The 57,671-nt window shown below is 67.7% G+C and carries 45 protein-coding genes (2 of these 45 cut by a window edge); 24 read left to right on the forward strand and 21 right to left on the reverse strand.

Annotated features, from left to right (window positions below):
- Together FBZ88_RS08975 and FBZ88_RS08980 are read left to right on the forward strand one after the other, a co-directional pair.
- Positions 1-2,400, forward strand: partial view of an nSTAND1 domain-containing NTPase gene (locus tag FBZ88_RS08975; RefSeq protein ID WP_145616500.1) — the 3' portion only. The gene continues 891 nt to the left of window position 1, outside the view; 2,400 of the gene's 3,291 nt are visible here — the last part of the coding sequence; the start codon falls outside the window, past its left edge; its stop codon occupies positions 2,398-2,400.
- A 10-nt stretch (positions 2,401-2,410) separates the two neighbouring features.
- The gene (locus FBZ88_RS08980) at positions 2,411-2,827 is read left to right on the forward strand and encodes a DP-EP family protein (RefSeq protein ID WP_145616501.1); all 417 of its coding nucleotides are present in this window, start codon (positions 2,411-2,413) and stop codon (positions 2,825-2,827) included.
- A 181-nt stretch (positions 2,828-3,008) separates the two neighbouring features.
- Here the strand turns inward: FBZ88_RS08980 and FBZ88_RS08985 are convergent, their stop codons facing one another.
- The 4 genes from FBZ88_RS08985 to pcaH form a co-directional block, all read right to left on the reverse strand.
- Positions 3,009-3,842, reverse strand: a complete 834-nt coding sequence (locus FBZ88_RS08985) for a hypothetical protein (protein WP_145616502.1) — start codon at positions 3,840-3,842, stop codon at positions 3,009-3,011.
- A 98-nt stretch (positions 3,843-3,940) separates the two neighbouring features.
- The gene (locus tag FBZ88_RS08990; protein WP_145616503.1) at positions 3,941-5,998 is read right to left on the reverse strand and encodes a Kelch repeat-containing protein; all 2,058 of its coding nucleotides are present in this window, start codon (positions 5,996-5,998) and stop codon (positions 3,941-3,943) included.
- A 207-nt stretch (positions 5,999-6,205) separates the two neighbouring features.
- Positions 6,206-6,808 carry a protocatechuate 3,4-dioxygenase subunit alpha gene (gene pcaG / locus FBZ88_RS08995; RefSeq protein ID WP_145616504.1) on the reverse strand — a complete coding sequence of 201 codons (603 nt, stop codon included), beginning with the start codon at positions 6,806-6,808 and terminating at the stop codon, positions 6,206-6,208.
- A 3-nt stretch (positions 6,809-6,811) separates the two neighbouring features.
- Complete coding sequence (pcaH, locus tag FBZ88_RS09000; protein ID WP_040847479.1) at positions 6,812-7,543, reverse strand: protocatechuate 3,4-dioxygenase subunit beta; 732 nt, start codon at positions 7,541-7,543, stop codon at positions 6,812-6,814.
- 156 nt (positions 7,544-7,699) lie between these two features.
- Here pcaH and FBZ88_RS09005 point away from each other — a divergent pair, with 156 nt between their 5' ends.
- Complete coding sequence (locus FBZ88_RS09005) at positions 7,700-8,635, forward strand: LysR family transcriptional regulator (RefSeq protein WP_246138578.1); 936 nt, start codon at positions 7,700-7,702, stop codon at positions 8,633-8,635.
- Here the strand turns inward: FBZ88_RS09005 and FBZ88_RS09010 are convergent.
- From FBZ88_RS09010 to FBZ88_RS09020, 4 genes are all read right to left on the reverse strand, one after another.
- Positions 8,628-9,446 (reverse strand): hypothetical protein, encoded by an 819-nt coding sequence (locus tag FBZ88_RS09010; protein ID WP_145616506.1) that lies wholly within the window; start codon positions 9,444-9,446, stop codon positions 8,628-8,630. The two genes, FBZ88_RS09005 and FBZ88_RS09010, sit on opposite strands and share 8 nt — an antisense overlap.
- Positions 9,447-9,540: 94 nt before the next feature.
- A complete protein-coding gene (gene pcaC / locus FBZ88_RS30525) occupies positions 9,541-9,930 on the reverse strand; it encodes a 4-carboxymuconolactone decarboxylase (protein WP_211102582.1) in 390 nt (129 codons plus the stop codon).
- A gap of 12 nt (positions 9,931-9,942) precedes the next feature.
- Complete coding sequence (gene pcaD / locus FBZ88_RS09015; protein ID WP_211102583.1) at positions 9,943-10,722, reverse strand: 3-oxoadipate enol-lactonase; 780 nt, start codon at positions 10,720-10,722, stop codon at positions 9,943-9,945.
- Between the two features lie 12 nt (positions 10,723-10,734).
- A complete protein-coding gene (locus FBZ88_RS09020) occupies positions 10,735-12,087 on the reverse strand; it encodes a 3-carboxy-cis,cis-muconate cycloisomerase (protein WP_145616507.1) in 1,353 nt (450 codons plus the stop codon).
- 318 nt (positions 12,088-12,405) lie between these two features.
- Between FBZ88_RS09020 and FBZ88_RS09025 the strand changes: the two genes are divergently transcribed.
- A complete protein-coding gene (locus tag FBZ88_RS09025) occupies positions 12,406-13,428 on the forward strand; it encodes a rhamnan synthesis F family protein (RefSeq protein ID WP_145616508.1) in 1,023 nt (340 codons plus the stop codon).
- Between the two features lie 134 nt (positions 13,429-13,562).
- Positions 13,563-14,633: a rhamnan synthesis F family protein gene (locus FBZ88_RS09030; protein WP_186291577.1), complete on the forward strand. Its 1,071-nt coding sequence runs from the start codon at positions 13,563-13,565 to the stop codon at positions 14,631-14,633.
- A gap of 46 nt (positions 14,634-14,679) precedes the next feature.
- Here FBZ88_RS09030 and FBZ88_RS09035 read toward each other — a convergent pair whose 3' ends face one another.
- From FBZ88_RS09035 to FBZ88_RS09050, 4 genes are all read right to left on the reverse strand, one after another.
- A complete protein-coding gene (locus tag FBZ88_RS09035) occupies positions 14,680-16,284 on the reverse strand; it encodes a tetratricopeptide repeat protein (protein WP_186464292.1) in 1,605 nt (534 codons plus the stop codon).
- 133 nt (positions 16,285-16,417) lie between these two features.
- On the reverse strand, positions 16,418-17,785 hold the full coding sequence (locus FBZ88_RS09040) for an HlyD family type I secretion periplasmic adaptor subunit (RefSeq protein WP_246138579.1): 1,368 nt from the start codon (positions 17,783-17,785) through the stop codon (positions 16,418-16,420).
- Positions 17,745-19,922, reverse strand: a complete 2,178-nt coding sequence (locus tag FBZ88_RS09045; RefSeq protein WP_246138580.1) for a peptidase domain-containing ABC transporter — start codon at positions 19,920-19,922, stop codon at positions 17,745-17,747. Before FBZ88_RS09045 ends, FBZ88_RS09040 begins: the two co-directional genes overlap by 41 nt.
- Before the next feature lie 216 nt (positions 19,923-20,138).
- Positions 20,139-21,377 (reverse strand): glycosyltransferase, encoded by a 1,239-nt coding sequence (locus FBZ88_RS09050; RefSeq protein WP_145616511.1) that lies wholly within the window; start codon positions 21,375-21,377, stop codon positions 20,139-20,141.
- Positions 21,378-21,614: 237 nt separating this feature from the next.
- On the opposite strand from FBZ88_RS09050, the gene FBZ88_RS09055 reads away from it, so the two are divergent.
- Positions 21,615-23,423: a class I SAM-dependent methyltransferase gene (locus FBZ88_RS09055; protein ID WP_145616512.1), complete on the forward strand. Its 1,809-nt coding sequence runs from the start codon at positions 21,615-21,617 to the stop codon at positions 23,421-23,423.
- 196 nt (positions 23,424-23,619) lie between these two features.
- Here the strand turns inward: FBZ88_RS09055 and FBZ88_RS09060 are convergent, their stop codons facing one another.
- On the reverse strand, positions 23,620-24,651 hold the full coding sequence (locus FBZ88_RS09060) for a zinc-binding alcohol dehydrogenase family protein (protein WP_145616513.1): 1,032 nt from the start codon (positions 24,649-24,651) through the stop codon (positions 23,620-23,622).
- Between the two features lie 154 nt (positions 24,652-24,805).
- Here FBZ88_RS09060 and FBZ88_RS09065 point away from each other — a divergent pair, with 154 nt between their 5' ends.
- Positions 24,806-25,669 carry a LysR family transcriptional regulator gene (locus FBZ88_RS09065; protein ID WP_145616514.1) on the forward strand — a complete coding sequence of 288 codons (864 nt, stop codon included), beginning with the start codon at positions 24,806-24,808 and terminating at the stop codon, positions 25,667-25,669.
- 3 nt (positions 25,670-25,672) lie between these two features.
- On the opposite strand, the gene FBZ88_RS09070 is transcribed toward FBZ88_RS09065, so the two are convergent.
- Positions 25,673-26,194 (reverse strand): MarR family winged helix-turn-helix transcriptional regulator, encoded by a 522-nt coding sequence (locus tag FBZ88_RS09070; protein ID WP_145616515.1) that lies wholly within the window; start codon positions 26,192-26,194, stop codon positions 25,673-25,675.
- Between the two features lie 237 nt (positions 26,195-26,431).
- On the opposite strand from FBZ88_RS09070, the gene FBZ88_RS09075 reads away from it, so the two are divergent.
- Positions 26,432-26,854, forward strand: a complete 423-nt coding sequence (locus FBZ88_RS09075; RefSeq protein WP_088875190.1) for an organic hydroperoxide resistance protein — start codon at positions 26,432-26,434, stop codon at positions 26,852-26,854.
- Positions 26,855-26,957: 103 nt separating this feature from the next.
- Here the strand turns inward: FBZ88_RS09075 and FBZ88_RS09080 are convergent, their stop codons facing one another.
- Positions 26,958-27,998 (reverse strand): Gfo/Idh/MocA family oxidoreductase, encoded by a 1,041-nt coding sequence (locus tag FBZ88_RS09080; RefSeq protein ID WP_145616516.1) that lies wholly within the window; start codon positions 27,996-27,998, stop codon positions 26,958-26,960.
- 320 nt (positions 27,999-28,318) lie between these two features.
- Between FBZ88_RS09080 and FBZ88_RS09085 the strand changes: the two genes are divergently transcribed.
- The 3 genes from FBZ88_RS09085 (at position 28,319) to FBZ88_RS09095 (ending at position 32,147) form a co-directional block, all read left to right on the forward strand.
- Positions 28,319-28,690: a DUF4870 family protein gene (locus tag FBZ88_RS09085; RefSeq protein ID WP_145616517.1), complete on the forward strand. Its 372-nt coding sequence runs from the start codon at positions 28,319-28,321 to the stop codon at positions 28,688-28,690.
- Between the two features lie 339 nt (positions 28,691-29,029).
- Positions 29,030-31,093, forward strand: a complete 2,064-nt coding sequence (locus FBZ88_RS09090; RefSeq protein WP_186464293.1) for a hybrid sensor histidine kinase/response regulator — start codon at positions 29,030-29,032, stop codon at positions 31,091-31,093.
- Complete coding sequence (locus FBZ88_RS09095; protein WP_145616519.1) at positions 31,083-32,147, forward strand: HD domain-containing phosphohydrolase; 1,065 nt, start codon at positions 31,083-31,085, stop codon at positions 32,145-32,147. Before FBZ88_RS09090 ends, FBZ88_RS09095 begins: the two co-directional genes overlap by 11 nt.
- Positions 32,148-32,207: 60 nt before the next feature.
- Here the strand turns inward: FBZ88_RS09095 and FBZ88_RS09100 are convergent, their stop codons facing one another.
- Entirely contained in the window at positions 32,208-33,806 is a 1,599-nt protein-coding gene (locus FBZ88_RS09100; RefSeq protein ID WP_145616520.1) for an EAL domain-containing protein, read from the reverse strand.
- A gap of 274 nt (positions 33,807-34,080) precedes the next feature.
- Positions 34,081-35,706 carry a fumarate hydratase gene (locus FBZ88_RS09105; RefSeq protein WP_145616521.1) on the reverse strand — a complete coding sequence of 542 codons (1,626 nt, stop codon included), beginning with the start codon at positions 35,704-35,706 and terminating at the stop codon, positions 34,081-34,083.
- Positions 35,707-35,950: 244 nt separating this feature from the next.
- Between FBZ88_RS09105 and FBZ88_RS09110 the strand changes: the two genes are divergently transcribed.
- Together FBZ88_RS09110 and FBZ88_RS09115 are read left to right on the forward strand one after the other, a co-directional pair.
- Positions 35,951-37,666: a thiamine pyrophosphate-dependent enzyme gene (locus FBZ88_RS09110; protein WP_145616522.1), complete on the forward strand. Its 1,716-nt coding sequence runs from the start codon at positions 35,951-35,953 to the stop codon at positions 37,664-37,666.
- Between the two features lie 280 nt (positions 37,667-37,946).
- On the forward strand, positions 37,947-42,260 hold the full coding sequence (locus FBZ88_RS09115) for a beta strand repeat-containing protein (protein ID WP_145616523.1): 4,314 nt from the start codon (positions 37,947-37,949) through the stop codon (positions 42,258-42,260).
- An 85-nt stretch (positions 42,261-42,345) separates the two neighbouring features.
- On the opposite strand, the gene FBZ88_RS09120 is transcribed toward FBZ88_RS09115, so the two are convergent.
- Positions 42,346-43,053, reverse strand: a complete 708-nt coding sequence (locus FBZ88_RS09120; protein ID WP_145616524.1) for a hemerythrin domain-containing protein — start codon at positions 43,051-43,053, stop codon at positions 42,346-42,348.
- 17 nt (positions 43,054-43,070) lie between these two features.
- Complete coding sequence (locus FBZ88_RS31525) at positions 43,071-43,271, reverse strand: chromate resistance protein ChrB domain-containing protein (RefSeq protein ID WP_425465780.1); 201 nt, start codon at positions 43,269-43,271, stop codon at positions 43,071-43,073.
- A 237-nt stretch (positions 43,272-43,508) separates the two neighbouring features.
- On the opposite strand from FBZ88_RS31525, the gene chrA reads away from it, so the two are divergent.
- A complete protein-coding gene (chrA, locus tag FBZ88_RS09130; RefSeq protein WP_145616525.1) occupies positions 43,509-44,906 on the forward strand; it encodes a chromate efflux transporter in 1,398 nt (465 codons plus the stop codon).
- A 118-nt stretch (positions 44,907-45,024) separates the two neighbouring features.
- Here the strand turns inward: chrA and FBZ88_RS09135 are convergent, their stop codons facing one another.
- Entirely contained in the window at positions 45,025-45,711 is a 687-nt protein-coding gene (locus FBZ88_RS09135) for a DMT family transporter (RefSeq protein WP_326486163.1), read from the reverse strand.
- 213 nt (positions 45,712-45,924) lie between these two features.
- Here FBZ88_RS09135 and FBZ88_RS09140 point away from each other — a divergent pair, with 213 nt between their 5' ends.
- The 9 genes from FBZ88_RS09140 to FBZ88_RS09180 all read left to right on the forward strand — a co-directional run bounded on the left by FBZ88_RS09140 (position 45,925) and on the right by FBZ88_RS09180 (position 55,265).
- Positions 45,925-48,135 (forward strand): TonB-dependent receptor, encoded by a 2,211-nt coding sequence (locus FBZ88_RS09140; RefSeq protein ID WP_246138581.1) that lies wholly within the window; start codon positions 45,925-45,927, stop codon positions 48,133-48,135.
- Positions 48,136-48,188: 53 nt separating this feature from the next.
- Positions 48,189-48,869, forward strand: a complete 681-nt coding sequence (locus tag FBZ88_RS09145; RefSeq protein ID WP_145616526.1) for a Fe2+-dependent dioxygenase — start codon at positions 48,189-48,191, stop codon at positions 48,867-48,869.
- Positions 48,870-48,873: 4 nt separating this feature from the next.
- Positions 48,874-50,076, forward strand: coding sequence for a PepSY-associated TM helix domain-containing protein (locus FBZ88_RS09150; RefSeq protein WP_145616527.1), 1,203 nt, complete (start codon positions 48,874-48,876; stop codon positions 50,074-50,076).
- Positions 50,077-50,144: 68 nt separating this feature from the next.
- Positions 50,145-50,957, forward strand: a complete 813-nt coding sequence (gene exbB / locus FBZ88_RS09155; RefSeq protein WP_246138582.1) for a tonB-system energizer ExbB — start codon at positions 50,145-50,147, stop codon at positions 50,955-50,957.
- Positions 50,958-50,962: 5 nt separating this feature from the next.
- Entirely contained in the window at positions 50,963-51,388 is a 426-nt protein-coding gene (gene exbD, locus FBZ88_RS09160; RefSeq protein WP_145616529.1) for a TonB system transport protein ExbD, read from the forward strand.
- A gap of 19 nt (positions 51,389-51,407) precedes the next feature.
- Positions 51,408-52,145, forward strand: a complete 738-nt coding sequence (locus FBZ88_RS31290) for an energy transducer TonB (protein ID WP_186464294.1) — start codon at positions 51,408-51,410, stop codon at positions 52,143-52,145.
- A gap of 135 nt (positions 52,146-52,280) precedes the next feature.
- Entirely contained in the window at positions 52,281-53,057 is a 777-nt protein-coding gene (locus FBZ88_RS09170) for an FCD domain-containing protein (protein WP_145616531.1), read from the forward strand.
- A gap of 161 nt (positions 53,058-53,218) precedes the next feature.
- Positions 53,219-54,610 carry a hypothetical protein gene (locus FBZ88_RS09175; RefSeq protein WP_145616532.1) on the forward strand — a complete coding sequence of 464 codons (1,392 nt, stop codon included), beginning with the start codon at positions 53,219-53,221 and terminating at the stop codon, positions 54,608-54,610.
- A gap of 85 nt (positions 54,611-54,695) precedes the next feature.
- Positions 54,696-55,265 carry a histidine phosphatase family protein gene (locus FBZ88_RS09180; protein WP_145616533.1) on the forward strand — a complete coding sequence of 190 codons (570 nt, stop codon included), beginning with the start codon at positions 54,696-54,698 and terminating at the stop codon, positions 55,263-55,265.
- 23 nt (positions 55,266-55,288) lie between these two features.
- Here FBZ88_RS09180 and FBZ88_RS09185 read toward each other — a convergent pair whose 3' ends face one another.
- A complete protein-coding gene (locus tag FBZ88_RS09185; RefSeq protein ID WP_145616534.1) occupies positions 55,289-56,176 on the reverse strand; it encodes a DUF2306 domain-containing protein in 888 nt (295 codons plus the stop codon).
- A 163-nt stretch (positions 56,177-56,339) separates the two neighbouring features.
- Between FBZ88_RS09185 and FBZ88_RS09190 the strand changes: the two genes are divergently transcribed.
- Positions 56,340-57,671: the 5' portion of an acyl-CoA synthetase gene (locus FBZ88_RS09190; protein ID WP_211102584.1), read on the forward strand. The gene runs 576 nt beyond the window's last position; 1,332 of the gene's 1,908 nt are visible here — the first part of the coding sequence; its start codon is at positions 56,340-56,342; its stop codon lies beyond the right edge, outside the window.

The following is a 57,671-nucleotide window of genomic DNA, read 5'->3' on the forward strand; positions in this document are numbered from 1 at the left end:
GGTCACTTGGCGCGCAGCGGACATATCCTGGTCATCGCCGCTTGCCGCAACGATTTCTACCCTGATGTCGCCGGCGAACCGTTGCTGATGACCGCCAAAGCCCGAGGGGGACATTTCGACCTGGGACCGCCCACGCGGGCCGAGATTATCCACATGATCAGGCTGCCCGCCATTGTCGCCGGGCTTCGTTTCGGCACCGATCCGGAAACCGGTGAGCGGTTGGACGACATGCTGTGCGACGCAGCGGCGGACCAGCCGGACGCCCTGCCCCTGCTGCAATACACGCTGCACGAACTCTATCTGCAGCGCAGTACCAGCCGCGAACTGACGATCGCCGGCTATCGCGCCCTGGGTGGCCTGGGTGGTGCCATCGGCAGGCGGGCCGACGCCACGCTGGAGGGACTTCCCGCCACCAGCCGGGCCGCCCTCAGCCGCGTCCTGTCGCTGGTGGTCACCGTGGGCGCCAGTGACGAGGCGGCGCGCAGCCGGCGCATACCCTGGAGCGCCCTGGCCACACCGGAGGAACAGACCCTGGTCGACACCTTCGTGCGGCAACGGCTGTTCGTCTCACAAGTCTATGACGGTGAACCGGTGTTTGGTGTCGCCCATGAGGCCATGCTGCGGCAATGGCCCCGGGCCACCGCTTGGATCGCTGACCACCGTCGCTTCCTCAAGGCCCGCAGCCGAATGGAGGAGGCGGCGAAGCGCTGGACGGCGGAGGGGCGCCGCGTCGATCTTTTGCTGCCCCGGGGGCAGCAACTGGAAGAGGCGCGGGAATTGGCCGACTTCGCCCCCATCCCCCTGGATGCCGGGGTGCGCGCCTACATCGACGCCTCGGCGGCGCGGGCGCGGCAGGCCGAACGACGGCGCCTGGTGGCCATGGCCAGCTTCGCCGTCATCGCCGTCGTCGCCGGCACGCTGGGCCTGGTGGCCCGCCAGGCGGAAAAGGCGGCGGAACAGCGCAAGCATCAGGCGGTGGACCTGATGAACTTCATGGTCGGCAACTTCGCCGACAAGCTACGCCCTTTGGGCCGACTGGATCTGCTGTCGGACATCGGGGAAAAAGCCCTGAGTTATTTCAGTCAAGAAAACTTGTCATCACTCACCGCAGAAGATCGGAACCAGCAGGCGCGTGCCTTGCAGACCTTGGCAGAGGTGGCGCGATCGCGCGGCGACCCGAAAAGCGGGCAGGTGGCCTTGGCCAGGGCGAAAAGCTTACTTGATACGAATTTGGCAGAGGGCCTGGAAAGCCAGGAGCTGCTGAAGGATCTGGGTGCCGACGCCTTCTGGATGGGCCAGATCAGCCTGGACCAGCGTGACGTGGCGCAGGCCGAGACCTTCTTCCGGGACTATGAACGCTATAGCCAGCGCATGGTGGCGCTGGCGCCCAACGATGTCGATGCGTGGATCGAACTGTCGTACGCCCGCACCAACCTGGGGTCGGCCGCTCAAGCGCGCGGCGACACCCAGGCGGCCCGGAGATTGTTCGAATCCTCCCTCGCCCTGAAACGGCGCGCCCTGGAACGCCGGCCTGACAACCGCAGCCTGCGCAGCGGCATCGCCAATACCCTGTCATGGTTGGGATCCGCCCATGAGGCGGAGGGGGAGTTGCGGGAAGCGCTCTCACTCTTCGCTCAAGAGAAAGAGCAGTTCCAGTCCCTGCGGGCCACGGCACCGTCGGAACTGCTATGGACCTTCCGTCTGGTGACGTCGCTGTATCGCCGGGCGCGCCTGCTGTACGCGCTGGGTGATCTGGATGCGGCCGCCGAAGAGCTTGGCCAGGCGCAGTCCCTTATCCAAGACCTGACGGCCCGCGACGCCAGCAATCAACTTTGGCAACAGACGCAAATCAAGCTCCGCGTGTTCGCGGCTGAGATTCTGAATGGCCGTCAGAAGTTTGATGAGGCATTGGCCATTCTGTACGCGAACGCCGGAACATTGGCGCAAATCACCGCGCGGGGCGAGGGAAGTGCGGAATGGCAACTGGCCGAGACCGGCAATCAATTTCATGTCGCGGATACTTTACTACGCATGGGCCGAGCAAATGAATCAGCACACGTTCTAGAATCCGCCTTGGACAAACTGCGCATCATGCCCGAAAGCCGCCAACAGGATCTGGATTATCGCCAACAAATGGCACGTGGCCTGTTTCAAATGGCGATGATACATCGCGCCAAAGGACAGAATGATCTAAAAGAAAAATTGTGCGAAGAGTCCCTGCCCATTGCTCGCTATCTTATTGATAAAAATCCCAATGACTACTATAATATAGACACTTGGATCCGTATCAATTTGTGCCTCGGAAATAAAATATCCGTTGGTGTTTACATATCGACACTCGATAAAATTGGATATCGCGACCCAAGTTACTTATTGATCTTGTCACAATTTGAGAAATGAGGAGACCGCGATGACCACGACCGTCAATCCGCCCCCCCCCATCACAATCACCATCACCGCGATCGCGCCCAACGCTTGGACTTATGAGGGGCCAGGCGTCGATCCGACGACCGGCCACATCACCCTCCCAAACCAAGGCCCAACCCAGATCATCTACCAGCTCGCTGAGGATTTGCAGGACACCTACAATCTCGTCTTCGCCAACTTATCCCCGACACATTGCATAACCGCGCAGGTCACCCAGATCACCTATGGTGATTCGACGATCACGATCAATGACGCGAATGACTGGGGCCCCGGCGCCACGGGCCGCCGGCCGTTCGGCTTTATCCTGGTCGCCCGGCTGAACAATGACACCGGGACCGCCATTCTCAGCCCTGACCCTGAGGTTGACAACAATCCGCCGATCCGGCCGCCGGTGGCCTGATCTTCGGAATGAGATGACGCGATTCCTGGTTCCAGCACCGCTGGGGCCAGGTCCGTGTCGGCACGTTTTTTTGAAACGACCAGGCCAATCACGTATGAACCGGGGCATCGCCGCAAGGGGTTGCCCGGTGGCGTTGCCCCGGCCCTGACGGCGGCGGGGTCTACCGCGTCAGCGTGGAAAGTCAGCCCGGAATTTGGCGCGATACCGGTTCGGCGAACTCGATGCGCATCATGGCATCCGCCCAGTCGGCCAAGCGCCTCAAACCGGCGTCGGCCCATTGGTCCGGCGGGCCGGTGTCGATCATGGCACACACCTGCCGGCAGTCGTTCCGAATGGCCGCCAAGGCGTCCATAGCGGACGACCGCGGGGCGGTGGTTTCGACCAGCCTGTCAATCAACAGCGCCAACTGGGCGGCCTGACGTAGCGCCGGCCCAGCGCCAGCCCACCACTCCAGCGCCAAGCCCATCGTCGCCAGGACATCCACCGGAACCGGCGCCGGCCGGGCGACCGCCGGTCCAATCTGGACGATGCCGCGCGCCGTCAGGATGGCCCCATCCCCCCCAGTCGCCAACCCAATGTCGGTGATGGCGACCACGATGGGCCCGCCTTCAGCCAACAAGTTCCCCACCAAGCATTCCGAAGCCGCGTCCAGTTGGCCCTCCATCGTGGCCATGATGGCCCGGAAGCGGGTAAGGTCGTCGCCCTCCATCACCGAACCCAGGTGCCGGGCGATACCCCTCAGATGGCCGACATAGCTGGCCCCCATCGCCAGTTGGTTGGCCACCACGTCGAAGAGCGCATGGATGGCGGGCCCTGCGGCTCCCGGCCGGCTGACAAGGGCCTGGTACCTTCCCTGGTCGCTCCGCCCCTCCCGGACCCGCTGCCGGCAGTTCAGCGCCAGGGCGATGATACCGTGGCCGATCAGGCCCTGGTGGAACCCTTTCCACAAGGTGTTCTGCCAAAATCCGTATTCCGCCGCCAAGCCGGGCGCCTGCTGGGCGACGAACGCCGGCATCCGGCCGCTTCTGAGGGCACTGAGGCATCGGGCCAGCGCGATCAGCCGATTGCAAAACTCCAGGATGGGAAGCGGCGTGCCACTCATGGAGATGCCGCTCATGAAGGCAGGGACGGCAGCCGAACCATACCGCCGTCGGGCATCATGCGGTGAAGGTCCCCCTTGCCGTCACAGTGGTAGGCCACGTCCGTGTCACTGGCGAAGATGGCCGTCGCTTCCGAGGCCACATAGGTTCGGCACGGCGGCTGCACCCTCGTATCAATATGCCAGAGGGCACCCAGCCCGCAGGCCCCCGCCCCGGAGGCGATGCCCAACTGCTCACCGGTCGACATCTGGGCAAGGGCGTTGATACAGGCCCCCACCTGCCGGGGCGCGCCACCGGCCAGCGCATCGTAAAGGTAGGCACGGTTGTCGGCATCCACCATGCCCAGCTTGTTGCCATTGGCCCGGATCGACAGATAGGCGGCGCGCCCCACCCGTCCCCAGTTCTGACGGGCGGGATTGTAGCGGTAGAGCGTCTGGCTGTTGTTGGTCAGGGCGAAGACGACGCCGGCGGCAACGGCGATCTGGGCGGCGACGTCCGGTCCCGGCAGCATGGGCAGGGCTGTCCAACTTTTGCCCATGCCGTTGTAGCGGTGCACCCGCCCGTCCCCCGGGGCCTGATTCACCGCGTATATCGTCCCCTGCCCTACGGCGACGCACGACGCGGGGAAGGCGGAGATGGTGGTCCAGGCCTGGGTGAAGCGGTCATACAGCTTCACATGATAGCTGGAGGAAGCCCCGGTGCAGGATTGAACGGAGGCGACCGGCGCGCCGTCGATGGCCACCAGGTCATAGCCATCGCTGGCACAACTGAGGGCCGTGACCTGCATGTCGGTCCAGCCGGGTGACGACGGGGAATGATGGTACATCCGACCCGAGGCGGCGATACGGAAGACATCGTCGCCCGCCACGGCGACGGTGGACGGCGCGCTGAGCTGCGCGGGCGACGGCCATAGGTGCAGGGACAGGGCATCGGACAGGCCCGCATCGGCCATGACGGCACCCCATTCCCCTCGCGCAGCCGACAGGTCGCCGTCGTCCAGCGCGGTCGACACCTCGGACGGCAAGCGCCCCAGCAGCCAGGCCAACGCCGCCAATTCCTCCTGCGCGGCTTGCACCATGGGTGCCACGCCCATCAATTGGGCCCCCATTCCCGCCAGCAGCATGGCCGCCGCCTGCCCCTGCCGCCACCGGTCGAGCTTGACCTCGATCAGCGCCTCAAGCTTGCCCAGCTGGCCTTGGATTAGGGACAGGTCGATACCACCATTGTGCGTGCCGACAACCCCACCTGGGATCATCGACCAGCCCAAGGGATTCCAGCACATCGTCAATCCCACCACCCCCACGGCCACGGAGGAGGCGCCACCCAGGCCGGCGTCAATGATGCGGCTGGTCTCGGCCGCGATGCAGGCCTGGGCATGGTGGACGGCCATGGTCATGGCCTTGGCCTCGCCAGCATGGGTCGCCAACAGTTGCCCAAGGACACCAGTTTGAGGGGCGGCCCCCAGGCCCGTGGCGGCGGTCGCCAGCCATTGCCCCTGCTGGGTGACCATGCCGAGCAGGGCGGAGACCGCTTCGCTCCGTCGCCGGACGGCCCTTTCGCAGGCTTTCAGGGGATGGGCGCACGGCAACCGGCCGGCACCTTGGCCGGACCGCCCCGCCAGGGCGTCGTCCAGAACGCGGGTCATGTCCGCCAGCAGACGCGGCAACGACGCCAGTTGGGAAAAGACGCTGGGCAGTTCGGCGCCCCGCCGGGGCGTGATCCAGGTCCCGGCTTGCGCCTGAAACGTCGCGAACTGATCCCGGAAGGCATCATACGATGCTTGTGGTGACGGCACCCCGGATTGCGGAAAGGGGGATTGCGGTACGGGATAGGTGTCGCCGAACAGAATGGCCGGCATCGATGCCTGCGTCAGCGCGAAAAGATAGCTGCTGGTCGCCGCCAGGCTGAAGGTCGCGGCCGTGGTCCGCTCCACCAACGTCTGGGCGATGCGGCCCAGCCTGGTCGCGGCCGGCCTGCGCGCCGGCAACCGGGCATGGACACCAGGGCCAACCAATATGCGGCGCCCCAGGGTCGCCTCGGGCGTCATGATGGCCGGCATCGTCGCGTTCATGCCCAATTCCCCTCCGCTGCAGTCCCTGCCGCTTCCCAAGGAAAGCTGGCCGACGGAGGTTAAGTCCGCTGTTCGCGCGCCGGTCCTTCTGAAATTCTTCTATATGACAAAATATTGATTTTATTAGTTTTTTCTCAAGAACGGAAATCATGCGAAAAAGGCCCGGTCGGGCGGACCGGGCCTTTCCAGCACCTCGATGGGAAACGGTCAGCAGTCGAAGAACACGGTTTCCTTGTCGCCCTGCAAATGGATGTCGAAGCGGAAGGTGGGCACGTCCGATCCCCCTTGGCCCCCGGCCTGCCGCGTGGCGATCAGGGTCTGGCGGCGGTTCACCAACTCGATGGACAGCAGCGCCGGATCGGCGGCGTTGGCCTCAGGACGGTCATCGAAATAGACGCGGGTGTGCAGGTGGATGTTGATGCCGCGCGCGAACAGCAGCAGGGAGCAGTGGGGCGCTTGCAGCCGGCCGTCGATCCAGGGCGTGGCGCCTGGACGGATGGTCTCGAACCCCCACAGGCCCGTCTGCGGGTCGGCGCCGACGCGGCCCCAGCCCCGGAAGCCGGGGGCGTTATAAGCGCCGGTGCTGTCGGCCTGCCACAGCTCCAGCATCACGTCGCGCAGGGGATGGCCGGAACCGTCCCACACCACGCCCTCGATGCGGATCTGCTCGCCCGGCACGCCGCCGCCCGCCAGGACGTGCAGCTTTTCCTGGGTGCGGAGGTTCAGGCCGGCGAAGTGAGGCAGGCAGCCAATATGGACGTAGGGGCCGCCGGTCTGCGAGGGGGTTTCCTTCAGGTATTGGACAGGCATGGCTCAGTTCCCCTCCGGCCGGTTCTCAAAGAAGGTGGAGCGGCGGCCGCGCAGCACGATGTCGAAGCGGTAGACCAGGCTATCGAAGGGCACCATCTCGTTCATGTCGAGCTTGGCCACCAGCATGTCCACCGCCGCCTTGTCGCGGATGGTGCCGATGATGGGGCACAGCGGAATCAACGGGTCGCCCTCGAAATACATCTGGGTCACCAGGCGCTGGGCGAAGGCGTTGCCGAACAGCGAGAAATGGATGTGTGAGGGGCGCCAGTCGCTGTTGTGGTTCATCCAGGGATAGGGCCCCGGCTTGATGGTGCGGAAGAAATAGCGCCCGTCGTCGTCGGTGACGCAGCGACCGCAGCCACCGAAATTGGGGTCCAGCGGCGCCAGGTAACGATCGTTGCCGTGGCGGTAGCGGCCGCCGGCGTTGGCCTGCCAGACTTCGACCAGGCTGCCCTTCACCGGGCGCCCCATCTCATCAACCACGCGGCCGTGGACGATGATGCGCTCGCCAATGGCCTCGCCGCCAGTGGTGATGTAGTTGCGGATCAGGTCGTTGTCCAAAGGATCCAGGTCGCCATGGCCGAACACCGGGCCGGTGCGCTCGCCAATCGACTGGCGCAGGGACACCAGCGCCTTGCCCGGCGAGCGCAGGACGGACGTCTTGTATGGCGGCGTGAAGGCCGGCGGATGCCAGGCACGGTCGCGCCGGGCGAACTCTCCAGTATCGCTACTCATCTCAGGTCCCGTCCTCCCGGGATTGGTTCTTGAGAGGCGGGCCACGATGCGGCGCCCACATCTTTCACCCCCACCCTAGACCAATCGATGGTTCTGAAAATCCCATGCATGGGCATATAATCCATCGATATGGTTCATGGATTGGTGGGGGCATCGTTGGGCAGTTTCGATCATCTGGGGGTGGACGGGCACCTGCTGCGCCTGTTCGTGACGGTGTATGAGGAGGGGTCGGTCTCCGCCGCTGCCCGGCGGCTGGACATGGCGCAGTCGGCCGTCAGCCACGCGCTGAACCGCCTGCGCCGCCTGGCAGGCGACCCCTTGTTCGTGAAGTCCGGCCGGCGCATCGTCGCCACCCAGCATGCGGAACGCCTGGTGCCCCAGGCGCGGTTGCTCATGGATGGGTTGAAGGCCCTGACGGCCGGTGACGGCTTCGACCCGGCGCAGGCCCGCTTGTCCTGGACGGTGGCGGCCAACGACTTCCAGCGCGACCTGCTGCTGCCCCGCTTTTACGCCCGGGCGGCGGCGCAGCTGGCGGACCTCCGCCTGCAGGTCATCCCTTCCGGCCGGCCAACCAACGAGATGCTGCGGGAGGCGCGCTGCGACCTGCTGATCTCCCCCGCCCCGCCGGAAGGGCTGGACATCATCCAGAAGCGGCTGTTCGACGACCGCTATGTCTGCGTCTTCGACGGCGCGCGGCGGGCCGCCCCCGCCAGTGCCGCCGCCTTCCTGGCCGGGCGCCACGTCACCGTGGTCCACCCCTCGGCGGACCCGCTGAACTTCGACAAGGCACTGGAGGGGCTGGGCATACACCGCGACGTGGTGGTGTCGGTCGCCAACTTCTCAGGCCTGGCGCCCTTCCTGCGCGGCACCGACCTGATCGCCTGCATTCCCGGCCGGCTGCACAGGGTAGAACTGCGGGAGTTCCACGCCGCCCCTCTCCCCGCCGACCTGCTGGCCGCCGCCCCGCCGGGCACGGACGCCCTGCGCATGTACATGGCCTGGCACCTGCGCAGCCAGCACGACCCCGCCCAAGCCTGGCTGCGGGCACAGTTGGAGACCGTGGTGCGGGACGTCGGAGAGGCCCCTAACTAGCCGTAGGGATGAGGGCGGGCATTTTTACGTCCTCGTCGCACTTCTTCAGCATGCGACCCGTATCGCTGGAGCGCCCCGCGACCTGGCGGCAAGACCGAAGCGCCAGATGGAAGATCAGATCGAAATCCTGGAGCTGGGGCTCGAAAGACAAATCCGGCGTCTTTAGAACGCGATGAATCTCCGCCGTCACTTCTTCCATATTCTTGAAAGGTTCGGCCCGTCTCTCCTTTTGAACGGCATAGGCGATGCCCTCGAGCGCCGACCGGTACGTCGCCGCCATGCGATGCCCGGCGAGCGCCAAGTCACCCGCCGTCTTGGCGACATCCAGGGCCAGGCGCAGATAGTTCTGGCCAATCAGGTCGTCCGCCACGTCGCCGAACTTCTCCCGGGGAATCACGGACAAGGCCAGTTTGTAGATGCGCCCTTCCAACGCCGGCACCTGGGCTTCGAATTCCGCGGCGTAAACGGTACAAAGCTTGGCCATCGCCGCGCAGTCCTTATTAACGGACGCAATGTTCCTCATTTCCACCAGCTGATGGGTCACGCGGCCCAAGGCCCAAACATAATCATCCGCATCATTGGCGTTGCTGATGGTTTGCTCACCCGCCGCCGCGATTAGCGCCATGGCGATGGCCGCGCGGTAAACTTGTGCGTTTTTGGACGGCATGGGCAGCAGATGGTCGTCCATCATCGCCCCTGAAATCCCGCCAGCCCGATGAAGATCAGAGTCCACCATTTGGCGCGCTGGCACACACCCGCTGAGCAAGCCGCCCAGCATCACCGCCACCGCCCCATACCATCCCGTGACCATGGCCGCCCCCGCATTCCATGAGATCCCGGTAGTTAAACCTATAGTATGGGCACCATCAATATCCTCTCGTTATTCGGGCGATGGTCTGCTTGACCTAAGCCCCCGCCTCGTCCAAGCCCGCGAACACCTCCGCCGCCTGATGGAAGGCGGTGTTGGCGGCCGGCACGCCGCAATAGATGGCGCTCTGCAGGATCACTTCCTTGATCAGGTCCTTGGACACACCGTGCTGCAGGGCGGCGCGGACGTGCATCTTGAACTCCTCCCCCCGGTTCAGGGCGATCATCATCGCCAGGGTCAGCAGGCGGCGGGTGGGGTGGTCGATCGCGGGTCGCGTCCAGATCTCGCCCCAGGCATAGCGGGTGATAAGGTCCTGGAACTCGGTGTTGAACTCGGTGCGGCCGGCCAGCGCCCGGTCGACATGGGCCTCCCCCAGCACGGACTTGCGGGTCGCGAGGCCCAGGTCGAAACGGTCTTGCTCATCCATGGGGTCTGCTCCTCAGGCCAGGAAATCGATCAAGGCTGCGGTGAAGGCGTCCGCCTGCTCGACATTCGACAGGTGTGCGGCGTCCAGCATCACGAGATTGCTGCCCTTGATGCTGGCGTGCAGTTCCTGCGCCTTCTCCGGCGGGGTGGCGGGGTCCTGGGTGCCGCCGATGACCAGGGTGGGCACGGCGATGGCCGGCAACTGCGGCCGCTGGTCCATGTCGCGGATGGCGGCGCAACAGCCCACATACCCCTGCGGCTCAGTGGCCAGCAGCAGCCAGCGCACCCGATCCACGGCATCCGGCTGGGCGGCCACGAAGCCGGGGGTGAACCAGCGCTGGATCACCGCCTCGGTGACGGCCGCCATGCCCTGGGCCGCCACCAGGTCCATGCGCCCCTGCCAGCTTTCCGCCGGGCCCATGTAAGCGGCGGTGTTGGCCAGCACCAGGCGGTCCAGCCGCTGGCCGGCGTTGATGCCCAGCCACTGAGCCACCATGCCGCCCTTGGACAGGCCGCAGAACCGGACGCGATAAATGTCCAGCTCATCCATCAGGCCCAGCACGTCCTGTCCCAGCCGCTCCATGGTGTAGGGGCCGGCCGGCGCGTCGCTGGCGCCGTGGCCCCGGCTGTCATAGCGGATGACGCGGTAGTGTTGGGCCAGGGCCGCCATCTGCGGTTCCCACATCGCCATGGCGGTACCCAGCGAGTTGGACAACACCAGGGGCGGCGCATCGGCGGGACCGTCGATGCGGTAGCTCAGATTGCAGCCATCATCCAGGGTAATCAACGGCATGGTCCATTTTCCTCATGCGTCGCGGGAAGATTCGCGGGCGGCCAAGGCCCTGGCAACGAACTCGGGCGCCATGCCCAGGTAGCTGGAGGGATCCAACGCCGCCGCCAGTTGCTCCGGCGACAGGTGGGCCGTGACCTCCGGCAGCGTGGCCAGCACGTCGCCCAGGCCGCGGCCTTCGGCCACCGCTTGGCGGCTGGCCTTTTCCACCAGGCTATGCGCCGGACCCCGGCCCAGGGCCTGCCCCAGGGCCATGACCACCGATTCCGACATCAGCAGGCCGCGGGTGATGTCGAGATTGGCGCGCATGCGGCCGGCATCCACCTCCAGCCCGGCCATGGCGTCGGCCATGACCCGCAGGCTGCCGCCCACCAGGCGGAAGATTTCCGGCAAGGTCTCCCACTCCGCATGCCAACCGCCCAGGCCGCGCTCCTGCTCTTGCGGCAGGGCGGCGAACAGGGTGGCGACCAGGGGCGGTACGCGGGCGGCCGCGGACAGCGCGACGGCGCAGGCCACGGGATTGCGCTTGTGCGGCATGGCGGACGACCCGCCTTTGCCGGCCTCCGCCGGCTCGAACGCCTCGCCCACCTCGGTCTGCATCAGCAGCGACAGGTCGCGGGCCATCTTGCCCAGCACGCCGGCCACCAGGCCCAGCGCCGCGCCCAGCGCCACCAGCCGGTCGCGGTGGCCGTGCCAGGGCAGATCGGGCAAGGCCAAGTCCAGGTCAAGCGCCAGGGCCGCCGCGACATCCAGACCCCGGTCGCCCAGGGCGGCCAGCGTGCCGGCGGCGCCACCGAACTGCAGCACCAGGCAATCCTGCCCGGCCGTGGCCAAAGCCCGGCGGGCGCGACCGACAGCGGCCATCCAACCCGCGGCCTTCAGGCCGAAGGTGGTGGGCAGGGCCTGCTGCATCCAGGTGCGCGCGGCCAAGGGCGTCCCGGCATGGGTGGCCGCAAGGCGGGCCAGATACCCCTCCAGGGTGTCCAGGTCCTTGTCCATCAGCGGCAGGGCCTGGCGGATTTGCAGTACCAAGCCGGTATCCATGATGTCCTGGCTGGTGGCGCCCCAATGGACGAAGCGGCTGGCATCGGGATCAGCCGCCGCCACCCGCGCCGTCAGCGCCTTAACCAAGGGAATGGCGGTGTTGCCGGCCTTGGCTGCGGCATGGGCCAGGGCATCCAGGTCGAAACGGTCGGCCCGGCAATGGGCGGCGATGGCGGTGTCGGCGCCCAGGGGAATGATGCCCAGCCCCGCCTCCGCCCGCGCCAAGGCCGCCTCAAAGTCCAGCATGCCCTGCAGGGTGGCGGTATCGGTGAACACCGCGTCCACCGCCCCGCCCCGGAACAGCGGGTCCAGCAATCCAGGCATCTCTCATTCCTCCCGCCATTCTTGAAGGGCAGTGGCCACGATAGCACCGGACCGGCGGGAATGAGCCATGCCACGCGCCAAGAACAGCCGTGCAACTGCGAACAAATGTTCGACAGACGAACATATATGGCATCATCATGGCCGCCCCCGGTTCTCGACATTGTTTGGCCACACCGTCTCGGGCATAAAGGAACTGGCTCGGACATAAAGGGGCTAGCGCTTCCCTTGTTGATCAGGCTCTTGGCGATCGGCACGCGCCAGGCCGGCAAGGCGAGCCGGATGCGTGGTTCGCCGGATATGTGCTTAGGATGTATTTGAGTGCGTGACCTGTTTCGCCGTATCGTCCGCCAAGTTGCTTATCGCAGCCGCCTGCTGATCACGCGCACGGCCGATTACGCCGAGTTGCTGCTTTTCCCCCCACCTCCCGCGGTGGGCCGCATCGAGAAAAGCTGGACCGGCCAGGTGTCGCTGGACGGCGCGGCCCGGGTGGCCGTCTTCATGCACTTCGCGCGGACCGACACCATCGCCCCCTATGTCCGCTATCATGTCCGCAAGCTGCGGGAAGCGGGCTTTGCCGTGGTCTTCGCCAGCAATACGCCCTGCCTGAGCGACCAGACGGTGGCGCCCCTGCTGCCGGACGTGGCGTTGGCCTTTTCCCGCCAGAACATCGGTTGGGATTTCGCCGCCTACCGCGAGGCCATCTCGCTGGTGCCGGCGTTGGAAAAGCGCGATATGCTGCTGATTACCAACGACAGTGTCTTCGGCCCCCTCTATGACCTGGATCCCCTGATCGCCCGCGCGTCACCGGCCGAAGCCGACATCTGGGGCAGCACAGACAGCTGGGAGCGCCATTATCACCTGCAAAGCTTCTTCCTGCTGTTCCACCAGCGGGCGTTGCGCTCCGAGGCGTTCCGGCGGTTCTGGGACGGTGTCCGCTGCTTCCGGCGCAAGCATTGGATCATCGAGAAATATGAGATCGGGCTGACGCGGATGCTGCAAGACGGTGGGCTGCGCTGCAAGGCGCTGTTCCCCTACAACGCCGTCACCGAAACATTCATGCGGTCCCATACACCGCGAACCGCGCCGCCCAAAGCCGACAGGACGTCGCCGGCCGGGTACGCGCAAATGCTCGCCAACCGCATCAAGGCTTCCATTCCCATCAACCAGACCCATTTTTTCTGGTACGAGCTGACGGTCGGCCTGGGCTTTCCTTTCATCAAACGCGAATTGCTGCAAAAGAATCCGGCCAACATTCCCAATGTTGGTGATTGGGAATACGTTGTATCCAGGGTTTCCAACTATGATACCGGCCTGATCCGCGAGCACCTTTCACCACGGTAGCGTAGAAGTAGCGACATTTCTTTCATGCGTCGACCTGGCGGGTTCGGCCCCCGCGCGATGGTCGACAGCTTTGCTTTCAGAACTCCAGCGTATCGCCTATAATGGGTATTCAAGGCGGGGGATTTATCGGTTTCATGTCTGACACGTTCTTTAAGATGCTCAAGAAGGGTGTCCGACTGCCGATGCTGTTGGTCGACGGCGCGGACTTGGTGCGCTGCCTGGCGGCTCCCATCCTGCCCCGACGGACCACGGTCAAGGCCAGCCTTCCCGGCCACTTGCCACTGGACGGGGCCCGCAAGGTCGCCGTCTTCAACCATTATGACCAACGCGGCATTGTCCATGACTATGTCGTCTATTTCGTCGCCAAGCTGGCGGAGGCCGGCTATGCCGTCATCTTCGCCAGCAACTGTCCCAAATTGTCGGCCAAGGAAACCGGCAAGGTGCTACCGCATGTCGCCTGGGTGCTGAAACGGCGCAACATCGGCTGGGACTTCGGCGCGTTCAAGGACGCCATCGCCCTCATCCCCGACCCCGGCGCCCTTGATCAGCTGTTGATCACCAACGACAGCATATACGGCCCCCTGCAGGATCTGGCGGAGGTGGTCCGCCAGGCGGACCCGGCCCAGGCGGGTATCTGGGGGTTGACCGACAGCTGGGACCGCCATTTCCACCTGCAGAGCTATTTCCTGATTTTTCATCACGCAGCCCTGAAGCATCCCAGCTTCTTGAAGTTCTGGAAAAAGGTTCGTTATTACCGGCGCAAGCGCTGGGTCATCCGCGATTATGAAATCGGCATGACGCGCTTCTTCCTGCGGGCCGGTATCCAGTGCCGCGCCCTGCTGCCTTACCGCAGCGTGGTTTCAGAAATTTCGAAGCCGCTGAACGAGGCGCTGGACCGGTCCAAGCAGCAGGACGCCGTGGTCGACAACCATGGCAACAGCCAAGGACAGATCCTGCCCTATCTGCGCCAGCTGCAAAAGGCCATCAACCAGGGACGGCCCCTGAACCAGACCCACTATTTCTGGGATTACCTGGTGGCCCGCAAGGCCAGCCCGTTCATCAAGCGTGATCTGCTGCAGCGCAATCCCGTCGGCATCCCCTGCGTGCAGCGCTGGGAGGAGGTCATCCGCGCCTCCTCGCCCTCATACGACACCAGCCTCATCCTGCATCATCTGCAATTGTCGATGCGCAACCGGGTGCATTGAGCGGGCGGGTGCACTGAACTGAGGGGCGGGGCCCGACGCGTCCCTGTCAGCGAACCTCACCGTGGAAGGCGCGCGCCTCCAGGGCCTCGACGACCTGCGGCGCGCGGGGATCACCCGCCTTGGCCGCCCGGCGGGCCCACTCCAGCGCCGTTTCCACGCCCGCCGCACCGTCATGGGCGGCGATCAGCTCGGCCAGGGTGCTCATGGCTTCACCGCTGCCGGCGGCCGTGGCCCTTTCCAGCCAAGCCCTGGCCTCCGCCACGGCGGCGTCCCGTTGTGCCGCATGCCCTTGGCTTCCATACCCCTGGGCCAGGAGCATGCGCGCCAGATTGACCTGCCCCGGTACATGCCCCTGTTCCGCCGCCCGGCGCGTCCAGACCAGGGCGGCGGCATCGTCTTGCGGCAAGCCGGCCCCGGTGGCATAGGCACGCCCCACCCGGAACTGGGCCGACGCACTGCCCTTCTCCGCCGCCTGGCTGTACAGGACCATGGCCTGCGCCTCGTCCTTTTCCAGGCCGTAGCCGTGATAGTGCAGGACACCCAGGTTGTAGAGGGCGTCGGCGTGGCCGGCGTCGGCCGCCATGCGGAAATACCGGGCGGACTTGGCATAGTCCTGGGGCACCCCCTCGCCGCCCAGGTGACAGATGCCCATATGGAACTGGGCCGGAACGAAGCCGCTATCGGCCGCCTTGGTGAACCACCGCACCGCTTCGAACACATCCTTGGGCAGGCCACGCCCGCCGGCGTAGGCCAGCCCCAACGCCATCTGTGCCCCGGCATGGTCGCGGTCGGCCGCCGCCTGGTACCACTGCGCCGCCTCGATATCGCTGGGCACGCGGGCCAGCCGCCCGGCGTGCAAGTCCCCCAGCAGCGCCATGGCCTCGACATCGCCCTTCACGGCGGCGCGACGCAGCCAAGTCTCCGCCGCCGCGCCATCCTGGGCGACGTTCTGGCCGCGCATGTACATGACGCCCAGCGACCGCTGGGCCCCCGCCACCTGCAGGTCCGCCGCCTGTTTCAGGGTGGCCACGCCACGGTCCAAGTCCTGGGGCGTGCCTTCACCCAGCATATAGGCCATGGCCAGGTAATAGATCGCGGTGGGATTGCCGACGGCCGCCGCCTCTTCATACAGGCGCACGGCGGCGGCCGCGTCCGGTTCCCCCAGATCGCCGTTGGAGAGGATCATGGCCAGGCCCACCTTGGCCGCGTGGCTGCCGGCGTCCGCGGCGCGGCGGTACCACTCGGCGGCTTGCACCGGGTCGCCTTCCGGCCCGCTGCGCCGCGACAGCAACCAGCCCAGCAGCACCTGGGCCTCGACATGGCCCTGGATCGCCGCCTTCTCCGACCACAGGCGCGCCTGCGTGACGTCCACCGGCAGATGGAAGGTGCTGCCGGTGTCGCCATCCGCCGGTGCGCGGCCAATACCGTTGGCGTAGAGGGCGGCCAGGCGCGCCTGGGCATCGGCGTCGCCCGCCCCGGCGGCAGCGGTGATCCAACGGACCGCCGCCGCCGGATCCGGGAGGACGCCGCGTCCCTGCATCAGCGCATCCGCCAGCCCGCGCATCCCCTCGATTGACCCCGCCCGGGCCGCGGCCGCCAACGCCCGCGCCGCAGCGACATCATCGCCGCGGGCGGCCAGGCGACGGGCCATGGCCAGGGACCAATCGGCGGACGACCGGCCGATCCGCCACGTGGCTGCCCGATCTATCAGCGTCGAAATGCCGACCATGACCCGCCGCGTACCGCAGTAGTGATTCCCCAGATGCCGTTCAGGTGGATGCCGATCAAGGCTCGCGCATCCCCTCGGACGCCTGACGCAGCACCGTTTCCATCATGTACATCAGGATGGTGCGGCGCCCGACCATGATGTCGGCGCTGAGCGGCATACCCGGGACCAGGTGCACGCCGTCCTTGCCGACATTGTGGAGCTTGACCTCGGTGATCTCGATCCGCCCCCGGAAGAACCGCCGCGTGGTCGGCTGGCCGTTATCCTGGCGGGTGAAGCTGTCGTCGCTGACGCTGCGCAGGATGCCCTTGGCCGTGCCATGCTCGATGAAGCGATAGGCGTCGAGCTTGATCTCGACCTTGTCGCCCAGCTTGACGTGGCCCTGGTCGGCACCGTCCAGGTCGACCTCCGCCTCCAGGGGCGCGTTGGCCGGCACCAGGGTTACCAGCATGTCGCCGGTCTTGGCGACGGACCCTACGGAAATGTCGCCCACGGACAGGACGGAGCCGTCATCGATGGCGCGCATCTCCACCAGGTCGTTGCGGCGTTCCGCCTTGGACAGGTCGTCCCTGGCTTTCTGCAGGTCCGTCCGCTTGCTGGACAGATCCTGGGCCAGGTCCGCCTGCCACTGGTGCAGGAAGGACTCCCGCTCCGACCGCAGGGCTTCCAGATCATGCGACGCCGACCGCGCCTGCTGTTCGGCGCTGGCCAGGTTACGCATCATCTCGGTGCGGCTGTCCTGCGCCAGCAGGGTATTCAAGCGGCTGCCATATTCCTTCTTTTCCAGCTTGGCGCGCATGTCCTCGATCTCCGAGGTCACGGCCACGCGGGACTTGAAGTACTCCATGTCCCGCTGGCTGCGCACCATGGTGGACTGGGCTGATTCGATCTTCTGGTCGTAGTTCGCGAGCTTGGCCTTGTACTCCGCCTGGCGCGACCGCCAGACGGACAGCTGCAAGGCCGCCTGCGTCGTCGGCTCCGCCCCGGGGTCGTAGACCGTCTTGGCCTGCTCCGCCTCCAGGCGGGCGACCTCGGCCGTCAGCGATGCAACCTGGTCGCGCAGCTGCGAGGCGTCGGCGGACGCGAAGGTCGGGTCCAGCGTCACCAGCAGGTCGCCCTTCTTCACCTCCTGCCCCGGCCGCACCATGATGGAGCGGACGACGGAGGTGTCCAGCGGCTGCACCACGATGCTGGGCGTGCGCGACACCACCTTGCCGGGTGCCGTCACCACCTCGTCCAGCTTCACCACGGAAACCAGGATCAGGGCGACGGCCACCATGGCCGACAGGGTGTACAGCGTGCTGCGCACCGGCTTGGGATACGGGGCCCCCACGACCGCGGCGATCTCCGACTGGAAGTCGTTGATCGCCTGGGCGACGACGGCGTCACTCCCGCGGGGCGTCGGGACCAGAGAGCGCGCGCTCATTGGGAACTCCGGAAGATTGATGGCGATTCTGCTGGAACCAGAGGTGACGATAGATATCGCACCGCTGGAGCAATTCTTCATGGGTGCCGACGTCGTAGACCCGTCCGCGCTCCATCACCACGATCATATCGCAATCCACCAGCGAGGTCAGGCGATGGGAGATGACCACCATCGTCCGCCCTTCGGAAATGCGCTGCAGGTTGCTGTTGATGATGGCTTCGCTGTCCGGGTCCAGGGCGCTGGTCGCCTCGTCCAGGATCAGGATGGGCGGATCGACCAGCAGGGCGCGGGCGATGGCGATGCGCTGGCGCTGGCCACCGGAGATGTTGGTCGAGCCTTCGGCCAGATAGGTGTCGTAACCGCGCGGCAGGCGCTCGATGAACTCCTCGGCGCCGGCCATGCGGGCGGCCTCGATGATCTCCTCGAACGAAGCGTCGGCCCGGGCGGCGCCGATGTTCTCACGCACGCTGCCGCTGAACAGGAAGTTGTCCTGCAGCACGACCCCCAGGTTGGAACGCAGGTGGCTGATGTCCATCTGCCGCAGATCGACGCCGTCGATCTTGATCAGGCCATCGTAATCCTGGTGCAGGCCCTGCAACAAGCGCGTCACGGTGGTCTTGCCCGAGCCGCTGCGCCCCATCACGCCGACCACACTGCCCCGCGGGATATCGACGGTGACCCGGTCCAGCGCCTTGTTCTGGGCGCCGGGGTAACGGAAGCTGACATCCTCGAAGCTGATGTGCCCATGGAACCGGGGGCGCAGGCCGTGGTCCGACCGCAGCTCTTCCGGCGGGATGTTGACGATGGAGGCGACCTGGGAGATGGCGCCGCGCACTTCCTGCAGCTGCTGCAGCATAGAGGCGATCTGCACCAGCGGCTGGGTAGCGCGGCTGGCCAGCATGGTGAATGCCACCAACGACCCGGCCAACGCCGCCTGGTCGGAGGACAGCGCCATATAGCAGCCCAGCAAGAGCGTGCCGGAATAGGTCAGCTTCTCCAGCGGCTGCAGGATGGTCTGGGGCTGGTTGGCGATCAGCGCCAGGTTGCGGTGGGCCTTCACCGCCTGGGCGCCCCGCATGTCCCACCCGCGCCGCTTGCTGCCTTCCAGCGCCAGCGACTTGATCGTCCGCATGCCGTGGATGCTTTCGATCATGAAGGAATTCTTGCGGGTCTCGGCCTCCACCACCTTGCCGTGGTAACGGCCGATCACCGGCATGTACAGCAGGACCACCAGGAACATGACGCACGTGATGCCCAGCACCCACAGGCTGAGGGTCGCGTTCATGAAGAACATGGCCGGGATGATGATGACCAGGGTCATCGTGTCCAGCGCGGTGCCGAACAGCTGGCCTGTCAGGAAATTGCGCACACGCCAGATTTCGTTCAGGCGGTGGTTGATGAGGCCCGTTGACAGTCCTTCGAACACCTCGATGGGCAAGCCCAGCAGGCGGTCATAGACGAAAGCAGTCAGCCTGCCGTCGATGCGGGCGGTGCCCTCCGCCACCAGGTAGCGGCGCAGCCACCCGAAGGCGGTGTCGAAAACGATCACGAACCCCACGCCGACGGCCAGGACCACCAGGGTGGACATGCGCTGGTGCACCAGGACGCGGTCGACCACGACCATGTACACCAGCGGCGGCACCAGCGAGAAAAAGCTCATGATCAGCGCGGCCAAGCCCACGTCGCGGAAGATGCGGCGTTCCCGCAACACCTCCCCCATGAGCCAACCCAGCCCGAACAGGCCCCGCTCCTCCGCCTCGGTGTTCTTCGGCTTCAGCAGGACGACGTCGCCGGCCCAGATCTCATCCAGCGCGATCTCGTCCAGGGGACGGGTCTGGTTGGCCTGCCCCGGTTCGCGAACATAGATGATGGGCGGGGAAACGCTGGGCGACACACCGGTCAGGACCAGGGCGGTCCCGTCCTTCAGGCACAGGATGGCGGGTACCGCCCGGCCCAGGCGCATCAGCTGACGCCAGTTCATGCGGACGGCCCTGGCCTCGAAGCCCTTCTCGTCGGCGGCATGCACCAGGACGGCGCGCTTCACCTCGCCTTCCCCCTCGGCATAGGTGCGGACCAGTTGCTCCCGCGAGAGATGGACGCCGTGGTGCTGCGCCACAAGCAGCAATGCGGTGAGCATCGTGTGATCCACGATGGCCCCGTTCATGGTCGATGAATCTGCGCTCACGTCATCCGCCGTACAGAACCCCATTACGCCGGCCTGTTCCCCTTTCGGGCAGGGGCCGGCCCCCTTTGCGCGCGACCTTAGCGCACTCATAAAAGAAACGGCAAATTCTACATATGCCCGGCCCGGATTTTCTGCCTGATTAATGCGTCATTTAAATGAAGCGGCGAATTAAGTCCCTGCCGGCGCGGGGCATCCGAACCGCGCCAGGGCTTGGCGCCAGGCGGGTACAGCCTGGGTGCGGGCATCGAATCGCGCCCTCACCGTCTCCCTCGCCCTTTGCCGCAGGGGCGCCAGCGCCGGCCCGCTATCCAGCGCCTCCACCACCCGGCTGGCCAGCATGCCCGCATCGAAGAACGGGAACAGCAGCCCGTTCACCCCATCCCGCACCACCTCCGCGACCGGCGGCGTGTCGGAGGCGACCAACAAGGCGCCGCAGGCCATGGCCTCCAGCATCGACCAGGACAACACGAAGGGGTAGGTGAGATAGACGTGCGCGCTGGACAGGCGCATCAGGGCCAAAAAGCGGCCGTGGTCCACCGGCCCCAGGAAATGCACGCGGCTCGATCCCAGCGCCGGCCCAACCTCCGCCAGCAGGTGCTCGCGCCAAGTCCCCCCGCCTGCGGGTGGCGGACCATAGCTGACGCCATCCCCCCCGGCCACCACCACCCGTGCCCGGGGCCGCCGCCTCAGGATTTCCGGCAGCGCGCGCATGAAGACGTGGAAGCCCCGGTAAGGTTCTAGATCCCGCGCCACGTAGGTCACCACCTCATCCCCCTGCGTGAGAACCGTGCCGTCGGGCAGGGCAAAGGCCGGCACCGGTCCTGGACAGGCCAGGTCGGTGTCTATCCCCTCATGCATGACCTGCAGGCGGTCGCGGAAGGTGGCCGGATGAAGCGAGCGCTGCCATTCGGTCGGGCAGACGCCCAAATCCGCGGCCTCCAGCCCCAGCAGGTTGACGACGTTCAGCGTGCGCACACGGGCGAGATCGTCCAGGGTGACGGGGAAAAGCGGGTCGAAACCCACGTCCGCCCCCCGGCTGTGATAGTAAAACTCAAAGTAACCAACCAGTGGAACGTCCGGCCACAAGTCTTTCATATAAAGCGTATCGCCGAAACCGCAATGGCCGATGATCAAATCGGGACGATAGCCTTGCTGCGCCATCCCCACGGCATCCCGCAGCGCGCACTGACCGCGGATGACATGGTCGGCGGCACTGAACAGATAAGGATGGGTGCCGGCGGCAACGGCGGGCATGTCGCGATAAAGCGTCGGAGTCAGGCCCGGCAGCCGCCACTCCTCCCGCTGTCCCAGACCGCGCACCTCGACCCGTGGATCGGCCAGCAATGACAAGGCCAGGGGGCGGAATTGGCCGGGAAAGTCCTTATGCAACAGCAAAACCCGAAACATGCCTGCGCGCTTCCCCATCATGCCGGACCGCCAGCACCCCCGGCCCCGGCCCGTCGCGTATTCTCGTGGATGGTCGCCGGGCTTGTCCACGCCGATTGGGTCCACGCCGATTGAATACACGCCCGTCAGCCGCAGACGGGCGCTGGACAAATCCGCCGGCCCTCGGGCACAACCGAATGGACAGCCCCTGCCATGCCATAAGGCGGCGGGACGCATTGCAGAACGGAAGCATTTCGCATGGACATCCGCTGGCCCTCCGCCGACGCCCCGACCATCGCGGCCCCCTGCCCGGTCTGTGGCGACGCCGGCCCCCATGCGCCAACCCTGACCGTTCCCTGGGGGGGGCCTCACGATCCGGATTGGGTGCTGCTGTGCTGCCGGCAATGCACCGTCCGCTTCTCCACCGACCGGACGGTGGGCGACTACAGCCATGACACCGGCGTGTTCATCGCCGCCACGGACCTGTACCTGGAAATGGGCGCCGGCCTGGACGTGATGCTGGAGCCCATGGGCTGGCTGAAGCCGGGTGAGGGCCGCCTGCTGGACATCGGCGCCAACATCGGTTTCATCAGCGACTATGTCGAGGTGGCGCTGGGGTGGAAAGCCAAGGGCTACGACCCCTCCCGCGCGTCGGAGCTGGGCCGCCAGTGGCTGGGCCTGGACATCGTCCCGGACTATTTCACCGAAGACACCCCCCTACCCGTCACCTATGACGTGGTGGCCGCGTTCGAATTGCTGGAGCATGTGCCGAATCCGGTTCCCTTGCTGAAAACACTCAGCCGCGGCCTGAACGACACGGGCATCCTGGTCCTGACGACACCGGACGGCGGGGTGCTGAAGCCGGAAACGCCGGCTTCCATGATGTGGCCCATCATCAGCCCCGGCTCGCACATGACCCTGTTCACCGCGGCCTCAATGGAAACTGCGCTGCACGCAGCGGGCTTCACCCACGTCAGCGTGACGCCCGTCGCCGGCATCCTGCGCGTCCACGCCTCGCGCGTGCCGTTGCCCGCAGGCGTGAAGGACGGGTGCGACCGCGCCCTCCTGCGCGAATACCTGCGCCGGCGCCTGACGCCTGAACGCCTGCCCAAGTACGACCGGCTGGAGAATGGCTTCCGCTACCGCCTGTTCAAGGAACTGGTCAACTTCGGCTTCCCCGAGGAGGCGCAGGAGGTGTTCAAGCGGATGGTGGCGCAGGTCCGCGCCCGCTTCGGCATCGACCTGGATGATCCGGAAAGCCTGGTGGTACCGCCGAACCCGGTGGACCTTGAGGAATTCACCCGGCGTGAGCCCGGCAACCTGATGACCTCGCTGCATTTCAAGTCCATCCTGGTCAACAATGCCGACAATGATGCCGCCCGGTCGGCCTGCTACGCCGCCGCGGCCGTCTTGGCGGGCGTGACGCTGCGCCGGGTGCTGCAGCGCCTCAGCATGGATAATGGCGAGGCCGGCACCGCCATCCCGGCCGCCTTGCGCCTGGCGCTGCAGAACCTGGCGGTGCAGGGCGCGGACATCCGGCCCCTGCTGACCCTGGTGGAAGCGACGGATTCCACCACCGGCTTCATGCTGAACCCCGCAGACCGGGATGCCCTGCGCGGCGACCTGAAGACCACCCTGGGGACCCTGGGCATGCGGCAGGCGGAAACCCTGGACCAGCCGGTCGCGGTGTCGCCGGGCGATGATTGCGTCACCCGCCTGATCAACCTGGCCCGCCCCGCCGCCTACCAGGCGGCCCGGCAGGCGGCCATCGACACCATCGGCAGCAATCGCAAACCGGCCAAAGTCCTGGCCCTGCTGGACCAGGCGGTGAGCGACCCGCTGCTGCGCGACTGGCCGGACACCGTCACCTTGTGCGCCAAGGTGGCCCTGATCCGCCTGGTGCGTTTGCGGGCCCATCGCCTGGCCGCCCGCGTCTACGAGCGCTGGGGCGACCCGTCCTGGCATGAGGACGCGCCCGTGGCCGCCGCCCTGGCCCTGATGGCGGAATCCCGCTACCCGCTACCCATCCGGCTGTACCGCCGGCTGCGGCAGCGGCTGGCAGCCTGACGTCACAGGGGCGGCCACAACTCCACCGGGCGGCGGGTGAACCAGCGCCGGCCGGCCAGAATGAATCCGTCGAGGATGCGGCGGGCAATGCTCCGCCGTGGGGGGACCCGGTGCATCGCCGGCCTCCTTCTAAAACAGGAGTTGGTTATGGGAGGCCGACTGGCCCGAGGCACGCCCCAGGCCAGCCCTAGGCCGCTCAGAAGCCGGATAGCACCAGCTTGCCCCGGGCTGTGCCGCTTTCGACCACGGCATGGGCCCGGCGCAGGTTGGCGGCGCTGATGCCCCCCAAATCCTGGGTCATCGTCGTGCGCAGCACGCCCGCATCCACCAGGCGCGAGACCTCGCGCAGCAGCTCATGCTGGGCGATCATGTCCGGCGTCTGGAACATGGAGCGGGTGTACATGAACTCCCAGTGCAGGGAGATGCTCTTGCGCTTGAGCAGGGTGATGTCCAACGGCTGGGCCGGATCGTCGATCAGGGCCAGCTTGCCCTGCGGCGCCATCAGGGCGGCGATGGCGGGGAAGTGCTGCTCCGTCGCCGTCAGGCTCATGACATGGGTGGCGCCGCCGGGCGCGATGGCCCGCACCTGGGGTTCCAGCGGCTGGCGGTGGTCGATGACGTGATGGGCGCCCATGGCCAGGCTCCAGTCCCGCGTTTCGGGACGTGAGGCCGTGGCGATGACGGTCAGACCGGTCAGCTGACGCGCCAGCTGGGTGGCGATGGAGCCGACGCCGCCGGCCCCGCCCACGATCAGCAGCACGCCGGCCGTGCCGTCATTCCCGGCGCCGGCCGGCAGCCGGGCCACGCCCATGCGGTCGAACAGCATTTCCCAGGCCGTGATGCTGGTCAGCGGCAGGGCCGTGGCCTCCGCCGCCGTCAGGCTGGCGGGCTTGGGACCCACCAGGCGTTCATCGACCAGGTGGAATTCGGCGTTGGTGCCGGGACGTTCCAACGCGCCGGCGTAGAACACGGCGTCGCCGGCCTTGAACAGCGTCGCCTCCGGACCGATTGCGACCACCGTGCCTACGGCGTCCCAACCCAGGATGCGCGCGGCGCCCTCCACCGGGGCGGCGTTGCGTCGGACCTTGGTATCCACGGGATTGACCGAGACGGCCTCCACCCGCACCAGCAGGTCCCGGCCGGTGGCCACGGGGATGGGAAGCTCCAGATCCACCAGACTGTCGGCTTGGTCGATGGTTTGGTTCTGATAGTAACCGACGGCTTTCATGATGAGTGACCTTGTTGGCCAAGGGGTTGGGGACGATGCCGCCGTCAGCGGCGGCGTGCACTCCCCCAAGGTTCCCTATTCCGTTCTGATCATCAATTGACAGGTTCAAAGACACGCTATTCAATTATGAATAGTTATCGATAGGAAAAAGCCGGTGGATTGGGACGATCTGCGTTATTTCCTGGCCATCGCCCGGCACGGCACCCTGTCGGGCGCCGCTCGCCAATTGGGCGTCAGCCAGCCCACGGTGGGACGGCGGCTGGAGGCGCTGGAGACCCGGCTGGGCACCCGCCTGTTCCAGCGCACACCGGGCGGCTATGTCCCGACCCAAGCGGGCACAGGCCTGGTGGCCGGGGCGGAGCGCATGGAGACTGAGGCGCTGGCGGCGGAACGGGCCGCCACCGGCCTGGACGTGGGGCTGGAGGGCGCTGTCCGCGCCACGTCCCCGGAATGGGTGGGGCAATGGCTGCTGGGCCCCCATCTGGCGCGTTTCCACAACGCCCACCCCGGCATCACGGTGGAGTTGGTGACCGACGCCCGGCTGTACAGCCTGACCCGGCGGGAGGCGGACGTCGCCTTCCGCTTCCACCGCTTCGACCAGAACGAGATCGCACAGCGCCGGGTGACCACGGTGGGCTTCGGCCTTTATGCGGCGCCAGCGTATCTCGCACGGCACGGCAGGCCGGATTTCACCAGCGGGGCCGCCGGCCATAGCCTGATCCTGATGAACGAAAGCTTCGGCGGCCTGGGGGATCTGCCCTGGCTGCTGGCCTTGGCGCACGATGCGCGGCACGCCCTCCGGACCAACAGCCGCGATCTGCAGGCCGTGGCCTGCGCCGCCGGTGCGGGGCTGGCCGCCCTGCCCCATGTCATGGCCCAGGCGCGTGGACTGGTGGCCGTGGATACGCCGACCCCGGTCCCGCCGCGCGAAATCTGGGCCGGCGTGCATCGCGACGCCCAGCGCACGCCCCGCATCCGCGCGTTCCTTGACCACATGGCGCAGGCGATGGGCCGCTAGGCTTCAACCGTCCTGGTCCGCCGGGCCCAGATTGGCCGCCAGGCCGGCGCGCAGTTTATCCACCTGGGCCTTCAGCGCCTTCAAGCCGTCCAGGTTGAGCCCGGTGGCGCACAGGATGGCCTCCTGCACCGTGCCCAGGTGATCCCGCAATGCGCGACCGGCCTCGGTCAGGGTGACGCGAACCAGGCGCTCGTTCTGCGGGTCGCGCTGACGGCGGACAAGGCCCGCCGCCTCCAGCCGCTTCAGCAAGGGCGTCAAGGTGCCGGAATCCAAATCCATCTGTTCGCCGATGGCCTTCACCGTCAGCCCGTCCCCGGACCATAGCACCAGCATCACCAGGTACTGCGGATAGGTCAGCCCCAGCCGGTCCAGCAGCGGCTTATAGGTGCGGTTGAACAGGTGGGCGGCGGAATAGATGCTGAAGCACAGCTGGTTGCTCAGCAAGGCAGCCTGGTCGGATGAGCCCTTGCCGGCCCCGGCCGCCCCCATACCTTGATGCGTGGTGTCCTGGTGATCTTGGGCCATGATGACGCCCTCACTTGTCCAGCGGCGCCCAGGAAATGGACGCCCGATCTGCGGCAGGCTAACACCCCATGACGAATTGCGCACAATCGATTTGCGCATAGCCATCATGTCAACTGACGAATTGTGCACAATTTGTTATCGCGCAATTCTTATCTCACCGGAGCCGATGACCTAGCCGAAGCCCGGCGGGACCGGCCCCAAAAGTTGACCCAACCAGTTGAAACCACGGAGATGATCATGCCCATCCTCTACACCACTTCCGCTACCGCCACTGGTGGCCGTGAGGGCCAGGCCAAGTCCGTCGACGGCATCCTGGATGTCAAGCTGACCACGCCCAAGGAATTGGGCGGTGCTGGCGGCAACGGCACCAATCCCGAGCAGCTGTTCGCCGCCGGTTATTCCGCCTGCTTCCTGGGTGCTCTGAAGTTCGTGGCCGGCAAGGCCAAGGTGAAGGTGCCGGAGAACGCCACCGTCAGCGCCCAGGTGGGAATCGGCCCGCGTGAGGACGGCACCGGCTTCGGTCTGGACGTGGCCTTGACCATCACGCTGCCGGGCATCGACGCCGAAACCGCCAACAGCCTGGTGCAGCAGGCCCACATCGTATGCCCCTACTCCCACGCCACCCGCGGCAACCTGGACGTTCGCCTGAACGTCGCCTAAGGGGGATTTCAAGGCACCGGCCCCCTCCCGGCGCCTTGAAGGAAAGGCCGGCATCGCCCAAGCGCGATGCCGGCCTTTTCCATTTCATCAACCCGTTGCGGGCCTATTCGTACGCGATGTCACAGGACAGGCCAGGCTGGCGCGCGGCCTCGATGGCGCGATGGACCAGGGCCAGGGCCTCGAACGCCGGCCCCGGCCCAAAAGCCAGGGGCGCCCGGCCGGCCAGGGCGTCCGCCACGTTGCGGTAGAAGTCCTGGTAACGGCCGGCCTCCAGCGCCACCTCCTCCCGCACCACCGCGCCGGCGCGTTCGGTATGCAGCAGGGCGGGGGTGGTCACCACGGCCCAGCCCGCATCGCCGGGCTTCACGCCAGCGGCCATTTGCGCCTCTTGGACGTCGCCCTTCGGAATGACCAGGGAACCCTTGTCGCCATGGGCCACCAGCACCGGCCCCGGCTCGCGCACATAGGTGCTGGATCGCAGGATGACCCGGTGGTCGGCATAGCGGAAACGGACGTCGAAATAATCGGTCGCCCCCTCCGCCCGGCGCAGAGAGCGCATCTCCGCCGCCACCGACAGGGGGCGACCAAACTGTCGCAGCATGCCGTCCACAAGATGGACGCCCAGGTCGAACCAGGTGCCGGCGCCCGGCTGCTCATCTTCCTTCCAGGCCTTGTGCGTCACATGGGCGCGGTACCGGTCGTAGTGCCATTCCACCTCCACCAGGCGGCCCAGGTCGCTGGCGGCCAGATGCCGGCCCAGGGTCAGGTATTCGGCGTCCAGGCGCTTGTTGTGGAACACGGCCAGCAGACGGCCCGCCGCCTGGGCCTGGGCCATCAGTTGGCGCCCCTCTTCCAGGGTGATGGTCATGGGTTTTTCCAGCACCACGTGCTTGCCCGCCGCCAGCGCCGCCTGGGCCATGGGGAAATGCAGGGCGTTGGGAGTGTTGACCACCACCAGCTCAACGGCCGGGTCGTCCAGGATGGCCTGGAAGTCCGTGACCACGCGGGCCCCGGCCGGCTCCGTCCCATCGGCGCCGGAGCGCCGCAGGATGGCATTTAGCGACAGGGCTGGCTCCACCAGGATGAGGGGGGCATGGAACACCCGGCCGGATAGGCCATAGGCGCACAGGGCGGTGCCAATCATCGTCTACGCTCCTCCTTACAGGGCGGGAACACTACATTAATCTGCGATTTACAGTATCCAGCGCATTGAGATCAAACAAAATTGCCTATTAATGAATTAACATCGCAACCTAACCCCTAATTTCCAATCAAAGTTCTTAAATCTGGTGGCGCGCTGGCACACCGGCCCTATATGACTTTTCCAAGAAGGCGTCGCGCGCATCGATACTGGAATGGCGACCCCATTTAGCCACGCCATCAAATGCTTATTCTGAAGCCATATTTCCGAATTTCTGCTCCGAAGTCCTAATCTTGTATTCACCCAATTCCAAAGGACGCGTGATGAGCTTTGCCGGGACCCCCGCTACCGCGCCCACCCCCACCGCGCCCAGTCAGGGCGACAAAGCCCGGCTGTGGTCCATCGTTGTGCATCTGCTCTATTTGGTCGGGGCGTTTCCGCTGGGCTTGGTCATGGCCTACATCAAGCGGCCGGACTTCGCGGGCACCATTTACGAAGGCCACATGACCTTCGCCATCCGCACCTTCTGGATTTGCGCGCTGTTCACTTTCTGCGCCCTGGCGCTGCGGGTGGTGGGCATGGAATTCATCACCTTGTTCATCGGCAGCATCTGGGCCGTGGTGCGGGTGGTGGTGGCCCTGACCCGTGCCATCGACGCCAAGCCCATCCTGAACCCCCAAGGCTGGGTGATATGAACGACGGATTGGGGCGCCAACACGGCCATGGCGACGCAGGCCACCGGGTGGCCTGCGGGCCGTATCCGACCATGTCCCGATGATCGCCGGCGGCGGTAACGCTTTATATACTGTTCCCAGGCAATAACGCATTCAAAGCATGCTGCCCCATCGGCACGATGCTATAATCCCCAATGTTTTCCAGCAGAACCATCGGTCTCGGCCAGGTGGTTCCGTCAAGAAACATGACGCGCCGGGGGGGGTGGGTTCCGGCGCCTGCCGTCCGCGTCGCCGCGCGGAACACGTGGGGCGGAACACTTGGGGCGGAACACTTGGGGCGGAACACTTGGGGGCATGTCTATGCGGGTGGTTTTCCCGGGTTTATGCTTCAGCACGGATGATCAAGGCGTCGCCTTCAGCCACAACCCGTGGCTGGTGCTGCTGTCATACCTGACCGCCGTCTTTGCCTCCTTCGTCGCCTTGAACATGGCGGAACGCATGACGGGTTCGACCGGCCGTTCCCGCCTGGCCTGGCAGCTGGGCGCCGCCTGTGCGCTGGGCGGCGGCATCTGGGCCATGCATTTCATCGGCATGCTGGCCTTCCAGGTGGCCCTGCCCGTGGCGTGGGAGCCCACACTGACCCTGGTGTCGCTGCTGACCGCCATCGTTTTCGTCGCCCTGGGCCTGGAGGCGGTGCGCCAAGGCGGCAACACCGTCACCCGCTTCACCCTGGCCGGCACGGTGGTGGGCCTGGGCATCGCCGTCATGCATTACACCGGCATGGCCGCGATGGAGGTGCCGGGCCGGATCGCCTACCGCCCCGACCTGTTCGCCCTGTCCGTCTTGATCGCCATGGCCGCCGCCACGGTGGCCCTGATGCTGTCCGTCAGCCTGAAGCATGGCTGGCACCGCGCGCTGGCCGCCCTGATCATGGGCGTCGCCATCTGCGGCATGCACTATACCGGCATGACGGCCACGGTGCTGACCCTGGACCCTCTGGCCCCCGCTCCGACGGACGTGGATCGCGGGCCGCTGGCCATCATCGTCGCCGGCGCCACCTATGGCCTGCTGATGCTGGCGCTGGTGACCGCGTTCGCCGACCGCCGCCTGAACGCCGCCGCCGAGCGGGAAGCCCAGCGCCTGAAGGCCGCCAACCGTGCCCTGGAGGCGGAGGTGGAGGAGCGGCGCCGGGCGGAGGAAGAATTGCTGCGCGTGCGCGAGGGGCTGGAGGAAGCGGTGGCGGAGCGCACCCGCGACCTGGCCGCCGCCCGCAGCCGGGCCGAGGCCGCCAACCAGGCCAAGTCCGAGTTCCTGGCCAGCATGAGCCATGAGCTGCGCACGCCGCTGAACGCCGTCCTCGGCTTCGCCCAACTGATGGAATACAACAAGGCGCGCGAGCCGATGACGCCCAAGCAGGAGCGGGGCGTTCAGCAGATCGTCAAGAACGGCAACCACCTGCTGCGCCTGATCGATGAAGTGCTGGACCTGGCCCGCATCGAGGCGGGGCAACTGACGCTGTCGCTGGAACCAGTGGATCCACGCCTGGTGGTGGAGGATGTGCTGAACGCCTTGCAGCCGGTGGCGGAAAAGGCGCGGGTGACCATCGCCGCCGTCCTGCCCGAGGTGGCGCCGCCCGTCCTGGCCGACCGCACCCGCCTGATTCAGGTGGTCAGCAACCTGCTGTCCAACGCCGTGAAGTACAACCGCCCCGGCGGCACCGTGCGCGTCACCCTGGGTGCCGCGCCGGCGCCGGGCCGCCTGTCGCTGTCGGTGCAGGATACGGGCGAAGGCATCGCGCCCGACAAGCTGGGCGACCTGTTCCAGCCCTTCAACCGCCTGGGCCAGGAATACAGCGACATTCCGGGCACGGGCATCGGCCTGACCATCACCCGCCGGCTGCTGTCGGCCATGGACGGCACGATCGAGGTGGCCAGCGTGCTGGGTGAGGGCAGCACCTTCACCGTCAGCCTGCCGGTGGCGCTGAACATGGCCCCCGAACCGCGCACGCCGGGCGCCGAAAACAACCCGCTGGCCCAGACCCGGCCCCGCACCATGCTGTATGTCGAGGACAACCCGTCCAACATCCAGCTGATGCGCGACCTGATGGAGACCGTGCCGGACACCAAGCTTCTGATCGCCGCCGACCCGGTGACGGGCCTGGATCTGGCTATGGGCCATCAGCCCGACGTCATCGTGCTGGACATCAACCTGCCGGGCATGAGCGGCTTCGACGTGCTGGCCCGGCTGCGGGACCGGGAGGAAACCCGCGACATTCCCGTCCTGGCACTGAGCGCCAACGCCCTGCCCCGCGAAATCGAGAAGGGCCTGCGCGCCGGATTCCGCCGGTACCTGACCAAGCCCTTGAACGTGCAGGAGTTCATGGAGGCCCTGGCCGACGCGATGGAGCCGGTCGATGCCGTTTGACGCCACCGACCAGGTCAAGAACGCCCGTATCCTGGTGGTCGATGACCTGGCCGCCAACGTCGAACTGATGGAAGGCGTGCTGGCCGCGGCCGGCTATACCGACATCACCGGCACCTGCGACCCGCGCGAGGGCCTGGCGCTCTACGGCTCCATGACGCCGGACCTGATCCTGCTGGACTTCCGCATGCCGGGCATGGACGGCCCCGCCTTCATCCGCGCCGCCCATGCGCTGAGTCCGGGCCAGCGCCCGCCCATTTTGGTGGTGACAGCGCAAGGCGATGAGCAGACCCGCCGCACGGCGCTGGAAGCCGGCGCCCGGGACTTCATTTCCAAGCCCTTCGCCTTGTGGGAGATGCTGGCCCGCGTGCAGAACCTGCTGGAACTGCAGATGCTGCTGCGGGACAAGGAAGCCCAGGCCAGCTGCCTTGAGGCGGCCGTGGCACAGCGCACGCGCGACCTGGAGCACACCCACCTGGAAGTGGTGCGGCGCCTGTGCGCCGTGGGCGAGTTCCGCGATGACGAGACCGGCCGCCACGTCAACCGCATCGGCGCCCTCTCCGGCCGCATCGCCCGCCTGGCCGGCTGGCTTGAGCCGGACGCCGAGCTGCTGGCCAGCGCCGCCCCCCTGCACGACATCGGCAAGGTCTCCATTCCCGACGCCATCCTGCTGAAGCCCGGAAAGCTGAGCGATCCGGAATGGCAGGTGATGAAGACCCACGCCGACGCCGGCGCCAGCATCCTGAGAGGCAGCAAGATTCCCGTCCTGGATCTGGCGGCCGAAATCGCGGTCACCCATCATGAAAAGTGGGATGGCAGCGGCTATCCCCAGGGCTTGGCGGGCGAGACCATCCCGATGTCCGGCCGCATCGTCGCGGTGGCTGACGTGTTCGACGCCCTGCTGTCCCGCCGCCCCTATAAGGAGCCGTGGACGGTGAACCAGGTGGCGGACCATCTGCGCGCCCAGTCCGGCCGGCACTTCGACCCCGCGCTGGTCGACCTGGTTCTGGCCAATCTGGAGGAGCTGCTGGCCCTGCGGGTGGAGGTTGGGGTGTGATGCCCCGCCGGCGCGGCATTGTCCGCGCCCGTATACCGGTCAGGGCCGGCAATGAAGCGTTCAGCGATCCAGCGACAGGGCCTGGTCGAGCACGTCGGAACGCGACAGTCGGGTGGCATGGCCCGGAAAATCCACCCACGGGCCGATCAGGTCGCCCGTCATGAAGGTGCAGCCCGCTTCTTCCGCCATCTGTTCCATCTCCGGCGTGTCGATGCCATCGACCAGGATGTGCAGCCCGCGACGGCGGGCCTCCGCCCCGGCGAGATAAAGGTCCTGGACCAGCCGGCCACGCGGGACGGAACCGCCGAGGGAAACGTTCAGCCCTTTCACGCCCGCGGCGGCGAAGGTGGCCTGAGCCTGGGGTGACAAGTCCGCGCAAACCGTCACGCCCCGACCCAGGGGCCGCAGGGCGCTGACCAGTTCCGTCAGCCGGCCCACCGGCACGCCGTCCGGCACCCCCATCAACTGATAGGTGATGAAGGGTCGCAGATGGGCCGGGATGTGGCTGGCCAGCTCCAGATAGGCGCGGCGGCGGCTGGATCCCGCCAGCGTTTCGAAATGCACCGGCAGGGCCAGATAATAGCGGAAGCGGTTATCGTACAGCTCCAGATAGGCGTCCACCGCCTGCCGCAGGGTCTCGCGATCCAGATCCAGGATTTCCTGCAATCCGTTGGCGGTGCCGGCGGAGGCGACACCGCCGGCCGGCGGCGTCAGCGTGTCATAGCCATAAACATGATGCCGCCCACCCACCCGCTGGCGGCGGGGACTGGCAATGTAGAGGCTGAGCGCCTGGCCCCGCACGTCCCACACGGGGCGGTACACCACCTCCAGCGGGCCCAGCACCGGGCGCAAATGGGCCCAGGGGTCATCGCCGCCGCCCTTGGTCGCGGCAACGGCGGCGGCAACGGTCTGTCCCCGCCCAACCTCGGCCAGCGCGGCCGCCGCCTGGGCCTGCGCCAGGGGGGCCTGCACCAGCGGAGATTGCGACGGCGAAGACTGCGCCAGCGGGGACTGCGAAAGGAGGCCTCGCGAAGATGGCTGCGGCGCCGGGGACGGCGACCGTTCCGGTGTTTCGACCATGTCACCGGCCGGCGCCGGCGGCGCCGCGTGTTGGACCTGCGCCACCATCCTGGTCAGCAGGTCAGCCAGCCGCTCGGGCTTCAGCACCAGATCGCCCGTGGCCTCGCGTGCGGCCGTGCGCACGACGATGCTGGCAAGGTCCGGCTCGCCCAACAGCAGGCGCTGCAGCTCCTGCATGACCTTGGCGCACACAAGGCCGGCGTGGACAGGATTCAGCCGGGCGAAGACCACCACGTAGGTCTCGGTGCCGTAGCCGTAAAAGACGTCATCCGCCGCCAGGTTCTGACGCAACAGCTTCTCGATCATGCCGTGCACCCGGGCCTGTACCCCGTTCCAGCGCGGCCCCAGCTTTTCCTTCAGGCTTTCCAGGCCGACAAACTGGACACAGCCGGCGGCGGCGGCCTTGCGCGGCCCCAGCACGGCCTTGATACGCCGGCGGAAGACAACCTCGTCCGGGCCCAAGCCACCGGCGTCCAGATCAAGGGCGGCATCGGAATTGGGAACCATCATGCCACGCCCGGCGCCGGGCGCCGGCTCTTCCGAAAACCAGGCGATGATGCGGCTCAACAACCCCGGCATGGCAACTGCCTCCATGCTGTCCCGATCCAGTTTCCCCAGCTTAGAAGGCGCGTGGTTAAGAAAAGGCTAAGGCCGCCCGATGGGCGTACGCATAATGGCGGGAACGCCGGGAACTTCAATCCGGGGTCGATGCGGTGGCTTCACCCATAACTCCCGGGCGGCCATGCCGGTTCGGCCGCGCGGGTTTGCACGGTCTGAAGAAAAAGGCCGATCCCGACGGGACCGGCCTTCTCTTCAAGTCGCGTATGGGCCGTGGGCCGCAATGCCTTCCGGGTCAGGTGAATTCCTGGAAGAAGTCGTTGCCCTTGTCATCGATGACGACGAAGGCGGGGAAGTCCTCCACCTCAATGCGCCAGATGGCTTCCATGCCCAGATCCTCGAAGGCGATGCATTCCACCTTCTTGATGCAGTCCTGGGCCAGGCGCGCGGCGGCGCCGCCAATGCTGCCCAGATAGAAGCCGCCATGCTTCTTACACGCCTCACGCACCGCCGGGCTGCGGTTGCCCTTGGCCAGCATGACGAAGGAACCGCCCGCCGCCTGGAACTGATCGACGAAGCTGTCCATGCGGCCGGCCGTGGTGGGGCCGAAGGAGCCGGAGGCGTAGCCCGTCGGCGTCTTGGCCGGGCCGGCGTAGTAGATGGGATGGTTCTTGAAGTAATCCGGTAGCGGCTGCCCCGCCTCCAGCCCGGCACGCAGGCGGGCGTGCGCGCTGTCGCGGGCCACGATCAGCGGGCCGGTCAGCGAGACGCGGGTGCGGATGGGGTAGCGCGACAGGGTCTCGCGGATTTCCGACATGGGCTGGTTGAGGTCGATCTTGACCACCTCGCCCGCCAGCTGGCTGTCGTCGATCTCCGGCAGGAAACGGGCGGGATCGTGCTCCAGTTCCTCCAAGAAGATGCCGTCGCGGGTGATCTTGGCCAGGGCCTGGCGGTCGGCCGAGCACGACACGCCGATGCCGATGGGCAGCGAAGCGCCGTGGCGCGGCAGGCGGATGACCCGCACGTCATGGCAGAAGTACTTGCCGCCGAACTGCGCGCCGATGCCCATGGTCTGGCTCAGCTTGTGGACGGCGGCCTCCATCTCCAGGTCGCGGAAGGCGTGGCCGCTTTCCGAGCCTTGGGTGGGCAGGCCGTCGTAATAGCGGGCCGAGGCCAGCTTCACCGTCTTCAGGTTCATCTCGGCGCTGGTGCCGCCGATGACGATGGCCAGGTGGTAGGGCGGGCAGGCCGAAGTGCCCAGCGACTTGATCTTCTCTTCCAGGAAGGGCAGCAGCCGGTCGGGCGCCAGCACCGAGGGCGTGGCCTGGAACAGGAAGGTCTTGTTGGCCGAACCGCCGCCCTTGGCCATGAACAGGAACTTATAGGCGTCGTCACCCTCGGCGTAGATGTCCACCTGCGCCGGCAGGTTGGTGCGGGTGTTCTTTTCCTCATACATGGACAGGGGCGCCACCTGGCTGTAGCGCAGGTTGCGCTTGGCGTAGGCGTCCAGCACGCCACTGCCCAGGGCGGTCTCGTCACCGCCCTTGGTCCAGACGCGGCGGCCCTTCTTGCCCATGATGATGGCGGTGCCGGTGTCCTGGCACATGGGCAGGATGCCCGAGGCGGCGATGGAGGCGTTCTTCAGCAGGTCCAGCGCCACGAAGCGGTCGTTGGGCGAGGCCTCGGCATCGTCCAGGATGGCGCGCAGCTGGGCCAAGTGGCCGGGGCGCAGCAGGTGGTTGATGTCGATGAAGGCCTGCTCGGCCAGCAGGCGCAAGCCCTCGGGCTCGACCTTCAAGACCTCTTCCCCGTCGAAGGTCGTGGTCGACACGTAGTCGCTGGTCAGCTTGCGGTAGCTGGTGGCGTCCTTGGCCACTGGGAACAGCGTGAACTCCCGGCTTTCACCGCCGACGTCTGGCATTGGGGCTCTCCCGATAATCCGGCCCGGCCGGTGCGTTCCGGCGGACCCTGGTCACGGGCGGCTCCCGTGGCCGGCGGGGACCTTACGCCACCCGTCCGCCCCTGTCATCTGCGCCGCGCGCAACACCTCCCCCTTATGTTGACACCCCAACCAGTCCGGCCAACCAGCGTGCGCGGCTTCGCCGCACCCGGAACCTTCCCGCCCCCCTTCGGCGTTATGCCCCCATCCCAGAGGAGGAAGAAACATGAGCCGCAGCGTCGCCGACATCATCGTGGAAACCCTGTTCGATGCCGGCGCCCGGCGTTGCTATGGCGTGCCGGGTGACACCCTGAACCATGTCACCGACGCCATCCGCCGCAGCGAGATGCGCTGGATCCATGTTCGGCATGAGGAGGCGGGCGCCATGGCGGCCGGGGCCGACGCCCTGCTGACGGGCGAGCTGACGCTGTGCGCCGGATCGTGCGGGCCGGGCGGCCTGCACTTCATCAACGGCCTGTATGAAAGCCACCGCAACCGCGCGCCCGTAGTGCTGATCGCCAGCCAGATCACGCGGGATGAGCTGGGTTTCGACTTCCCGCAGGAGGTGGACTTCAAGGCGGTGTACAAGGCCGCCAGCGTCTTTTGCGAGGAGGTCCGCACCCCCACCCAGGCGCGGCGCATGACGGCCATGGCGGCGCAGGCGGCGCTGACCAAGCGCGGGGTGGCCGTGCTGATCGTGCCGGTGGACGTCTCCAGCGCCGACGCACCGGAGGAGCCCGCCTTCGCCGCCCACCGCACGCGGCCGGTGGTGCGGCCCAGCGATGACGAGCTGGACCGCATGGCCGAGCTTCTGAACGCCGGCGGCAAAATCGCCATCTATGGCGGCGCCGGCTGCGAGGATGCCCACGACCAGGTCGTTGCGCTGGCGGAACGGTTACAGGCACCGGTGGCGCGCACCTCCCGCGCCAAGGACTTCCTGGAGCCGGCCAACCCCTATGACGTGGGCATGACCGGCATATTCGGCACGGCCGGCGGCTACCAGGCGCTGATGGATTGCGACACCCTGCTGCTGCTGGGCTGCGACTTCGCCTGGCGGCAGTATTATCCGGAGAAGGCCACCATCATCCAGGTGGACATCGACGGCGCCCACCTGGGCCGCCGCCACCCCGTGGACCTGGGCGTGGTGGGCGATGTGGCGCCGACGCTGGAGGCGCTGCTGCCGCGCCTGACCCCGCGTGAGGACCGCACCTTCCTGAACGCGGCGCTGGACCATGCCGCCGAAGCCGAGGCCAAGCTGGAGAAGCGCGCCGTGGCCGGCGAAGGCGACACCATCCACCCGCAATACCTGACGGAGACGGTAGCCCGCCACGCCGCCATTGACGCCGTCTACACCGCCGATGGCGGGTCGCCCATGGTGTGGTGCCTGCGCCACGTGCCGGCCACGGGCCAGAATCGCACCGTCGTCAGCCTCAGCCACGGCACCATGGCCAACGCCATGCCCCAGGCCCTGGGCGCCCAAGCCGCCTTCCCCGGCCGGCAGGTCATCTCCCTCTCCGGCGACGGCGGCCTGGCCATGCTGATGGGCGACCTGCTGACCACGGTGCAGGAAAACCTGCCCATCAAGGTGGTGGTCTACAACAACGGCTCGCTGGGCTTCGTGGAGCTGGAACAGAAGGTGGAAGGCCTGCTGGATACCTATACCGACCTGAAGAACCCCGATTTCGCCCGGGTGGCGGAGGCCATCGGCCTTTGGGGGCGCCGCGTGGAACGGCCGCAGGACCTGGACAACGCCGTGCGCGACTGGCTGTCCACCCCCGGCCCCGCCCTGCTGGATGTGAAGGTCGACCGCTATGAGCTGGTGATGCCGCCCAAGGTGGAAATGGCCCAAGTGGTGGGCACCGCCCTCTATTCCGCCAAGGGCATCCTGGCGGGCCGGGGAAGCGAGGTGTTCGAATTGCTGGAGGGGGCGGTCCGCCCCTGATCAGGGTACGCAGCCAAAGGTTGATTGCCACCGGTTGGTCACAGGCCGGCCGGTGGCGGCGCGACTACTATCGCAGGCAGGGAGCCACGCCGAAAAAGGCCACCGCCACCAGCCGCGCCCACCCGCGCCCTCTTTGAAAAGCGACCCGAGTTCCGACCACGCTGGTTTCGCCAGCGCGGTTGTCGCACGCGCGCCTGTCCGGCCCCGCGCCCCCGGGTGTCCTCCCCCCGCGTCAGCCCGCCGGCGGCACCAGGCGGGAGGGAACCCCGAGGGATTCACCATGAGGGACCTGCGTCTCCAGCCCACGCCTATACGCCCGGCCCGCCTCCGCTTGTTGCTGCTGGCCTCCGCCGCCCTGTGGCCCGCGGCGGGCCAGGCCGACACCGCGCCCAACGCCCTGCCGACTGGTGGCAGCGTGGCGGCGGGCAGCGCCAGCATCAGCCAGTCGAGCGCCGGCATGACGGTCAGCCAGACCAGCCAGCGGGCCGTCATCACCTGGCAGGACTTCAGCATCGGCGGCAACGCCGGCGTCACCTTCCAGCAGCCTGGGCCCGCGTCGGCCGCCCTGAACCGCGTGCTGAGCGGCATTCCCTCGGAAATCCTGGGCAAGCTGACGGCCAACGGCCAGATCTTCATCGTCAACCCCGCCGGCATCACCTTCGGCCAGGGCGCCAGCGTCAACGTCGGCGGCCTGGTCGCCTCCACCCTGGATATCGCCAACCAGGACTTCATGGCCGGCACCTACACCTTTCAGCGCAACGGCAGCACCGCCACGGTCGCCAACCAGGGCGCGCTGACGGCAGCCAGCGGCGGCTATGTCGGCCTGCTGGCGCCAGAGGTGATCAACGACGGCGTCATCACCGCCAAGCTGGGCAGCGTGGTGCTGGCGGCCGGTGAGAAGGTGACGCTGACCTTTGACAAAGGAAGCGTCAGCGTGGCGGTGGACCCGGCCACCATCCGCACCCTGATCGTGAACCACCAGATGATCGCCGCGCCGGACGGCCAGGTCGTGCTGGCCGCCAAGTCGGCGGACGCCCTGCTGGGCGGCGTCATCAATAACACCGGCGTGATCGAGGCCAGCGCCCTGACCAGCCATGGCGGCGTGGTGACGCTGGAGGCCTCGACCGGGATCGACAGCGGCGGCACCATCGCCGCCGATGGTGTGCGCGCGGGTGACGGCGGCACCATCCGCCTGAAGTCGGACGGCGTGACCACGGTGGCCGGCACGCTGAGCGCCAAGGCGGGTGCGGCCGGCGGCGACGGCGGCATCATCGAGACCTCCGGCGCCACCCTGTCCATCGCCGACATCCATGTCGATACCACCGCCCTGCGCGGCCACACCGGCACCTGGCTGCTGGACCCGGCCGACCTGATCGTGGGCCCCGGCGGTCCTGGCGCCGTCAGCAGCGGCACGGTGGAGACGGCGCTGGCCACCACCAACGTCACCCTGCAGACGGGGTCCACCGGCAGTGGCAATGGCGACATCCTGGTCGCCGTCGCCATTCATTGGACCGGCCCCAACAGCCTGACCCTGAACGCCTATCGAGACATCACGGTCAGCGCCGACATCAGCCACGGCGGCGCCGCCGCCGCGGCCCTTGCCCTGAACCCAGCCCAGGGCGGCAGCGGCGGCCTGGACGTGAACCAGGGCGCCAAGGTCACGCTGGCCGCCCCCGGCGACGGCCTGTCCATCCAGGGCCAGGCCTACACCCTGGTCAACACTCCGGCACAGTTGCAGGCCATGGCCGACGATTTGGCCGGCCACTACGCCCTGAATGCCGACCTGGACATGGGCGGCATCGCCTACACCGCCGTGGGCAATAGCACGACACCCTTTTCCGGCGCCTTCCAGGGCCTGGGCCACGGCATCGCCAACCTGACCGTGGGCGGCCTCAACTATCTTTATGTCGGCCTGTTCGGTTACAGCTCCGGCACCCTGAACGACGTGTCGCTGACGGCGGTCAACGCCAGTGGCGGCCAGGAGGTGGGCGGCATCGCCGGCTGGAACGCCGGCGTCATCACCAACAGCCAGGTCACCGGCACCGTCGCCCTGACCGGCCCATGGTCGGAACGGGTCGGCGGCCTGGCCGGCACCAATGGGGGCACCATCGCCGCCAGCCACGCTGCCGTGGCGGTCAGCGCCGGCGACCACACCACCCGCATCGGCGGCCTGGTGGGGCAGAACGACGGCCTGATCAGCGCCAGCTATGCCCTGGGCAGCGTGAAGGCCGGCAGCAAGACCGGCGGCGACAACGACCTGCCGGACGACGGCACCATTCTGGACATCACGCCACCGCCCCAGCCGGGCAGCGGCATCGGCGGCCTGGCGGGCGGCAACAGCGGCACCATCATCGACAGCTACACCGTGAACCGGGTGACCACCTGCAGCCTGTCAGCCAACGTCGGCGGCCTGGTGGGTGACAATGAGGGCCGCATCTTCAGCAGCTTCTCGCTGGGCACAGTCGCCGCCGGTCCCAATGCCAGCCAGGTGGGCGGGCTGGTGGGCCAGAACGGCTTCGTCCGGCTGTTCGATCCGCACTGGCCGCCGCCGCTGTCCCTCGCCGGCACCATCATCGACAGCTATTCGGCGGCCACCGTCACCGTGGCGGACACCGCCTACAGCGCCGGCTGGGGCGGCCTGGTGGGGCTGAATCAGCTGGGCGCCATCACCAATTCCTACGCCGCCGGCGGTATGCTGGGCAACGGCGTGGCCGGCCTGGTGGGGGTGAATGGCGCCCTGATCGCCGGCAGCCATGCCGACGACGCCGTCACCAACGCCGCCGGCCTGGTCAACACCAACGGCACATACGGCACCATCGCCGGCAGTTACGCCACCGGCGATGTCGGCGGTACCGGCAATTTGGGCGGCCTGGTGGCCTACAACTACGGCACCATCAGCGCCAGCCACGCCACCGGCAGCGTCATCGCCCGCTTCGCCGGCACCATCGCCGGACCGCAGACGGTGGGCGGCCTGGTGGCCTACAACAGGGGCGTGGTCACGGACAGCTATGCCACCGGCAGCGTGGAGGGCACCAGTTCGACCGGCGGCCTGATCGGCGTGAACTATGGTGTCATCACCACCAGCCACGCCAACGGCGCCGTTACCGCCCGCGACGACAGCGGCTTGGTGGCCGGGACCGACATCGGCGGACTGGTCGGCCTCAACAGCGGCGGGACGATTGGGCAGAGCTATGCCACCGGCCGGGTGACGGCCGGTAACCGGGGCCAAGCCCTGGGCGGCCTGGCGGGCGGCAACGCCGGCACCATCACCGACGCCTATGCAACCGGCGCGGTGCAGGTCGGGAACAGCGTCAGCGGCGTCGGCGGGCTGGTGGGCCAGAACGGCGGCCTGGTCAACCACAGCTTCGCCCTGGGCGCCGTGACAGTGGGCAACAGCGTCACCGGGGTCGGCGGACTGGCCGGAACCAACGGCGGCACCATCACCAGCAGCTACGCCACCGGCCTGGTCAACACCGGCACCTTGGCCCAAGGGGTGGGCGGCCTGGTGGGCACCAACAGCGGCCTGTTGGGCGGCGACCAGGCCGGCGCCACCATCAGCGTGGCCGGCGGCGCCGGCACCGGTGGCCTGATGATCGGGGGCCTGGCGGGGTCGAACAGCGGCACCATCACCGACAGTTCCGCCACCAGCGCCATCATCGCCCAGACGTCCGGTACCGTCGGCGGGCTGGTCGGGCTGAACAGTGGCGACATCCGGCGTGCCTGGGCCAGCGGCAACATCAACGCCAACTATCGCGTCGGCGGGCTGGTGGCCGTCAACAGCGGCACCATCAGCGACAGCCACGCCAGCGGCACCATCAGCGACACGGTCGCGGGCGTCACCACCTTCCCCGGCTATGCCGGCGTCTATGTCGGCGGGCTGGTGGGGCAGAACCTGGGACTGGTCAGCAACAGCTACGCCACCGGCGCCATCAGGGACAGCGGCTACGGCAGCTATGGCCTGGGCGGCCTGGTGGGGTCCAACAGCGGCACGGTCACCAACAGTTACGCCCTGGGCACCGTGCTGGGCAGCGCCCGGGGTGACGCCGTGGGCGGCCTGGTGGGTGAGAATTTGGGCTTGGTCGCCGCCAGCCACGCCGGCGGCACCGTCTCCTCCGGCGGGCGGGATGGTGAGATCGGCGGGCTGGTCGGCACCAATGAAGGCACCATCACCGACAGCTACGCCACCGGCGACGTCTTCAACGCCCCGGAAAGCGGGGCGATCGGTGGCTTGGTGGGCAGGAACAACGGCCTGATCAGCCACAGCTACGCCACCGGCAACGTCAACGCCCAGACCGACAATTCGGTCGGCGGCTTGGTGGGCACCAACGCCGGCACGGTCACCGACAGCCGCAGCAGCGGAACCGTCTCGGGCCTCAGCTTCGTCGGCGGCCTCATCGGCAATAACAGCGGCACGGTGGTGAACAGCGGCAGTGTCAGCGACGTCCTGACCAGCGACCCGCCGAACTATGCCGGCCTGCTGATCGGCTACGAACACACCAGCGGCACCATCGTCAACAGCGCCGGCGCCGGCACCATCACCACCGGCACCATCGTCGGTGGCTCCACCGCCCAGATCGGGGGCACTGGGTTCTGACCTTGGCGGACCGGCGCCCCTGGGCAAGGGGCGCCGGGAGGTCGGCACACTGCAACGCAGCGGCATCGCCTTAGAAAGCGATCCTTCAGCCGAGAGGCGGCGGCGCGGTGAACCGGGCGATGTCGGCCAATCCCAGGGCTTGTTCGATGTCCGCGATCTGGTGGACCGCGTCGTCAAACCCGTCCTTGCCGAACTGCTGGTGCTCGATCTCCTCGAACTTGTCCCCCATCTCGTCCAGCTCGTGCCCGGACAGGGCCTGTTTCCATGCCGTGAAAACCACGGTGTCCTCATGCGCGGCATGGGCCCGGTACATCCGGACCAGGGTTTCCATCGCGCGGGCCATCGGTTCCCGGTCGGCGCTCCCAATCGCCCCCTTGCCGGTCACGCCCAGGATGTAGTCCGTGATCTCCCGCCCGCGCTGGTGCTGCGCCGTCAGCACGTCGGGATAGGCCGCCACCGGGCCCTGGAGCTTGCGGATCGCCGGGAAGATGTGGGCCTCCTCCAACAGGCGCTCGTGGTAATCCTCGCCGAACGTGCGGAACAAGGTCGCCGCCCGCTTCAGGGCCCCGGCATCGACCGTGGCGGCCCCGCGCAGCCCCGTGGCGGCTTCCGTGTAGGCGAACAGGGCCCGGCGCAGCACGCCGTGCTCGCGCATCAAATCCTCCACCGCGCCGACGTCCTTCTCACCGCCCGCCCCCTTCCCGCATCCCGCCAAGGCCAAGCCCGCGGCAGCGACGGCACCGGCGGAACCGGCGTGGAGGAACGACCGGCGGCTCTGATCCATGATGTCCATCGCTTCCCTTCCCTGCGCTATTTCTCCGCCCTGCGATTGGCGGCTTGACGTTGCGGGCGCCCTGTCGCCGGAAACGCCCGAATGGTGAGGCGGTTCCGGCGTAGATCGTGGCCGATGCCATTTTCCCCGCTGTCCTGCTGCTGGTCGATGAAGCGGGTGACCAGCCAGGGACAGGCGATGCGGTCGATCTTAGGACGTGCACGAGTGACCCATTTCACAGTCAGAACTCCCGATGGGGGCGATGCCGCGCCGCCGCTGATACGGGCCGGCTGCGGCGAGCGAAAAAATGATACATGTGTTGCATTAATTCCTAAGACGCCTGTATGCCGACGGCATCGGCGTGCTGATCGCCGGCATCTGCATGGGTGCCAGGGACGATGAGGAACGCCTGGCGCGAGGCGTGGCCGTGTTCGACGACCTGCTGGGCTTTTTCCGCAAGAAGGGAAGTTGACGCCATGGCCGACGTCGCCCTCCATTCCTCTGCCGATGTGCCGGCGCACGGCATCTCCTTCGGCGAGGCCATCAAGGTCTGGGCCCGCGTCGCCGCGCTAAGCTTCGGCGGCCCTGCAGGGCAGATCGCGGTGATGCATCGCATCGTGGTGGAGGAGAAGCGGTGGATCGGCGAGGAGCGGTTCCTGCACGCCCTCAACTACTGCATGCTGCTGCCGGGTCCGGAGGCCCAGCAGCTGGCCGTCTACATCGGCTGGCTGCTGCACAAGACGCGGGGCGGCCTGGTCGCCGGCACGCTGTTCGTGCTGCCGGGCTTCCTGTCCATCCTGGTGTTGAGTTGGATCTATGTCCTGCTGGGGTCGGCCGACGCCGTCGCCGGCCTGTTCTTCGGCCTGAAGTCGGCCGTGCTGGCCGTGGTGCTGCAGGCGGTAATACGCGTGGGATCACGGGCCCTGAGGAATCGGGCCATGGTGCTGCTGGCGGCGATGTCCTTCCTGGCCATCTTCGTGGGCCAGGTGCCGTTCCCCATCATCGTGCTGGCGGCGGGCCTCATCGGCTACGCCGGCGGCAAGGCCGGGCATCCGGCATTCACCGGCGGGAAAGGCCATGGTGCCGCTGGCGGCACGGTGGTGCCGGACCGGGAGACGGCCTTGGGCGAGGAGATGCCGGCCCATGCCCACCCCTCCTTGTCCTGGTCGCTGCGGATTTCCGGGATCTGCCTGGTGCTGTGGCTGGTTCCCGTCGCGGCGTTGGTCCTGCTGCTGGGGCCGGACGACGTGTTCAGCCGCATCGGCATCTTCTTCTCGCAGATGGCGATCGTCACCTTCGGCGGCGCCTACGCCGCCCTGGCCTACGTCGCCCAGCAGGCGGTGGACACCTATCACTGGCTGGCGCCGGGCGAGATGCTGGACGGGTTGGGCATGGCGGAGACGACACCTGGCCCGCTGATCATGGTGCTGGAATTCGTCGGCTTCCTGGCGGCGTTCCGCGCGCCCGGCGCCCTGCCGCCGCTGGTGGCCGGCACCCTGGCGGCGGTGCTGACCACCTGGGTGACCTTCGTGCCCTGCTTCCTGTGGATTTTCCTGGGGGCGCCCTTCATCGAGAAGCTGCGCGGCAATCGCGCCGTCTCCGCCACCCTGACGGCCATCACCGCCGCCGTGGTGGGCGTGATCCTCAACCTGGCGGTCTGGTTCGCCCTGCACGCCCTGTTCCGGGAGGTGACGGACCTCAAGGCGTTCGGCCTGGTGCTGGAAATCCCGGCGCTGGCCAGCGTTAACGTGGCCGCTTTGTCGCTGACCGTCGCAGCCGTCGTCGCGGTGTTCCGGCTCAAGGTCGGGATGATCCCGGTGCTGGCCGCCTGCTCCCTCGCCGGCCTGGCGTTCCGGTTGACTGGCATGGCCTGACCTCGTCCGAATGGTGCCGCTCAGGACTCCGGATGGGGGTGACGGTGGTGCAGGTCGGGATAATGGGGGTGCCGATGCACCATGGGGACGTGCCGGTGCACATGGGAGTGCGGTTCCCCTAAGGGCGTGCCGGGTTCATGGCATGCTGGTGGTGCTCGTCGTGCACATGGACATGCTCGTGCACCATTTCCTCATGGGCATGCTCATGCTCGTGGTGCTCGATTAAGTGCAGGTAGAGTCCTATCCCCATGAGGATGGCCGCGGCCAGCAGACGCCACGTCATCGGTTCGTCGAACAGCATCAAGGCCAATACGGCACCGATGAAGGGCGCCATGGAAAAGTAGGCGCCAGTACGGGCCGTGCCCAGGTGGCGCAGGCCCAGGACGAACAGCACCAGGCTGAGACCGTAGCCGAAGAAGCCCACCACGGCGGTGGCGGCGGTGACGCCGACGGACGGTAGCGCCGCCCCCTGGGACAGGGCCAGGACCAGATTGACGCTGCCCGCCACCAGCCCCTTTGTCATGGCGATCTGGACGGGGTCCGCTGAACTGAGCCGGCGGGTCAGGTTGTTGTCGACTCCCCAGGCCAGGCACGCCCCGGCGACGGCGAGCGCGCCCCAGCCGACGCCCGCCGGCCCGCCCCGCCAGGACAGCAGCAGCGCACCCGCCAGTATGGCCAGTGCACCCGCCAGGAGACGGCGGTCGATGTTCTCATGGAAGGCCACCCAGGCGATGCCCATGGTGGCCAGGCCCTCAAGGTTCAGCAGCAGGGCGGCGCTGGAGGCCGGGGTGCGTGTCAGGCCCACTATCAGCAGCTCCCATTTTGATGCACCGCAACGCAGCCATGCGGATTTTCTGCGATGGATTCTGATAATCAGTCTCATGTCGCCGTTGACAGGCACCGAACCGGCAAATAAGAGTCGCTCGCAATCTTAACAAGGGGTATAACCGCGGAGCTCGATAGCCGGGATCCGCGCGGGGAGCCAACCACATAGCGTGGCATCAAGGTGGGGACCGTCATGTCGAGCAACCGCAACATCATCATCGCCAGCCGGGCCAAGGCGCCCCGCGCGCTGGCGCGTACCGCCCTGGGCCTTGCGAGCGTGGGCCTGGCCGGTGGCGCCCTGCTTTCCCTGGGCGCGCAGGCCCAGACGGCGACGGCGCCCGCCACCCAGGGCGGCACGGGCCAGTTGCCCACCCTGTCGGTGCAGGACCAGGACGCCGCCCCGGCGCAAGACTACCGCACCGAGCGGTCGTCCAACGTCAAACTGACGGAAAAGCTGCTGGACACGCCGCAATCGGTCACCGTCATCTCCGGCCAGGAGATGAAGGACCAGGGCGTCACCACCCTGCGCGACGCCCTGCGCAACGTGGCCGGCATCAGCCTGGCGGCCGGTGAAGGCGGCGCCCAGGGCGACAGCCTGACCCTGCGCGGCTTCAGCGCCCGGTCGGACATCTTCCTGGATGGCCTGCGCGACTTCGGCAGCTATTACCGCGACAGCTTCAACTATCAGTCGGCCGAGGTGCTGAAGGGCCCGGACAGCGCCATGTTCGGGCGCGGCTCCACCGGCGGCACCATCAACCAGGTGAGCAAGACGCCCACGCTGGAGGCCATCACCGCCGGCACCGCCACCCTGGGCACCGACGGCATGAAGCGCCTGACCGCCGACGTGGACCGCGCCATCGACGCCACCACCGCCGTGCGCCTGAACGCCATGGGCACCAGCAGCTTCGTCGAGGGGCGCGACGGCGCCAAGAACGAGCGCTATGGCTTCGCACCCTCCGTCGCCTTCGGCATCGGCACGCCCACCCGCGTCACCATCAGCTATCTGCACCAGTCGGAAAACGACCGGCCGGACTATGGCATCCCTTTCCTGCTGGGCCAGCCGGCGCCGGTGGACTACCGCACCTACTACGGCTTCCACAGCGACTACCTGAAGACCGACGCCAATGTCGTAACCGCCGACGTGCAGCACGACCTGACGTCCGGCATCACCCTGGAAAACCAGTTCCGTTACGGCAACTACTACCGCAACGTCCGCATCACCGAGCCGCAGCTGGTGAACGCCAACGTGACGCCAGCCACCGTCGGGCCGCTGTCGGGCGTGGCCATCAAGCGCAACGCCATCACCGTGCGCAGCGTGGAAACCACCCTGGACGACCAGGCCACGGCCTCCGCCCGGTTCAACACCGGCTTCCTGGAACACCATCTGGTGACGGGCGTGGAACTGTCGCGCGAAACGTCGGACCCGACGCGCACCGCGTGGACCGGCGTTCCCACCACCACCCTGCTGAACCCCAACGAGTACCAGACCTTCGCCGGCGTGGGCACCATCTCGTCCCGCGTCAGCACCACGGTCGATACGGTGGCGGTGTTCGCCGTCGACACCATGAAGTTCAACGAGCAGTGGTCGCTGGTCGGCGGTTTCCGTTACGACCACCTGGACACGGACTACAAGCAGACCGTGGCCCCGGCCGCCGCCTTCTCCCGCACCGATAGCCTGCCGTCCGGCCGCGCCTCGCTGGTGTTCAAGCCCACGCCGGAAAGCAGCCTCTACGCCAGCTTCGGCACCTCGTTCAACCCGTCGGCCGAGCAGTTGTCGCTGTCCGCCGCCACGGCCAACCTGGATCCGGAAAGCAACAAGACCTATGAGGTCGGCGGCAAGATCGACCTGCTGCATGACGCGCTGAGCGTGCGCACCGCCCTGTTCCAGACGGAAAAGGACAACGCCCGCGTCACCGACCCCAACAACTCCGCCCTGAACGTGCTGGGCGGCGACCAGAAGGTGAAGGGTGTGGAGCTGGAGGTGACGGGCCACATCACCGAGGACTGGCAGGTCAGCACCAGCTACGCCTACATGGACGGCCGGGTCATCAAGTCCACCACCTTCAGCCAGGTGGGCCGCGGTCTGCCCAACGTGCCGCACCACACCTTCAACCTGTGGACCACCTATCAGGTGACGCACCAGTTGCAGATCGGCGGCGGCGCCAACGCGGTGTCGCAGCGCATCGGCAGCTCCAGCCCGGTGGCGGCCACCAACCTGATCAACACCGTGCCCGGCTATGTCACCTTCAACGCCATGGCCAAGTACGACATCACGGAACAGATCAGCATCCAGGCCAACATCATCAACCTGACCGACCGCGACTACGTCGACCAGATCCATCCGGCCCATCTGGTCCCGGGCGAGGGCCGCACGGTCCAGTTCACCGCCAACTTCGCCTTCTGATCCACCCGTCAACCCCAGACCATCCCAACCCCAGACCATCCAAGGCGGCACCCATGCTTCTTCACATTCCCGGCGTCCTGACCCAGGAGCAGGTCGCCTGGTGCCGCCAGCGGATGGAAACCGCCGATTGGGTGGACGGCCGCGTGACGGCCGGCCACCAGTCGGCCATGGCCAAGAACAACGCCCAGATCCCGGCCGACCATCCGGCGGCCCAGGCCATGGGCGACCTGATCCTGGCGACGCTGGAAAATAATGCGCTGTTCCTGTCGGCCGCCCTGCCGCTGAAGGTCTTCCCGCCGCTGTTCAACCGCTACGCCGGCGGCCAGTCGTTCGGCATCCACGTGGACAACGCCATCCGCCAGATTCCCGGCACGCCGCACCGCGTGCGCACCGACCTGTCCGCCACCCTGTTCCTGGCCGATCCCGAGGAATACGACGGCGGTGAGCTGCTGGTGGAGGACACCTATGGCGAGCATGAGGTGAAGCTGCCGGCCGGCGACATGGTGCTGTACCCATCCACCAGCCTGCACCGCGTGGCCCCGGTGACCCGGGGTGCCCGCATCGCCTCGTTCTTCTGGATGCAGAGCATGGTGCGCGACGACGGCGAACGCACCCTGCTGTTCGACCTGGACACGACCATCCAGGACCTGAACCGGGAGGCCGCCGGCCAGCCCGCCGTGGTGCGGCTGACCGGCATCTATCATAACCTGCTGCGCCGCTGGGCGGAGGCCTGACGCCATGATGAAGACGCTGCGCTTCCTGCACCTTTGGGTGGGCCTGATCCTGGGCCTGCCCCTGTTGGCGCTGGGCCTGTCGGGCACCGTGCTGGTGATCGAGCCCGAGTTGCGCGCCGTGTTCACCCCATCATTGCCGGCAGCGCCCGCCGATGCGGCACCGCATGGCGTGGCCGAGGTGGTGGCCGCCGCCGCCGCCGTGGCGCCTGCGGGCGCCAAGCCCGCCAGCTACGCCGCCCCAGCCGCGCCGGGCGGAACCGCCACCGTGCGCTTCCAGGCGCAGCGCCGCATGCCGCAGGGTGGGGAGCATGCCCACGGCCAGGGTGGCGCCCGCCCGCAAGGCGGCGGCATGCCCGGCATCAGCGTGCACATCGACCCGGTCACCCTGGCGGTGGTCAGCACCCCGGGCCTGGACGCCACCATCGGCTGGATCCATCGCCTGCATGGCAACCTGCTGATCCAGGACCGCAGCGGCCGCGACCTGGTGGGATACCTGGGCGTCATCATGACGGCGCTGGGCGTCACCGGCCTGGTGCTGTGGTGGCCCCGGCCCGGGCAGTGGCGCCAGTCCTTCATCGTGCGCAAGGCGGCCAAGGGCGCCCGCTTCCATCGCGAGCTGCATGGCGCCGCCGGCATCTGGGGCTTGGCCGTCTTCCTGGTGGTCAGTTTCACCGGCGTGGCCATCGCCTTCCCCCAGAGCATCGCCGCCGGCGTCGGCGCGGTGCTGCCCATGGCGGCGCAGACCCAGGGCTTCGCCCTGCCCAAGGTGACGCCGCGCGACGGCGTGGACCCCGCCGGCGTGGATGAGGCCGTGGCCATCGCCCTGGCGGCAGCGCCCCGCCCCGGCCTGGCCCTGCGCGGCGCCAGCCTGCCGCAGAGCCCCGACCAGGCCATCCGCGTGGTGCTGGCGCCCCCGGGCGGCGATGCCCCCAGCGCCGTCACCCTGATGGTGGACCCCTGGGCCCGCCAGGTGGTGGAGGTGCGCGACCCCAGCGCCCAGGCCGCCGGCAACAAGGTCACCGGCTGGATGCGCCCCCTGCACGAGGGCGAGGGGCTGGGCCCCATCTACCGCGTCCTGGTGGCGCTGAGCGGCCTGCTGCCCACCCTGTTCGCCATCACCGGCACGTCCATGTGGTGGATCAAGCGCCGGAACCGCAAGGCCGGTGCCGCCCGCGCCGCCGCCATCCTGCAATCCGCCGCGGAATGACCGCCATCAACCGTCACACGACGCGTCAGGCCAAGGACGCACCGATGTCAAAGAGGGGCACGACCATCATGGCTACCAAGTTGCTGAAGCAGACGGCCGCCGCCAGCTTGACGGCGGCATTGAGCTTGGGGGCGACCAACGCCTGGGCGCAGGAGGGGGCGGCCCGCACCGCCGCCGCCGTGCCGCACGACCTGTCGGCCATGGGCATGTTCCTGAACGCCGACGGCGTGGTGAAGGCCGTCATCCTGGGCCTGCTGGCGGCCTCCGTCGTCACCTGGACCATCCTGCTGGCCAAGGGGCTGGAGCTGCGCGCCGCACGCGGCCGCCTGCAGGGCTCGCTGGACACGCTGGACGACGCCCCGTCCCTGGATGTCGCGGCCAGCCAGCTGACGGGTGAGGCCGACGCCCTGGCCCTGGCCTTCGCCCGCGCCGCGTCGGCAGAGCGCGCGCTGTCCGACGGCCTGCCGGCCGAGGGGGTGAAGGAACGCGTCGTGCTGCGGCTGGAACGGCTGGAGGCCAAGGCCCGGCGGGCCATCGTGCGCGGCACCGGCGTGCTGGCCACCATCGGCGCCACCGCCCCCTTCGTCGGCCTGTTCGGCACCGTCTGGGGCATCATGAACAGCTTCATCGGCATCTCGAAGACCCAGACCACCAGCCTGGCCGTGGTCGCACCCGGCATCGCCGAGGCGCTGCTGGCCACCGCCACCGGCCTGGTGGCCGCCATCCCGGCGGTGGTGGTCTACAACGTCTTCGCCCGCAAGGTGGATGGCTACCGCGTGCTGCTGGCCGACGTGTCGGCCGGCGTGCTGCGCCTGGTCAGCCGCGACCTGGACCGCGCGCAGGCGGGCGTGGCCCAGGTCCGCAGCCGCGCGGCGGAGTGACCCGGATGGCTGCCCGTCTTTCCCACGGCGGCGATGAGCTGGCCGAAACCCACGAGATCAACGTCACGCCCTTCATCGACGTGATGCTGGTGCTGCTGATCATCTTCATGGTGGCGGCCCCCCTGGCCACCGTGGACGTGCCGGTGGACCTGCCCTCCTCCAACGCGCCGCCCCGGCCGCACCCGGAAAAGCCCGTGACCTTGACCATCCGCGCCGACCTGACCCTGGCGATCAACGGCGCCGACGTGACGCGCGACGGCCTGGCCGCCGCCCTGGACAGTGCTGCCGGCGGTGACAAGGACCAGCGCATCACCCTCAGCGCCGACCGCGTCGTTTCCTACGGCGACCTGACGGCGGTGATGAACAGCCTGCGCACGGCGGGATACCTGAAGGTCTCGCTGGTGGGGCTGGACGGCGGCGGGGCCCCGTGACGCCATGGCGATGGCATCGATGAACAAGGACGGCGGCGATCTTCCTGGCGAGGACAGGCCTGGTGGGGACAGGCGCGGACGCCTGGTCTGGGGCGGCAGTTTGGCCCTGGTGCTGGCCGCCCATGCCCTGGCCCTGCCCTGGCTGATGGCACGCTCCACCCTGGAACCGCCGCCCCCTCCGCCGCCGCTGCAGATCGACCTGCCGCCCCCCCCGGCGCCACCGCCACCCGCACCGCCCAAGCCCGAACCCCCGAAGCCGGAGCCGCCAAAACCCACGCCCCAACCCACGCCCAAGCCGCCGCCGCCCAAGCCGGTTGCGGTGAAGCCCATTCCCCTGCCGCCACCCCCGCCGGTGCCGCCGCAAGCCGCCCCGATTGCGACGCCGCAACCCGAGCCGCCGCCGCCCAGCACGGCGGTGCAGACGTCCACCCCGGCGCCGGAGGCGCCGCCCGCCCCGCCGGCACCGGCCAGCAAGGGCCCCGATAGCTATGAGGGCCGGCTGATGGCGCATCTTTACCGCTATCTGCGCTATCCCGCGCAGGCGCGGCAGCGCCACCAGGTGGGCACCGCCTTGGTGCACTTCACCCTCGACCGGACGGGCCATGTGCTGAGCGTGACGCTGGAGCGCGGCTCCGGCTTCGCCCTGCTGGATGAGGAGGCGGTGGCCACGGTGCGGCGGGCCGACCCGTTGCCCCCCGCCCCCGACGACAAGCCCCTGGATTGGACCATGCCGGTGGACTTCACCCTGCTGCGCTGATCTCCCCGGCCCGTCATTTCCGTTGCGCCGCAAGGCGCCACTGGTCAATTATTTTGACCGCACCACCGCGCCGCCGCCGCCGCCGAAAGCAGGCGACCGGAGACGGTGGGGCAGAGGAAACGCTGACGGGACCCCATGAAGGACAGCATCCGGCCGGCCAAGCTGGCCGACACCATCGCCGAGCATCTGGAACAGCTGATCGTGGAAGGCAGCCTGCGCCCCGGCGAGAAGCTGGTGCCGGAGCGGGAGCTGGCCGTGCGCTTCAACGTCTCCCGCCCCTCGCTGCGCGAGGCGCTGGAGAAGCTGGAGCAGCGCGGCCTGTTGCGCAGCGGCCGGGGCGGCGCCACCTTCGTCGCCCCCTTGCTGGGCCCCACCTTTACCGAGCCGCTGCACGCCGTCCTGGCCGCCCGGCCCGAGACCACTCTGGATTACCTGGAATTCAGGACGGAGGTGGAGGGGGCCGCCGCCTACTACGCCGCCCTGCGCGCCACCGACGTGGACCGCGCCCAGATCCAGGCCCGGTTCGAGGCCATGGAGGCTGCCCACGGCCATGACGAGGCGAAAGAAGAAGCGGACGCCGATGCGGAGTTCCACCTGGCGGTCTATGAGGCCACTCATAACGTCGTGATCCTGCACATCATGCGCGCCCTGGCCGAAATGCTGCGCCAGGATGTCTTCTTCAACCGCGCCAAGCTGTACCAGCGCACGGGCGTGCGCCAGCTGCTGCTGAGCCAACACCGCGCCCTCTATGAGGCGATCATGAAGGGCGATCCGGCGGCGGCGCGCGCGGCCGCCGAGGCGCACATCAACTTCATCCGCGACGCCCTGGTGGAAATCTCCCGCGCCGATGCCCGGCTGGAAGCCTCACTGCGCCGCATCGCCGGCGGAGATATCGTGGCCGCCGACAAATAGGGTGGCGAGAACGGCTCTCGATTGGTGCCAGCGCTCACTTTTTGAAGGTAACCGCCATCGCTTCCGCGCTCGCTTTCGACAACCTATTGATAAATAATGATTAACCAAACTGGCACGGTGTTTGAGTAAGCGCCCCCGACAGAACAAGGGGGAAAAAACTCATGTCGTACAAACGGCTCGTGATCGCCGTCATCGTGTTGGCCGTCGCCGCGGCGGCGCTGTGGTTCAGGGCGGAATGGCTGGTGGGCACGGCCCTGCGCGCCCGCTTCAGCCCATCCGTCACCCTGGCGCCCAAGCCCTCACCCACCAGCATCGCCGACGCGCGCGGCCAGGACCTGGACGATTTGCTGGTGCTGCTGGACCTGGACCGCAGCTTCACGGCGGAGGGGCGGGCCGCCTTCACACAGGGGGTGGCGGACCTGCGCGCCCGCGTGGGCGAGATGGACGCCCCCACCTTCGTGATGGAGGTGGCGCGGCTGGTGGCCCTGGCCGGCAACGGCCACACCGCCGTGCAACTGTTCCCCAAATACGCGGAGTACGGCGTGGCGCCGGTGCGCCTGGCCTGGTTCGACGACGGCCTGTACGTCATCGGCGCCGCCGATGCCCAGGCGGGCCTGCTGGGTCGCCGGGTGGTGGCCATCGACGGGCACCCCGCGGACGACATCCCCGCCGCCGTGCGACCCTATCTGACCGGCACTGACGAGCATGCGCGGGCCCAGGGCATCAACCTGCTGGTCTGCCCTGCCCTGCTGCGCGCCATCTGGCCGGAGACGGACGGCCGCCACCTGGCGCTGACCCTGGCGGATGAGGCGGGCGGGACGATGCAGACGTCCCTGGAGGCCGGCCCCATGGCCAGCGCCGACAGCCTGCGCTGGCTGCCGCAGGCCGCCGCCTTCACCCACCTCTATGGCGGCAAGACGGCCAGCCTGGAGACCCGCCCGCTGGACCACCAGGGCCTGTACCTGCGCCTGAACGCCGTGATGGACGATGACAAGGGGCCCCTGACCCGGCAGCTGGAGGCCGTGGCCGCCAGCGCGCCGCCGGGCGGCTGGCGCTGGATGGTCATCGACCTGCGCTATGACGGCGGCGGCGACTACACCAAGACGGTGGATTTCACCCGCCGCCTGCCCACGCTGCTGGCCCCGGACGGGACCCTGTGGCTGCTGACCGGCAACGCCACCTTCTCCGCCGCCATCGTCACCCTGGCCCGCGCCAAGTACTACGCCGGCGCCCACGCCCACATCATCGGCCAACGCGTGGGCGACCGCGACACCTTCTGGGGTGAGACGGGCGCGCCCCTGGTGCTGCGCAACACCAACACCACCGTGGGCTATGCCACCGGCATGCACGACTGGGTGCACGGCTGCCACGACATCACGCGGTGCTTCTGGCTGAACTACGCCTTCGGCGTCGCCGCCGGCGACCTCAGCCCGGAACAGGAAGTGGGCTGGCGTTTCCCCGACTTCGCCGCCGGCCGAGACACGGTGATGGACGAGGTGCGCGACCTGCAGGAGGCCAAGCGCGGCGGTGGGGAGCGGGCGGCGGTGCCGTAGACGTCAAAGTCGAATCCTCTACCTCTGGTATTGTCATCCTGGGATTTTGCCCGTGTAATGGGCGAAACCAACCGGAGGGCCCCTCATGAGCAAGCTGACGCTGTACTTCATCCGCCATGCCGAAAAGCCCGAGGGCAGCTGGCCTGGGCCCGGTCTGACCCTGGACGGAACCAAGGACAAGGAATCCCTGGTCATCCGCGGTTGGCAGCGGGCGGGGGCCTGGGCGGCGTTGTTCGGGGCGGGGCTGGAGGGCAGCACCTATGCCAAGCCGGCGGCGGTGTATGCGGCGACACCAGGGACCACGGTCAACAAGGGGCCCAGCAAGCGGCCGTTCGAGACGGCCTCGCCCCTGGCGGCGCGCCTGGGGCTGGAAGTGCCCAACACCACCTATGGCAAGGGGCAGGAGGCGACGCTGGTCAAGGAGCTGCTGACCCTGTCCGGGGTGGTGCTGGTGTGCTGGGAGCATCAGGCCATCGTGGAGAGCATCATTCCCCTGCTGCCCGTCCGCCGGGGCAAGCCGCCCACCGCCTGGCCGGAGGACCGCTTCGACGTCGTACTGCGCTTCAAGCGCAAGGAGGGCGGCAAGAGCGACGGCTTCGCCTTCAAGGAGCTGTATCCCCGCCTGCTGGCCGGGGATTCCGACACGCCCCTGTGAAGCGCTTACCGCACGGCGCGCCATCAGAGGGGTGCGCCGGTGATGCCGGCCACGATGCTGGGCCACCAATAATCGGCGGTGAAGGAGCAGGTGGCGACGATCACGAAAGCCGCCGTCGCCAGGAGCACGACGGTGGCGGCGTAGGCCAGCGGCCCGTTGGCCCGTGACCCGTTGGCCGGGGACCCGTTATTGGACTGGGCGCGATAGGAGCGGATGGCCAGTTCGGCCACCGCCAGGTTGGGCACGTAGAAGAAGAACACCATCACCGCGTCGAACCAGCCGGTGAAATGGCTGGTGTGGCCCAGCCGGCCCATGGTCAGGAACCAGAAGCCGTATTCGATGCGGTACAACCAGGAACCGACCGTCAGCGCGAACAGGCGGATGGCCCAGGCGCGGTGCTGGTCATACCGGTGGGCACGGGCATGCGCGTAGGCCAGCACCGCCGCCAGCGACATCAGCGCGCCGTAGGTGCCGAAGCCCAAGTTCATCATCGTGCCGCCGAGCGTACCGGTGGTGAGGACGTAGGCCAGGCCGCCCAGCCCGGCGAAACCGGCGCACGTCACGTACAGCCGCCCCAGCCAGCGGTGCAGCCCCGGCACCGCGCGCCGGACACGACCCATCAGCTGGATGGGGCCCAGCAACAGCAGGATGCCGCCGGCGATGAAATGCGCGCCGATGGCGGCCGTGGCCACCGGTGCACCAGCATCGTGCAGGGCCGGCAGCGACTCATTCCACCGGGCGGCCGTGCCGTTGACCGCGGTGCCGCCGAAGAAGGCCAGGATGTAGGCGCCGAAGATGGCGCCGCTGACCCAGGTGGCCGCGACCAGCAGCCTCATGCTCCAGCGCAACGCCCGGCCCCCAAGTCCAGCGCCCGCCCCCCGGACGGCGATCACGTCCAATGCCGCTGTCATGGTTCCCCCCAATCAATAGCCGCGCTCGCCCGAAGCGCCGAGCCAGCCGAACATTCCTCTTTTCCGTGTATGGATAGGCTGTCAAAAGTCAAGCCTGGGCCGTCATAACGACGGCGTTGGTCCATCGCCCGATGATGTCCACCCACGGATGAAGGTTTAACGCATGAGCATGGGGATTTCCTGCCTGGCCGATATCGAGCGTATCGAGGCGGTCCCGCTGGCCCAGCGGAACCTGCCGGCGAACAGCTATGAGATGATCGCCACCGGCGCCGCCTTGAACCCCGATGCGCCCGCCTTGTCCTTTTTCCTGCGCAGCCGGGACCAGGCGCGGCCGTACACCCTGACCCATCGCGCGCTGCTGGCCCGGATCACCCAGGCCGCCCACATGTTCCGCCACCTAGACATAGGCCGGGGCGACACCGTGGCCATCCTGCTGCCCAACCTGATCGAAACCCACCTGGCCATCTGGGGGGCGGAGACAGCGGGCATCGCCTTCCCCATCAACCCCCTGCTGGAGGCCGACCAGATCGCCGCGCTGCTGCGGGCGGCGGACGCCAGGCTGCTGGTCACCCTGGGCCCGGCGCCGGGCAGCGCCCTCTGGGAAAAGGCCTGCGCAGCCCTGGTGGAGGCGCCCTCAGTGCGCCAGATCCTGACCGTCGATCCCCTGCGCTATCTGCGCTCCCCCCTGGCGCCCATCGCCCGGGTGCTGGCGGCCCGGCGGCGGCGCGCCACCCGCCTGGATGTGCCCGTCCAGGACATGACGCGCGCACTGAAGCGCCACGAGGGCGGACGGCTGACCTTCGCCGCCCCCGCCGCCACGGACATCGCCTCCTACTTCGCCACCGGCGGCACCACCGGCCTTCCCAAGATCGCCCGGCGTACCCATCACAGCGAGGTGTTCGACAGCTGGGCCATGAACCAGGTGCTGGGCGGGACCGCGGCGCAGCCGGTGTTCTTCTGCGGGCTACCCCTGTTCCACGTCAACGGACAGCTGGTGACGGGGCTGGCGCCGCTGGGGCGCGGCGGGCATGTCGTCATCGGCACGCCCCAAGGCTATCGCGGCGAGGGCGTGCTGCGCCACTTCTGGGAGATCGTGGAGCGGCACCGCATCGCCTTCTTCTCCGGTGTGCCGACCGTCTATTCGACGCTGCTGGAACAGCCGGTGGAGGGGCATGACCTGTCCAGCCTGGAACTCGGCATGTGCGGGGCCGCGCCCATGCCGGTCGAGCTGTTCCGCCGTTTCGAGCAGGCGACGGGCGTGCGCATCCTGGAAGGCTATGGCCTGACGGAGGGGGCCTGCACCTCCAGCGTCAATCCGCCGGCCGGGGAACGCCGCGTCGGCTCCATCGGCTTGCGCCTGCCCTATCAGCGGATGAAGGCGGTCATCCTGGACGACCAGGGCGGTTACGTCCGCGATGCCGCCGTGGGTGAGGTTGGGATCATCGCGCTGAACGGCCCCAATGTCTTCGAGGGCTATACCGACCCCGCCCGGGAG

Origin of the sequence: Nitrospirillum bahiense (assembly GCF_007828025.1) — a bacterium.
Classification (GTDB): domain Bacteria; phylum Pseudomonadota; class Alphaproteobacteria; order Azospirillales; family Azospirillaceae; genus Nitrospirillum; species Nitrospirillum amazonense.

What these genes read in the sequence shown, in the direction of transcription:
- FBZ88_RS08980 (WP_145616501.1), top strand. Translation starts at nt 2,411, where the DNA reads ATGACCACGACCGTCAATCCGCCCCCCCCCATCACAATCACCATCACC.
- FBZ88_RS08985 (WP_145616502.1), bottom strand. Translation starts at nt 3,842, where the DNA reads ATGCCGGCGTTCGTCGCCCAGCAGGCGCCCGGCTTGGCGGCGGAATAC.
- FBZ88_RS08990 (WP_145616503.1), bottom strand. Translation starts at nt 5,998, where the DNA reads ATGAACGCGACGATGCCGGCCATCATGACGCCCGAGGCGACCCTGGGG.
- pcaG (WP_145616504.1), bottom strand. Translation starts at nt 6,808, where the DNA reads ATGCCTGTCCAATACCTGAAGGAAACCCCCTCGCAGACCGGCGGCCCC.
- pcaH (WP_040847479.1), bottom strand. Translation starts at nt 7,543, where the DNA reads ATGAGTAGCGATACTGGAGAGTTCGCCCGGCGCGACCGTGCCTGGCAT.
- FBZ88_RS09010 (WP_145616506.1), bottom strand. Translation starts at nt 9,446, where the DNA reads ATGGTCACGGGATGGTATGGGGCGGTGGCGGTGATGCTGGGCGGCTTG.
- pcaC (WP_211102582.1), bottom strand. Translation starts at nt 9,930, where the DNA reads ATGGATGAGCAAGACCGTTTCGACCTGGGCCTCGCGACCCGCAAGTCC.
- pcaD (WP_211102583.1), bottom strand. Translation starts at nt 10,722, where the DNA reads ATGCCGTTGATTACCCTGGATGATGGCTGCAATCTGAGCTACCGCATC.
- FBZ88_RS09020 (WP_145616507.1), bottom strand. Translation starts at nt 12,087, where the DNA reads ATGCCTGGATTGCTGGACCCGCTGTTCCGGGGCGGGGCGGTGGACGCG.
- FBZ88_RS09030 (WP_186291577.1), top strand. Translation starts at nt 13,563, where the DNA reads ATGTCTGACACGTTCTTTAAGATGCTCAAGAAGGGTGTCCGACTGCCG.
- FBZ88_RS09035 (WP_186464292.1), bottom strand. Translation starts at nt 16,284, where the DNA reads ATGGCCCGTCGCCTGGCCGCCCGCGGCGATGATGTCGCTGCGGCGCGG.
- FBZ88_RS09040 (WP_246138579.1), bottom strand. Translation starts at nt 17,785, where the DNA reads ATGAGCGCGCGCTCTCTGGTCCCGACGCCCCGCGGGAGTGACGCCGTC.
- FBZ88_RS09045 (WP_246138580.1), bottom strand. Translation starts at nt 19,922, where the DNA reads ATGCTCACCGCATTGCTGCTTGTGGCGCAGCACCACGGCGTCCATCTC.
- FBZ88_RS09050 (WP_145616511.1), bottom strand. Translation starts at nt 21,377, where the DNA reads ATGTTTCGGGTTTTGCTGTTGCATAAGGACTTTCCCGGCCAATTCCGC.
- FBZ88_RS09055 (WP_145616512.1), top strand. Translation starts at nt 21,615, where the DNA reads ATGGACATCCGCTGGCCCTCCGCCGACGCCCCGACCATCGCGGCCCCC.
- FBZ88_RS09060 (WP_145616513.1), bottom strand. Translation starts at nt 24,651, where the DNA reads ATGAAAGCCGTCGGTTACTATCAGAACCAAACCATCGACCAAGCCGAC.
- FBZ88_RS09070 (WP_145616515.1), bottom strand. Translation starts at nt 26,194, where the DNA reads ATGGCCCAAGATCACCAGGACACCACGCATCAAGGTATGGGGGCGGCC.
- FBZ88_RS09075 (WP_088875190.1), top strand. Translation starts at nt 26,432, where the DNA reads ATGCCCATCCTCTACACCACTTCCGCTACCGCCACTGGTGGCCGTGAG.
- FBZ88_RS09080 (WP_145616516.1), bottom strand. Translation starts at nt 27,998, where the DNA reads ATGATTGGCACCGCCCTGTGCGCCTATGGCCTATCCGGCCGGGTGTTC.
- FBZ88_RS09085 (WP_145616517.1), top strand. Translation starts at nt 28,319, where the DNA reads ATGAGCTTTGCCGGGACCCCCGCTACCGCGCCCACCCCCACCGCGCCC.
- FBZ88_RS09090 (WP_186464293.1), top strand. Translation starts at nt 29,030, where the DNA reads ATGCGGGTGGTTTTCCCGGGTTTATGCTTCAGCACGGATGATCAAGGC.
- FBZ88_RS09095 (WP_145616519.1), top strand. Translation starts at nt 31,083, where the DNA reads ATGCCGTTTGACGCCACCGACCAGGTCAAGAACGCCCGTATCCTGGTG.
- FBZ88_RS09100 (WP_145616520.1), bottom strand. Translation starts at nt 33,806, where the DNA reads ATGCCGGGGTTGTTGAGCCGCATCATCGCCTGGTTTTCGGAAGAGCCG.
- FBZ88_RS09105 (WP_145616521.1), bottom strand. Translation starts at nt 35,706, where the DNA reads ATGCCAGACGTCGGCGGTGAAAGCCGGGAGTTCACGCTGTTCCCAGTG.
- FBZ88_RS09110 (WP_145616522.1), top strand. Translation starts at nt 35,951, where the DNA reads ATGAGCCGCAGCGTCGCCGACATCATCGTGGAAACCCTGTTCGATGCC.
- FBZ88_RS09115 (WP_145616523.1), top strand. Translation starts at nt 37,947, where the DNA reads ATGAGGGACCTGCGTCTCCAGCCCACGCCTATACGCCCGGCCCGCCTC.
- FBZ88_RS09120 (WP_145616524.1), bottom strand. Translation starts at nt 43,053, where the DNA reads ATGGACATCATGGATCAGAGCCGCCGGTCGTTCCTCCACGCCGGTTCC.
- chrA (WP_145616525.1), top strand. Translation starts at nt 43,509, where the DNA reads ATGGCCGACGTCGCCCTCCATTCCTCTGCCGATGTGCCGGCGCACGGC.
- FBZ88_RS09140 (WP_246138581.1), top strand. Translation starts at nt 45,925, where the DNA reads ATGTCGAGCAACCGCAACATCATCATCGCCAGCCGGGCCAAGGCGCCC.
- FBZ88_RS09145 (WP_145616526.1), top strand. Translation starts at nt 48,189, where the DNA reads ATGCTTCTTCACATTCCCGGCGTCCTGACCCAGGAGCAGGTCGCCTGG.
- FBZ88_RS09150 (WP_145616527.1), top strand. Translation starts at nt 48,874, where the DNA reads ATGATGAAGACGCTGCGCTTCCTGCACCTTTGGGTGGGCCTGATCCTG.
- exbB (WP_246138582.1), top strand. Translation starts at nt 50,145, where the DNA reads ATGGCTACCAAGTTGCTGAAGCAGACGGCCGCCGCCAGCTTGACGGCG.
- exbD (WP_145616529.1), top strand. Translation starts at nt 50,963, where the DNA reads ATGGCTGCCCGTCTTTCCCACGGCGGCGATGAGCTGGCCGAAACCCAC.
- FBZ88_RS31290 (WP_186464294.1), top strand. Translation starts at nt 51,408, where the DNA reads ATGAACAAGGACGGCGGCGATCTTCCTGGCGAGGACAGGCCTGGTGGG.
- FBZ88_RS09170 (WP_145616531.1), top strand. Translation starts at nt 52,281, where the DNA reads ATGAAGGACAGCATCCGGCCGGCCAAGCTGGCCGACACCATCGCCGAG.
- FBZ88_RS09175 (WP_145616532.1), top strand. Translation starts at nt 53,219, where the DNA reads ATGTCGTACAAACGGCTCGTGATCGCCGTCATCGTGTTGGCCGTCGCC.
- FBZ88_RS09180 (WP_145616533.1), top strand. Translation starts at nt 54,696, where the DNA reads ATGAGCAAGCTGACGCTGTACTTCATCCGCCATGCCGAAAAGCCCGAG.
- FBZ88_RS09185 (WP_145616534.1), bottom strand. Translation starts at nt 56,176, where the DNA reads ATGACAGCGGCATTGGACGTGATCGCCGTCCGGGGGGCGGGCGCTGGA.